At 56.5% G+C, this 57,671-nt stretch carries 55 protein-coding genes and 1 pseudogene (1 of these 56 cut by a window edge); 41 read left to right on the forward strand and 15 right to left on the reverse strand.

Annotated elements, in window-relative coordinates; all coding sequences use genetic code 11:
* Positions 1–107 precede the first annotated feature (107 nt).
* Positions 108–245 (forward strand): hypothetical protein, encoded by a 138-nt coding sequence (locus K227x_RS07980; RefSeq protein ID WP_218933851.1) that lies wholly within the window; start codon positions 108–110, stop codon positions 243–245.
* Positions 246–494: 249 nt separating this feature from the next.
* Here the strand turns inward: K227x_RS07980 and K227x_RS07985 are convergent.
* Positions 495–1,858: pseudogene (locus tag K227x_RS07985) on the reverse strand (IS3 family transposase); the annotation flags it as partial.
* Positions 1,859–2,066: 208 nt separating this feature from the next.
* Here K227x_RS07985 and K227x_RS07990 point away from each other — a divergent pair.
* The 25 genes from K227x_RS07990 (at position 2,067) to K227x_RS08090 (ending at position 21,925) form a co-directional block, all read left to right on the forward strand.
* Positions 2,067–2,819: a hypothetical protein gene (locus K227x_RS07990; protein ID WP_145169025.1), complete on the forward strand. Its 753-nt coding sequence runs from the start codon at positions 2,067–2,069 to the stop codon at positions 2,817–2,819.
* 109 nt (positions 2,820–2,928) lie between these two features.
* A complete protein-coding gene (locus K227x_RS07995) occupies positions 2,929–3,567 on the forward strand; it encodes a class I SAM-dependent methyltransferase (RefSeq protein ID WP_145169026.1) in 639 nt (212 codons plus the stop codon).
* 1,194 nt (positions 3,568–4,761) lie between these two features.
* Positions 4,762–5,028: a hypothetical protein gene (locus K227x_RS08000; RefSeq protein ID WP_145169027.1), complete on the forward strand. Its 267-nt coding sequence runs from the start codon at positions 4,762–4,764 to the stop codon at positions 5,026–5,028.
* Between the two features lie 1,061 nt (positions 5,029–6,089).
* Positions 6,090–6,248: a hypothetical protein gene (locus tag K227x_RS30345; RefSeq protein ID WP_218933853.1), complete on the forward strand. Its 159-nt coding sequence runs from the start codon at positions 6,090–6,092 to the stop codon at positions 6,246–6,248.
* Positions 6,249–6,321: 73 nt separating this feature from the next.
* A complete protein-coding gene (locus tag K227x_RS08005; protein WP_246146668.1) occupies positions 6,322–7,125 on the forward strand; it encodes a DUF2071 domain-containing protein in 804 nt (267 codons plus the stop codon).
* Between the two features lie 96 nt (positions 7,126–7,221).
* The gene (locus tag K227x_RS08010; RefSeq protein ID WP_145169028.1) at positions 7,222–7,623 is read left to right on the forward strand and encodes a hypothetical protein; all 402 of its coding nucleotides are present in this window, start codon (positions 7,222–7,224) and stop codon (positions 7,621–7,623) included.
* Positions 7,624–7,899: 276 nt separating this feature from the next.
* Positions 7,900–8,199 (forward strand): hypothetical protein, encoded by a 300-nt coding sequence (locus K227x_RS08015; RefSeq protein ID WP_145169029.1) that lies wholly within the window; start codon positions 7,900–7,902, stop codon positions 8,197–8,199.
* Positions 8,200–8,202: 3 nt separating this feature from the next.
* Positions 8,203–8,625: a hypothetical protein gene (locus K227x_RS08020; RefSeq protein ID WP_145169030.1), complete on the forward strand. Its 423-nt coding sequence runs from the start codon at positions 8,203–8,205 to the stop codon at positions 8,623–8,625.
* Between the two features lie 456 nt (positions 8,626–9,081).
* On the forward strand, positions 9,082–9,345 hold the full coding sequence (locus K227x_RS08025; RefSeq protein ID WP_145169031.1) for a hypothetical protein: 264 nt from the start codon (positions 9,082–9,084) through the stop codon (positions 9,343–9,345).
* Between the two features lie 82 nt (positions 9,346–9,427).
* The gene (locus K227x_RS30350; RefSeq protein ID WP_218933854.1) at positions 9,428–9,988 is read left to right on the forward strand and encodes a hypothetical protein; all 561 of its coding nucleotides are present in this window, start codon (positions 9,428–9,430) and stop codon (positions 9,986–9,988) included.
* A gap of 119 nt (positions 9,989–10,107) precedes the next feature.
* The gene (locus K227x_RS31095; RefSeq protein WP_246146669.1) at positions 10,108–10,467 is read left to right on the forward strand and encodes a hypothetical protein; all 360 of its coding nucleotides are present in this window, start codon (positions 10,108–10,110) and stop codon (positions 10,465–10,467) included.
* Positions 10,451–10,684, forward strand: coding sequence for a hypothetical protein (locus tag K227x_RS08035; RefSeq protein ID WP_145169032.1), 234 nt, complete (start codon positions 10,451–10,453; stop codon positions 10,682–10,684). The genes K227x_RS31095 and K227x_RS08035 overlap by 17 nt, the downstream gene beginning before the upstream one ends.
* A gap of 313 nt (positions 10,685–10,997) precedes the next feature.
* Positions 10,998–11,327: a hypothetical protein gene (locus tag K227x_RS08040; RefSeq protein ID WP_145169033.1), complete on the forward strand. Its 330-nt coding sequence runs from the start codon at positions 10,998–11,000 to the stop codon at positions 11,325–11,327.
* A 514-nt stretch (positions 11,328–11,841) separates the two neighbouring features.
* Positions 11,842–11,997, forward strand: coding sequence for a hypothetical protein (locus K227x_RS30355; protein WP_218933855.1), 156 nt, complete (start codon positions 11,842–11,844; stop codon positions 11,995–11,997).
* Positions 11,978–13,318 (forward strand): outer membrane protein assembly factor BamB family protein, encoded by a 1,341-nt coding sequence (locus K227x_RS08045; protein WP_145169034.1) that lies wholly within the window; start codon positions 11,978–11,980, stop codon positions 13,316–13,318. The genes K227x_RS30355 and K227x_RS08045 overlap by 20 nt, the downstream gene beginning before the upstream one ends.
* A 98-nt stretch (positions 13,319–13,416) precedes the next feature.
* Entirely contained in the window at positions 13,417–13,944 is a 528-nt protein-coding gene (locus K227x_RS08050; RefSeq protein WP_145169035.1) for a PH domain-containing protein, read from the forward strand.
* A 165-nt stretch (positions 13,945–14,109) separates the two neighbouring features.
* Positions 14,110–14,718 (forward strand): hypothetical protein, encoded by a 609-nt coding sequence (locus tag K227x_RS08055; protein WP_145169036.1) that lies wholly within the window; start codon positions 14,110–14,112, stop codon positions 14,716–14,718.
* Positions 14,719–15,111: 393 nt separating this feature from the next.
* Positions 15,112–15,525 carry a hypothetical protein gene (locus K227x_RS08060; RefSeq protein ID WP_246146670.1) on the forward strand — a complete coding sequence of 138 codons (414 nt, stop codon included), beginning with the start codon at positions 15,112–15,114 and terminating at the stop codon, positions 15,523–15,525.
* A gap of 1,832 nt (positions 15,526–17,357) precedes the next feature.
* Positions 17,358–17,819 (forward strand): hypothetical protein, encoded by a 462-nt coding sequence (locus K227x_RS08065; RefSeq protein ID WP_145169038.1) that lies wholly within the window; start codon positions 17,358–17,360, stop codon positions 17,817–17,819.
* 85 nt (positions 17,820–17,904) lie between these two features.
* Entirely contained in the window at positions 17,905–18,498 is a 594-nt protein-coding gene (locus K227x_RS08070; protein WP_145169039.1) for a hypothetical protein, read from the forward strand.
* 360 nt (positions 18,499–18,858) lie between these two features.
* Positions 18,859–19,788: a hypothetical protein gene (locus K227x_RS08075; RefSeq protein WP_145169040.1), complete on the forward strand. Its 930-nt coding sequence runs from the start codon at positions 18,859–18,861 to the stop codon at positions 19,786–19,788.
* 585 nt (positions 19,789–20,373) lie between these two features.
* A complete protein-coding gene (locus tag K227x_RS08080) occupies positions 20,374–20,556 on the forward strand; it encodes a hypothetical protein (RefSeq protein ID WP_145169041.1) in 183 nt (60 codons plus the stop codon).
* Positions 20,553–20,756 carry a hypothetical protein gene (locus K227x_RS30360; protein WP_218933856.1) on the forward strand — a complete coding sequence of 68 codons (204 nt, stop codon included), beginning with the start codon at positions 20,553–20,555 and terminating at the stop codon, positions 20,754–20,756. The genes K227x_RS08080 and K227x_RS30360 overlap by 4 nt, the downstream gene beginning before the upstream one ends.
* A complete protein-coding gene (locus K227x_RS08085) occupies positions 20,746–21,072 on the forward strand; it encodes a DUF4288 domain-containing protein (RefSeq protein ID WP_218933857.1) in 327 nt (108 codons plus the stop codon). Before K227x_RS30360 ends, K227x_RS08085 begins: the two co-directional genes overlap by 11 nt.
* A gap of 397 nt (positions 21,073–21,469) precedes the next feature.
* Positions 21,470–21,925 (forward strand): hypothetical protein, encoded by a 456-nt coding sequence (locus tag K227x_RS08090; RefSeq protein ID WP_145169043.1) that lies wholly within the window; start codon positions 21,470–21,472, stop codon positions 21,923–21,925.
* Positions 21,926–22,133: 208 nt separating this feature from the next.
* Here K227x_RS08090 and K227x_RS08095 read toward each other — a convergent pair whose 3' ends face one another.
* Positions 22,134–23,525, reverse strand: a complete 1,392-nt coding sequence (locus K227x_RS08095; protein ID WP_145169044.1) for a 2-oxo acid dehydrogenase subunit E2 — start codon at positions 23,523–23,525, stop codon at positions 22,134–22,136.
* A gap of 61 nt (positions 23,526–23,586) precedes the next feature.
* Positions 23,587–26,319 (reverse strand): pyruvate dehydrogenase (acetyl-transferring), homodimeric type, encoded by a 2,733-nt coding sequence (gene aceE, locus K227x_RS08100; protein ID WP_145169045.1) that lies wholly within the window; start codon positions 26,317–26,319, stop codon positions 23,587–23,589.
* 638 nt (positions 26,320–26,957) lie between these two features.
* Between aceE and K227x_RS08105 the strand changes: the two genes are divergently transcribed.
* Together K227x_RS08105 and K227x_RS08110 are read left to right on the forward strand one after the other, a co-directional pair.
* Positions 26,958–27,764 (forward strand): SDR family NAD(P)-dependent oxidoreductase, encoded by an 807-nt coding sequence (locus tag K227x_RS08105; protein ID WP_315854345.1) that lies wholly within the window; start codon positions 26,958–26,960, stop codon positions 27,762–27,764.
* 193 nt (positions 27,765–27,957) lie between these two features.
* The gene (locus K227x_RS08110) at positions 27,958–28,761 is read left to right on the forward strand and encodes a hypothetical protein (protein ID WP_145169047.1); all 804 of its coding nucleotides are present in this window, start codon (positions 27,958–27,960) and stop codon (positions 28,759–28,761) included.
* Between the two features lie 218 nt (positions 28,762–28,979).
* Here the strand turns inward: K227x_RS08110 and trpE are convergent, their stop codons facing one another.
* Positions 28,980–30,509, reverse strand: a complete 1,530-nt coding sequence (gene trpE, locus K227x_RS08115; protein ID WP_145169048.1) for an anthranilate synthase component I — start codon at positions 30,507–30,509, stop codon at positions 28,980–28,982.
* The gene (locus K227x_RS08120) at positions 30,496–30,792 is read right to left on the reverse strand and encodes a hypothetical protein (RefSeq protein WP_145169049.1); all 297 of its coding nucleotides are present in this window, start codon (positions 30,790–30,792) and stop codon (positions 30,496–30,498) included. The genes trpE and K227x_RS08120 overlap by 14 nt, the downstream gene beginning before the upstream one ends.
* Before the next feature lie 66 nt (positions 30,793–30,858).
* Between K227x_RS08120 and K227x_RS08125 the strand changes: the two genes are divergently transcribed.
* From K227x_RS08125 to K227x_RS08135, 3 genes are all read left to right on the forward strand, one after another.
* Positions 30,859–31,443 (forward strand): UvrB/UvrC motif-containing protein, encoded by a 585-nt coding sequence (locus K227x_RS08125; RefSeq protein ID WP_145169050.1) that lies wholly within the window; start codon positions 30,859–30,861, stop codon positions 31,441–31,443.
* A complete protein-coding gene (locus K227x_RS08130; RefSeq protein WP_145169051.1) occupies positions 31,443–32,531 on the forward strand; it encodes a protein arginine kinase in 1,089 nt (362 codons plus the stop codon). Before K227x_RS08125 ends, K227x_RS08130 begins: the two co-directional genes overlap by 1 nt.
* A gap of 149 nt (positions 32,532–32,680) precedes the next feature.
* Positions 32,681–33,253: an RNA polymerase sigma factor gene (locus K227x_RS08135; RefSeq protein WP_145169052.1), complete on the forward strand. Its 573-nt coding sequence runs from the start codon at positions 32,681–32,683 to the stop codon at positions 33,251–33,253.
* A gap of 25 nt (positions 33,254–33,278) precedes the next feature.
* On the opposite strand, the gene K227x_RS08140 is transcribed toward K227x_RS08135, so the two are convergent.
* The 5 genes from K227x_RS08140 to K227x_RS08160 form a co-directional block, all read right to left on the reverse strand.
* Complete coding sequence (locus tag K227x_RS08140) at positions 33,279–33,686, reverse strand: hypothetical protein (RefSeq protein ID WP_218933858.1); 408 nt, start codon at positions 33,684–33,686, stop codon at positions 33,279–33,281.
* A 126-nt stretch (positions 33,687–33,812) separates the two neighbouring features.
* Entirely contained in the window at positions 33,813–34,346 is a 534-nt protein-coding gene (locus K227x_RS08145; RefSeq protein ID WP_145169054.1) for a hypothetical protein, read from the reverse strand.
* The gene (locus K227x_RS08150; RefSeq protein WP_145169055.1) at positions 34,343–34,777 is read right to left on the reverse strand and encodes a hypothetical protein; all 435 of its coding nucleotides are present in this window, start codon (positions 34,775–34,777) and stop codon (positions 34,343–34,345) included. Before K227x_RS08150 ends, K227x_RS08145 begins: the two co-directional genes overlap by 4 nt.
* A gap of 31 nt (positions 34,778–34,808) precedes the next feature.
* Positions 34,809–35,291, reverse strand: a complete 483-nt coding sequence (locus tag K227x_RS08155; protein ID WP_218933859.1) for a pilus assembly FimT family protein — start codon at positions 35,289–35,291, stop codon at positions 34,809–34,811.
* A gap of 144 nt (positions 35,292–35,435) precedes the next feature.
* The gene (locus K227x_RS08160; RefSeq protein WP_145169057.1) at positions 35,436–35,762 is read right to left on the reverse strand and encodes a prepilin-type N-terminal cleavage/methylation domain-containing protein; all 327 of its coding nucleotides are present in this window, start codon (positions 35,760–35,762) and stop codon (positions 35,436–35,438) included.
* Between the two features lie 111 nt (positions 35,763–35,873).
* Between K227x_RS08160 and K227x_RS08165 the strand changes: the two genes are divergently transcribed.
* Together K227x_RS08165 and K227x_RS08170 are read left to right on the forward strand one after the other, a co-directional pair.
* The gene (locus tag K227x_RS08165; RefSeq protein WP_145169058.1) at positions 35,874–37,313 is read left to right on the forward strand and encodes an aldehyde dehydrogenase family protein; all 1,440 of its coding nucleotides are present in this window, start codon (positions 35,874–35,876) and stop codon (positions 37,311–37,313) included.
* Positions 37,310–38,641: an N-succinylarginine dihydrolase gene (locus K227x_RS08170; RefSeq protein WP_145169059.1), complete on the forward strand. Its 1,332-nt coding sequence runs from the start codon at positions 37,310–37,312 to the stop codon at positions 38,639–38,641. The genes K227x_RS08165 and K227x_RS08170 overlap by 4 nt, the downstream gene beginning before the upstream one ends.
* Here K227x_RS08170 and K227x_RS08175 read toward each other — a convergent pair.
* A complete protein-coding gene (locus tag K227x_RS08175) occupies positions 38,602–39,438 on the reverse strand; it encodes a carbon-nitrogen hydrolase family protein (RefSeq protein WP_145169060.1) in 837 nt (278 codons plus the stop codon). The two genes, K227x_RS08170 and K227x_RS08175, sit on opposite strands and share 40 nt — an antisense overlap.
* A gap of 47 nt (positions 39,439–39,485) precedes the next feature.
* Between K227x_RS08175 and sthA the strand changes: the two genes are divergently transcribed.
* On the forward strand, positions 39,486–40,877 hold the full coding sequence (sthA, locus tag K227x_RS08180; RefSeq protein WP_145169061.1) for a Si-specific NAD(P)(+) transhydrogenase: 1,392 nt from the start codon (positions 39,486–39,488) through the stop codon (positions 40,875–40,877).
* 295 nt (positions 40,878–41,172) lie between these two features.
* Here sthA and K227x_RS08185 read toward each other — a convergent pair whose 3' ends face one another.
* The 3 genes from K227x_RS08185 to surE all read right to left on the reverse strand — a co-directional run bounded on the left by K227x_RS08185 (position 41,173) and on the right by surE (position 45,676).
* Positions 41,173–42,621 carry a dicarboxylate/amino acid:cation symporter gene (locus K227x_RS08185; RefSeq protein ID WP_145169062.1) on the reverse strand — a complete coding sequence of 483 codons (1,449 nt, stop codon included), beginning with the start codon at positions 42,619–42,621 and terminating at the stop codon, positions 41,173–41,175.
* A 151-nt stretch (positions 42,622–42,772) separates the two neighbouring features.
* Positions 42,773–44,818 (reverse strand): transketolase, encoded by a 2,046-nt coding sequence (gene tkt, locus K227x_RS08190; RefSeq protein ID WP_246146671.1) that lies wholly within the window; start codon positions 44,816–44,818, stop codon positions 42,773–42,775.
* A gap of 96 nt (positions 44,819–44,914) precedes the next feature.
* The gene (surE, locus tag K227x_RS08195) at positions 44,915–45,676 is read right to left on the reverse strand and encodes a 5'/3'-nucleotidase SurE (RefSeq protein ID WP_145169063.1); all 762 of its coding nucleotides are present in this window, start codon (positions 45,674–45,676) and stop codon (positions 44,915–44,917) included.
* 216 nt (positions 45,677–45,892) lie between these two features.
* Here surE and guaA point away from each other — a divergent pair, with 216 nt between their 5' ends.
* The 5 genes from guaA (at position 45,893) to K227x_RS08220 (ending at position 55,025) form a co-directional block, all read left to right on the forward strand.
* Positions 45,893–47,488, forward strand: a complete 1,596-nt coding sequence (gene guaA, locus K227x_RS08200) for a glutamine-hydrolyzing GMP synthase (protein ID WP_145169064.1) — start codon at positions 45,893–45,895, stop codon at positions 47,486–47,488.
* 289 nt (positions 47,489–47,777) lie between these two features.
* Positions 47,778–49,463: an energy-dependent translational throttle protein EttA gene (ettA, locus tag K227x_RS08205; protein ID WP_145169065.1), complete on the forward strand. Its 1,686-nt coding sequence runs from the start codon at positions 47,778–47,780 to the stop codon at positions 49,461–49,463.
* A gap of 98 nt (positions 49,464–49,561) precedes the next feature.
* Positions 49,562–49,885 (forward strand): hypothetical protein, encoded by a 324-nt coding sequence (locus K227x_RS08210; protein WP_145169066.1) that lies wholly within the window; start codon positions 49,562–49,564, stop codon positions 49,883–49,885.
* Positions 49,886–49,967: 82 nt separating this feature from the next.
* Complete coding sequence (locus tag K227x_RS08215) at positions 49,968–54,029, forward strand: hypothetical protein (RefSeq protein ID WP_145169067.1); 4,062 nt, start codon at positions 49,968–49,970, stop codon at positions 54,027–54,029.
* 180 nt (positions 54,030–54,209) lie between these two features.
* Positions 54,210–55,025 (forward strand): sugar phosphate isomerase/epimerase family protein, encoded by an 816-nt coding sequence (locus tag K227x_RS08220; protein ID WP_145169068.1) that lies wholly within the window; start codon positions 54,210–54,212, stop codon positions 55,023–55,025.
* 368 nt (positions 55,026–55,393) lie between these two features.
* On the opposite strand, the gene K227x_RS08225 is transcribed toward K227x_RS08220, so the two are convergent.
* Positions 55,394–55,837, reverse strand: a complete 444-nt coding sequence (locus tag K227x_RS08225) for a hypothetical protein (RefSeq protein WP_246146672.1) — start codon at positions 55,835–55,837, stop codon at positions 55,394–55,396.
* 176 nt (positions 55,838–56,013) lie between these two features.
* Between K227x_RS08225 and K227x_RS08230 the strand changes: the two genes are divergently transcribed.
* Both K227x_RS08230 and recA read left to right on the forward strand, forming a co-directional pair.
* Positions 56,014–56,679, forward strand: a complete 666-nt coding sequence (locus K227x_RS08230) for a hypothetical protein (protein ID WP_145169070.1) — start codon at positions 56,014–56,016, stop codon at positions 56,677–56,679.
* 212 nt (positions 56,680–56,891) lie between these two features.
* A protein-coding gene (recA, locus tag K227x_RS08235) for a recombinase RecA (RefSeq protein ID WP_145169071.1) crosses the window boundary here: on the forward strand, positions 56,892–57,671 show its 5' portion. Its footprint extends 354 nt past the window's final position; only the first 780 of its 1,134 coding nucleotides appear in the window; its start codon is at positions 56,892–56,894; the stop codon falls past the right edge of the window.

Genomic DNA, 57,671 nt, shown 5'->3' on the forward strand with positions numbered 1-57,671 from the left:
TACGGTTGAATGGGGCTTGCGCTTTTGGGATCTGCAAGCACTGTGGAACGCTTCCGCACTCCGATTCTCGGCGCGCAACGTTCCAATCCTGCTTTCAGGCTTACACTATGACTCCCCACCAAAAGCATCCCTGCGAACTCACCCGCCGAATGGCCGAGGACATGATCATTCGCAACTTGGCCCAGTCCACGATCGACGCCTACACCTATCACGCTCGACGCTTCGGAATGTGTCAACGACATTGAGACAACTTTCTAAACGGTTCAGTGATTGATGCCAGCGCACTTGGGGGCCAGCCCCCAAACCCCCGGGATTTTTTCAGGCATCGCTCGGGTGTTCAAAGGTGTTTTCGGTGGTAAGGTTGATTCGTCCGGTGAAACGGAAGACGGCTCTGCGGGGACGCAACCGTCCAAGGGATAATCGGATCGAGGGTGCGTCAAAGACGTTTCTTCGGAAGCTCCCGGGCAGGTTGGCTCGGGGGCTTCCCTTTTGCGTTCATCGATTGGTTTGGGAGGGTTGATCCAGACGGCTTTGGGAACACTTGCTGGCTTGGGAATTCCGTGAACGAAACGCTCGGGTGTTTTTTTCCACGCACCATGAAGAGTCTGCGTGCGAGCGGCAGTTACTTCCTCGGCGCGGCCGAAGTGCAACGATGATGGAGTTAGCAACCCGATGCCGCTGTGATAGTGCTCGTTGTTGTACCAGGTGAATAACGTGCGACAGAACTGCAAGCCGTCTTCGTAACAGCCAAAGCGTTTGGGGAACTCAGGTCGATACTTCATCGTTTTGAATTGGCTTTCCGAGAACGGATTGTCGTTGGAGACGTGCGGTCGGCTGTGTGATTTGGTGACGCCCAGCGAACTGAGTAGCTGCGCGACGCTGTGAGATGTCATCGAAGGTCCCCGGTCGCTGTGAATGATCAGTTGTTCGGGTGGAATGTTCTGCTTGTCGATCGTGGTTTGGATCAGCTGCTTGGCCAAGTCGGCGCTCTCGCTATCGGCCAGCATCCAGCCAACGACGCAGCGGCTGTAGATGTCCAGAATCACGTAGAGGTAGTAGTACGTCCATGTTTCCGGACCTTTGAGCTTGGTGATGTCCCACGACCAGACTTCGTTGGGCGCGGTGGCGAGAAGTTCTGGTTTGCGATACTCGGGATGTTTCAGCTGGTTTCGTCGTTCGCGCGTGCTTTGGTTGTCGGCCAAGATGCGATACATCGTTCGCACGCTGCACAGGTAGTCGCCCTCGTCGAGCAACTTGGCGTAGACCTGTCGTGGTGCATGATCAGCGAAACGCTCGCTGTTGAGTTGATCAAGTACTTCTTGGCGTTCTTGCGGTGATAGAGCTCGAGCGGGCGCCGGCCTCGGCGCGGCTTGTCGATCGGGGTCGCGGCGACGATAGAACGTCGCACGCGACACATTCATCGCACGGCAAGCCGCCGCGACGCCGACTGTTTCACTCAGTTGTTTGGCGGCTGTCAGTCGTCCTTCTCGTGTGATCGTATCTGCATCATCTCCGAGACTTTTTTTTGGACGTCAATGATCAGCTCGGCGTGGCGGAGCTTCTCCTTGAGCCGCTCGTTCTCACGTTCAAGACGTTTGAGTTGATCGGCTGGTGAAGTTTTGCCGTTAGACTTTTTCGATGATGACAATGATTCCTCCCGCAATTGACGACGCCATTTTGCCAGGACCGAGGAGTAAATTCCCTCGCGTCTGAGCAACGCCCCGATTTCTCCGGGCTCGCTACAGCTTTCGGCCTCCAGGGCGAAACGGCGTTTGTAGTCGGCGGTGAAGCGGCGACGGGCCGCTTTCTGTGTCACCTCGGGATCTTTTTCAATTTTTTTGTTGGCGGTATCGGTCATGCGAATGCTCCATGCCCTCAACTCTGATGAAATTCAAAGTTGTCTCACGCATGTTGGCACAGAGGGTGACACGCGAAAATTGCGTTTCGGATTTGAATTCACAACTTGCTTGACCCAGGCGTTGCACCTGATTTGTGTGTCACCCCAACTCTGCGGTACAATCTCAAACTGCTTAGGCAGTTGAACTATAACGCTATCTCGCTCGAACATGAACTCATCCACGGCTCACGCAAACCGACTCAGTATTCTGCATCTCCTGTGCTTAACCGCAGGCGTGGGAATCGCGATTACCATCACTCGTGGAATAGATCGCCTTCGGTTTTCTGCTGATGCAATCTACTACAATCTGGATGGTATCCAAGGGATTGACGCCTTTGCCGCATTGGTCGCCGCAGTTTATGGCGTTTGCCTTACGACATTCATCTTTGCGTATAGGTCCGGCGACTTGTGGGGCAGCCCTGGCAAGACATTGGCATTGTTGTTTGCCACGATGTGTGTACTCAATTGGACGCTCGATCTGTTTGCCGCCGTCCTCATGAACTATCGTATGCAGATAGGACCGCCCGTGGGTATGCCCGACACTCGTGGGTACATCACTGGCATCTGGTATCGGGACTTCGCGCCATCGCTCGGATACGTTTTCGGATTACCCGTCCTCGCACTCGTGGTCTACAAAACGAGGTTGCAGGGGGCCTCTTGGCGAATGGTGTGGATCGGCTTCTTCGTTTTCGCCCTGTTGATCGTCGGGACCATGCATTTCGATGTCGATCAGCACCTGCCGATTGCAATCCGACCTTGGTACTTCGAAATTGCAATCGGGATACCAATCGTTCTGTTGGCTCTTGCTACGGGCCTCAGCCTGTTGCGGCGCGAGCGACTGGACTGGTGGACAACAATAACAGCACCGCTGATAATAGTTGTCTGGGGAATCGGCGTTTTCGTCAAAGCCACCGCGGCATAACCCAGAATTGCACGTTAGAACGCGAGCGAGCGTTGTTGAGATGTTGACTCTCCCTCGCGTTCCCGCTGGTGCGTGCCGTTATGTTGCTTTCTAATACATGAAGCAAAGAATGAGCAAATCGCAAACTTTCTGGGACAAGGCCTCAAGCAACTACGACAGGACAGAGGAACGCTTTGAATACATTCACAGCAAGAGCAGAGAGAACGCGAAAAAGTATCTCAATGCTGACGCTGTTGTTTTGGATTATGGATGCGGGACAGGTACGACAACCTGTGAATTCGCCAGTCTGGTAAAAGAGATTCATGCTCTTGACACATCGTCGAAGATGATTGAGCTTGCAAAGCAGAAAGCATCCGTGAACGCGAGTGGGAACGCTCACTTCGTGCAGACGGATATATTTGATGATCGCTATGAAAGAGAATCATTTGATGTGATTCTGGCTTTCAACATGCTGCACACTGTTGAAAATGTGCGTGAGGTCATGCAAAGGATTCATGACTTGCTGAAGCCGGAAGGAAAGCTTATTTCTGTAACTCCTTGTCTGAAGGAGAAAATGTCATTTTGGGTTAATTTGCAGATTCAACTTGTTCGGCTTTTGACTAGGACTGGGGTAATTCCTGTTGCTATAAGAAGACTGGTAAGCTCCGAGTTGGACGATCTGATGGCAAAGGCGAATTTTCAAACCATTGAAGCTGAAAAAATATTCAAAGGTGCTTCAAGCTATTTTGTTGTCGCAAATAAGCGATAGGACACGTAACCTCGAGTCAAAGCGAACCGTGGTGATCGCAACATGACAAATCCGTGAACCGGAGCACTCAATCACGCGGCAACCGAATAGAGGTGTTCCGTTCGTGCCCGGTTGCGGCAGTCGTTCGTCGAAGTGGCCGGCTGGAACCCGAACTTCATCGCGCAAGTCCTTGGCATATCTGTGAGTTGGTATGCGTCGGCTCTGGTTCAGTCCCGCAATCATTTCAGGTGCCGTATGGAGCGACTTCATTTTTCACTGCGTCATCTCATGCTGGCAGTTGCACTTGTGGCCGCGGTCATTGGGATCGCTGTCCAGGGTTCACGCTCGTCGCGACGAATGGGGGATGTTGAGAAGCGTCTTTCAGAGACCGAAAAGATGCTCGATGAAGTGGCCAGGCCGCGTTATCCGAGTGCGCGTGTGATCGTAACCACGCCGGACGGACGGCAGGGTGGAGGCCCATTGTTGCGGATGACATCAGGCCGATTCGAGAATCACGATCGCCGAACGATGACCCATTGGAGCGGGCCAACGGAATGGGGGAACGCATCGTCCGGCGGTTATTTTTGGCGATACATTGGGTCAGAGGGGGATCGTGACATTTACGAGTTTGTCGTCGTCTTTGGGCAGCGATTGCCAGCAGAGCCAGACGAACGGGCCAATTCCGCAATCGTTCGATACGTTTCGTTTCGGAACGCTCCACTGAGTGTCATGAGCCAACACGGGTTTTCAATTTCTGTTGCCCCGTGACTCGCATCGATTGGCATATCCATGGGGTGAACCGGAGTCGCCGATCTTGCGATTGTTTCAACCAATGTTTTTTTGCCTCAGATCCTGAACGATTCTGGCGACCGCCGAAAGCTTTGCTGCGAATTGGTTCGCAGTAATTGTCCTGCATCGTTATACTTTGCATCTGAAGAAACTTGCGATTCGCAACCAGTGGCACTTGATGTGTGGTGCGAACGTGAGGATTTGAACGCTTGGCGCGTTTTCCTGAAATCCTACGATGGTCGGGTCCTTGAAGACGGGGAATCATGTGGTGTTACGGAGCGGCGTTGGCACGCGGTTTCATCTGCTCGCTAGTCCATCGCCGCCGCCCGCAAAGCCCTGACGTTGTGTGGTTCTCGTGCGAGTGCGTTCAGGCTCTATCGTCTTTCATGTCGTTGTCGAACTCCAGCCCCGTTGCGGACCTTCTGAATGAGCAACGCCACGAAGAGGCTGATCTGGATTCCGACAGTTTTGCTGACCAACGTTGCGGTTTGGTATGCTTTGCAGGGCTTCGGATCGCTTGCCGTCCTCGCCGCATCGCTCTGCGCGTCGTTCATTGCCCGCGAGATAGTTGGATCCATTTTCTACGTGAATAGGATTTATCACGAGTCGATTGCTGAAGAATGCGCAAAGCTTACTGCCGAGATTGAGACTTGGCGTGAAGGTGCTTCGGACGGCGACGACGGCTTGTCTTGATTTGTGCCATTTCCTGATCGGTTTTGTGTGTTGGTCGCTCTGCCGCACAGTCGGATAGGCGGGGCGCGACGGATCGAAGCGGCGCGTCCCGTGGTTTCCTTGGGCTAGCTACAAGGAGTGTATCCGCATCGATCACTGACCCCGGAAACGAATGTTTTCGATTTTCGATCATCTGATATCGGTGCAACCATCGTCTGCACTAACCGTCGGGGAGTTGGGGGGTGGGGCGTCACGGCCGGCAACCCGATTCGCCTGATCGAACATTCAGAAGTTGGTATCGGTGTTGCTTTCAACGCGACGGGTGGTGCTTTGCTGACGGTCGCAACGGAGAGAACGGTACCGGATCGACTTTGGGGCCTCTGGACGGGAAGGGTGCTGAAAGGATTTTCAAGCCCATTTGAAAGTGACGACGAAAGATCACAGGTTGTCGAAGCAGACCTTGGATGGAACGAGTAGGGCCATTGGAACATCTGGGGATTTGCGTTCACGGAAATCTTTCTGGAGACTGGGTTCGGATTCACGTGTGCCGCCTTCGGCCCGGCGGATAAGAAGATCGCTGTAGAGGGCGACGACGGAGTGATCATTGTCTTCGTCGCCGCAGCCGCAGAGCCAATCAAGACGCTTGCCACGGGGCTTTCGCAAGGTTCGCCATCGCGTTTTCTGCCGAAGGGAGCCGAATGCTCGCTGCCGCAAGGGATCGCTGAATCCAATTGTGGGACCTTGGTGGACGTGAGATGGTACGCCAGTTCAACGAGACCCGTAGAGAGGACTGGGCATCGGGATATCGGCCGGCAATTTCGTTTTCCGCTGACGGTTCCCAATTCGCGTTTGGCTCACCGCGGACTTACGGAATCATGATTTGTGATTCGGCTTCGGACGACGTTTTCCATCGAATTTCGGAAGCATCTCGCCTTCCCGGCGGGAAACTCCACGTATCGTTGCGGCCCGGGATCGCGTTCATCAATGAATCTGCTCGCTTCAGCACGCTGGGGACTGGGGCAAGAGATGGGATTTCGCGAACGGCGAGCTGATCCAGTAACAAGAATGCGAATCTGGCGTGAGTGCTGGATACGCTTACCGCCAATATTGAGTTTGTCGATTTCTTTCCGTCACTAGATGCGTTTGTTGCCGTGGAGGTCGAGAACGGCGAGAATACAGGTCGCGACGCCTGGGCGTCAGTATCGCTGCGCTCGCGGAAGGTTTTTGAACCTTCGCCGTAAGCGACTGTGTCAGGCTGGCCACGAGGGAGTGACGACTTTGCGAACCGGAGCGGCGAAGTCGATTGGATTTGAAGTGGACAATCTTTCGTCGCCGCCTGGTGCACCGCACCGAGATACCCCTTGGAATAAAATGCGTTTACCTGCGATTAGCGGAGTCATTGATCGACGCATTCTTGCGAACTATCGCATTGATCCAGCGTGCATGGCTGCCGCGTTGCCTCCGCCGTTTCGACCGCAAACGGTCAATGGTTACGCAATCGGTGGAATCTGCCTCATTCGTTTGAAGCGGGTTCGGCCGAAGCTGTTCCCGGTTCCTTGGGGTATTGGCTCTGAAAATGCGGCGCACAGGATTGCCGTTCAATGGGAATCCAACGGTCAGTCCATGCACGGCGTCTACATCCCGCGACGTGACACCAACTCAATCCTGAATTCATTCGCCGGTGGCAGAATCTTCCCTGGAATACATCACCATGCAAAGTTCACTGTTGTGGAATGTGGCGATCGCTATTCCGTTGCGATGGCAAGTGACGATGGTGGTGCCAAGGTTCACGTTTCGGGCTCGGTCGTCCCAGCTATTTCGGATTCATCGGTTTTCGACTCCCTCGAATCGGCCTCGGCCTTCTTTGAACAGGGGGCACTTGGATATTCCGACACCCTTACCGGTGGGAAATTCGATGGCCTTGAGCTGCGATGCAGGAATTGGCACGTCGAATCATTGAACGTTGACAGGATCCAGTCCAGCTATTTTGAGGATAGATCGCGATTTCCAAGTGGTTCGGTTGAATTTGACTGCGCCCTGCTCATGCGGGATATTGCTCATGAATGGCATGGTCGCCCCGATCTGTGTTGTTCGCTAGAAAATGGAAGCAACAGGTAACTGCACCGGAGTTTAGGGACGCGGCGTATTCACTCGGGGGGGGGCACTTGTTGCGATCCGGTGATTTTGATGATTCTGACGAAAGGAAATGCCTGAATGACATGGGATATCGAACGTATCGCTGACGTCCTTCATGCAATGGAAGATCCGCACGCGCATGTCGATCAACCGCCGTACTGCCACCGCTTGCTCTTCTCCGATGCGCGGCTGAAATATGTGCTCAATCTGATGCCCGCAACGTCTTGCGTATTTCTCGCGGCTGATCCGGAAGAACCTGAACAGGGGTGTCCAATGCTTGAATACGGGTTCACTTGCACCGACGTCGAGATTGGACCTAGCGCATATCACGACAGCGAACTGGCCATTCGGTTCTACGAACATCGCGATACGTTCGGTGGGTTGCGACTGACATTCACGCCACGGCACGACAAAAGCTGGTATATTTGGGCCAACGTCGGTGGCGACCATGTTGGCGATGGCACTTGCCGTTTCCGGTAGCGGATCGCGGGGAACCATCCGGCGCAGCGGAGGTCGGCTGCGAGGTGCCAAGGATTTGGCAATGAACGTTGCCCGAGGGCGTCAATGCAAGCGACACTGGTTCGCTGAAACAGGTCGGTCGAAGTGCAGTTCGTTGTTCCAAGTCACATGAACAAAGCCAATTCCCTAACGACCTGCCCGGTAAGCTGCGTTCTCAGTAGCGTGGTCTTGGTTGTGTGCATTGGATTGAACCTTGACAGCTTTGGACAAATCGCACTGTCAATTGCGAGTTGCGTGATGATCTTGCTCACTCTCGTATCGGTTCACCGATGGATAGGTGCGAGCGTTCGGTTGCTGAACCGAGTCTGTCGACACTGCCGCGAAGCATCGTCGGTGGTGGCTGAAAACGATGCCGCGATATGCAAAGTGGGGCGCGAATCGGAGCGATTCAATGCGACCGTCGAAGCCCTGCGGCGCGAAGAACAGTCCATCGCTGCACGCTATTCGCAGCGTGGTTGTTCGGCGGATGACGTGATCCGCGCAAAAGCGATTCGAGTGCAGGCTGAGATCGCGTTGTTGCTAACCTGCGCCGAGTAAGTGATGGGACACGCCTTGGAAAAATGGATCCGCTACGTTGGCTGGAGCTTTCTGGTGCTTTTTGCGACGGTTGCCGCTGGCTGCGTTAGCAGTGGGCTTCGGGTCACCAGCAATCATAAGGATCCGGATGTAATGCATTTGTCCGTCGTGTCGCTAGTGCCAGCTGGGACATCGCTGGAAGACGCAAACGCACTGATGGAGAACGAAGGATTTGAATGCGAAGTCACCCGGAACGGTACGTTCCGCGAGATGCGGCATTTGTTCGACAAGGGGCCAGACCATGAAGGCCTCGACTTTCTTCGTTGCAGGAGAACGAACAGCAACGCCGGCTTTCTCATGGGGCGCGTTTGGAATGTTGCTATAGTACTAGACGGAGATGTCACGAATGGCGATGTCATTGTCTCGCACTTTGTTGACGGCCCGTAACGTTCAAAGTCTTGTCTTTCCCTCTCCTGCGCCTTCCAGTTCGTAGTTGAATGGCGAACCAGCAGTTGCACCCTGAGTCGCCGAGTGGAGTTAGTTGCAGTGGTCACTCCTTCGCCGCAACCACGCGATCCTGAACGTTCGCTGACATTCGAAATGAATCCATACCTACCGACGCATGTCGACAGTGACACGATTACACGACCAGTGTATCGGACGTCGCGTACTTTCTTGGAAGCGGCTCTGATCGGTTTGAGCATGTCATTCATTGCGCCGGTGGGGAACGCAACATATTGCGACTTGATTCTTGGCATGCCTTTTTCTACGACGGTTTGGGGAATGTTGAGGGGGCTGATTCCACTGGCAGTCTTCTGCGTGATCCTTGCAGTGGGTTGCTCGGTGCTATTGCCGCAGTCGATGTCTCGCGTTCTGTCACGCCATCAGAGAACAATTCCAGTCGTGGCAAATTCGCTACTGTATTCAATCTACTTCAGCATGCTCGGGTTCGGATTCGTGCGAGGCGGTATTTCGGTTCTAGGATACTATGCGTCGTTCTACGCGCTCGCGCCAGCATTGATCGCTGGCTTTGGAGCGTTGACGCACATCACGTTGCGTCCATGCCGTTCCAGCGACCAGCGGACGCTAGGCGGCGAACCATCCGGTGCGACGAAGGACCGAGCGTCAGGTTTTGCAAATGGAAACTTCACTCCCGGTCGTCGGTGATCGGTCACGTTCACGGGCTCTCGCTGTGCGTATTTACGTTTTGCAATATCGAAGACTTGTCATGCGAACTGTCGCTCCTTGCATGCTTCTTTTTTTGACCGCGATCGTGCTCGCTGGCGATACGTCACACTTCTATCCGAACGGAACTGATTTGCGTTTAACGGTCGATTCGACGACACTGAGGAAATGTCCCAAATGGCGACCCGGCGAGGGTGCACTTGCGTTGTCGGCTGAGAGTGCGATTGAGGTTGCGACGCGTTTCCATCACTCCCTTTCGTTTTCCTCCGTTACTCGCTTTTACCACTGGCGTTTCGCTAAATCAACATTGGTGTCGTGCTCCGGTGACCGCTGGTTCTGGGTGGTAACCTACGAAGGCTCTTTTGACGAAACTCTGCTCGGTCCCGGATCCGGCGGTCATTCCCTTGAGTGCCCAGGGACAATCTACAATCACTATCCGGTCCTTTGGGATGGCAGTTTGCCCAAGCCGTCTCGGCGTAGTCCCGACGATCCGGACCGTCCGGCTGAAACGGTTGCCGACATGGTGGAAATGCTGGAGAGCGACGGCAAGAAGTTCACGCCTATGCTCAACACAAATCGGTGGCCTGCGATCAACCATGGTTCTGCACGAACAAGCGGCGGATAGCGTCAACGCTGAAGACGGCGAACCATCGGATGCGTTTGGGGCGCTGAGATGAGTTTCGCGTAGTGGTGAGTCGTTCGCGGAAGCCACGTGATTTGTAACGTTCGTCGTACTGAAGTGCCGTGTCTCGAAACGCGAATCCATACGAACCGCCACCAGCCGAGCCCTTCGTCTCGATGCTTTGGGATCGATCTGTACTGACGCAATTGGGTTTTGGCATCCATCTGTTGGTGCTGGTCGTGTATTGCGTTGCGACGGTCGATAGCGATCGGTCGCCGACGTCGATGATGGCGGGAATCGACCCTTGGTTGCACATCGCAATGGGCGTGTGCTCCGTCGTCGGTTTTGTCCTTGTTTTCGCGATGACCATCACCAGGACTGCCTGGCCGCTTCATCAACGCGCCTGCTTGGTGGGCATGGACTTGGTGCTGATCGGCTTTGCGGCTTTCATCTCGCAGGGGTTTGGTGCACTCATCCAATGACGCAGCGGCGCAGTGCCAAGCCGCTGCAAACGATGGAGACTGGGACGACACTTTCGCACTCTATCGAAGGCTGATCTCCAGCAACGAGGTGTACGCAATCAGCGAAATCGAAGAGTTTGGCCGCCCGTGGATTCAGTGCGAATCGCAGAACGCCGACGGCAGCACCGTCTCGCATTCATTGGCAATCGACGATGGTGGTTGGGGGCGAGTAGACTAAGCAACGAGCGATCAATCGGTATCGTTTCTTTCTTCCCCCTCTCTCTAACTCTCTCCCCCGCAGGCCGCTGCGCGGCGGGGGCGAGATGACTTGAATCGCGCACTTATTGATCGCTCGTTGCTAACTGCCGCGAATTGCGTCTCTATCGCAGCGCACAAGGCCACTGGAAATCGTAAGATAAGAATACGAAATGCACGGAGTCGGGCTTTGCGTATGCACGTTTCGGTTCCGAATTGCGTTCCAGTTCGTTGATTGCAATTCGTTCGCCAGAAGTACCGTTCGAACTTACATCCATCTTCGCATGAGAGTTTCCATGAAAGCAACGAAACATCTATTGCCGGTGCTGATCTCTCTCGTAGCAGTCGGCACCGTCGCATCATTGGCGGCAACGAAAGCTCCGACTAGCGTGTCGCCGCTGGACGGGAAATATGTAGTGGTATCGCAACCGAGCGTGGTCCACCGCGTACATGGAAACGGTCGTTTTGAATCCGTTGGTCAGACGGATTTCGTTGTCGTGCCGATGCAACGCACTAGCAATGCGAATAGCTGCGACTACTGGATCCCGCTGAAGGATGTAAGCCTCCTGGAAGTCTTCAACTCCAAAGAAGACGCTGGCGATTTCGTTGGCGATCGTGACCAGTGACGCCAGGCAGCGTCGTCCACTCGGTCATCCTGCGACATGCAGTGCATGCAGGGAATGCCTTGGGTTGTACGAAGCAGGCAAACTTTGGCGGATGGAATCGCCGACTTTGCGCGAGCGTTGGGGGATGAGCGAAACACTGCGATCAGCGTCCGTTCCAATCGAACCTTCCGGCCCTATGACGGGGGCCGCTGGTCGCATCCGATGGTCTAGCCAGTTTGTTCACTGAATGAATTTTTCGCCGTTTGACCCACCACGACTTGACGAACGCGTCGCGCGAAATCATGGGTGGTTGTTTGTGTACGCATCTCTGGCTTTCGTCGCCGCAGTGTTGTCGCCGATATCTCGGTGGATCGATCCTGATTGCGATTGGAATCTGTGTTTGGCAACCGTCTTTTGGGTTGCCCTTTTGGGTAGAATGGTCGGTTGGTCGCTAGATTGGCCCACAGGACGTATTGGGCGGCACGCAGTGGCATTCTTTGTCGGTGCGATTTGCGGTTCAGCTACAATCATCTGGATGCAATACGTCGATCACAGGGGGGATTTTACGCGTGACTTTCGCGACGGGATTGCTGCCATGTCGTTGTTCTATGGCATTGGATTGGGAATGGTTGCCGAATTTGTCGCATCGGCTGCGTTAGCGATTTACGCGAATGCCGTTCAGCGATCCTAAATCCAGTTTGCTCGACGAACCATCAAGTGCGTGCAAGGAGCCGGAGTTACGTTTGTTGGTCTGCTCTACGCGACTTTCATATGCTCGCGTGATTTCCGCTGTTCTGCCATGGAGTCAATCGATGCGATGCGCGACCCTTTTTCTCCTGTTTGTCGCGTCAGCTTCATGGGCCGATGACGCGACGATCATTTGGTCAGTTCCAGGAATGGTCACTTCTGATGTCGCAATTGCATTCCCGATTGCGCGGTCGCCAGTGGTCGTGAACGAACGGCTAGTCGTCACGGTCTTTCCGCCGAATTGCCTGCTCGGTTCCGACGACCGATTTGGCAAACGTCTTTGGATTTTTCCATGGGACAACGCACCATTTGACGGCACGTATGAATACGGGCGGTACTCCACGCGGCGTGCTCCTCGTCGCTGGGGAAACCGGTCAACATCATTCGCGACCAACGACACCAATAGCATTCTGGCGTGTGTTGATTCCGAATCCGGGACGATGTTCGCTTTCGACCTGGAGCACGAAGGCCGAGTCATATGGCGTGCTTTTGGCGCTGCTAGCGATGACGATTCGCTCGGGAGTTTGCGATCGCTCGGCCCACCGTGCATCATCGGTGATCGGGCGTTCTGTCTAGCCACATCGACGCAGGATTTCTTGCTGATTGATCTCGACCTGAACTCAGGAAGATCACGCTCTCAAACCAGGCTTTCGGCTGCTAGGCCAACGCATCGAACCGTGCAGTTTTCCCCTTTGGCTGCAGGTGCACGTCTCATTTGTCCTTGCCCAACGAACGAGCTTGTGGCAGTGGTTAACACTGGGCGTGACATCGAATGGCGTGCGGTCCATCAGAAACCGCTAACATCGATGTTCCGGACTAACGTTGATGATCGATTCATTGTGACTTTGTGTGATGGGGTTGCGACGTGTTTCGACCTTGGGAGCGGGAGCCAAATTTGGTCACGCCAGGGCCTCGGGCTTAATCCGTTCGTTCGATCGGGCAATACGCAGATTCTCGGCTCCGACGAACAGCTTGTTGCGATTGACATCCCAACCGGCAACGAGCGGTGGAATGCCGTGATGGATTCGGGCACGCACATTGCCGCGAACGGCACAATGCACAACGGGAATCTTCTGCTGCCACTGACCAACGAAACAATACAGTCGATGGACGCAAATACCGGAGATCGAACGGGCGTCATCGGCAGCACGCGTCGTCTTGGGCACCTGTTTTCAATGCAGGGCTTTGTCTACTCGCTCACTCAAAGCGACCTCGTTAAACTGGAAATTGCCGATCATCCAGTGCCAAGTAAAGCAGAGCAATGACATGCACCCAAGGGTGCGAGCCGAGTGGTTGGTAGCGGAAAGTCTTTCACGCGTCATCGCATCATGTCCGCTGTTCTTTCACCCGTTGAACGAAGTCGATGCAAAATCCAAAATCTAGCTCGCTACTGATTGGATGTTTCGCAATTGGTGGGCTGGTTGCGATTGTCTTCGGCATCCTGTTTGCTGTCGTTCTTTACGGGATCAGTTCTGGCCGACTCGCATCACTCGAAGCCCTTCCGCAAGGAAGGATTCCGGCCAATCAACTGGCGGAGGTTTCGCAAATCGTGTCGCTTCGCCCGAACGAACAAATTCTCTATTTCTACTGTGCGGCGATGACCGTTGCGGATGATGGGAATCTCTTTACAAACGAACGCGTCATCTCCTACACAACGGACGACGGTTCGCTTTCGGTATTTGATGCGGAGTATCGCGAAATTGAATCAGCAGAACTCCGACGAAGCGGGACGTGGTTGGATGAGTCAACGATCGATGTGTTACTAAAGGACGGCACAGCACTCATGCTTTGGGTGAGCCCGGAAAATGACGGAGACAAGGATTTCTATGCAAAACTTATCGCACAGCTTGAACGCCATCACGCAACGCAAGATACCGTGACCAAGCGATGAACGCGGGCTGGTTGGCAGCAAATTTGATGTGGGATTAACCGCGGCCACCCGGTTCTCGTAACGTCCATTGAGTAGAAATCACAACCGTCGCTGAGACTTCATATGGCACTCAACCCGAATCCATACTCGCCACCGATGGGGCACGAGGGCCTGGGAGCGGAGTCTGTGCGTTGGACTTCCGTCACCTGCAAGGCCGCCGCTTTTATCTTCAGTTGGGGCGTTGGGCTCCATCTCTATTCGCTTTACGTCGACGAGTTTCAGCTTCACAATATGTTGTTCGAATACTCGAGCGAAGGATGGCATTGGAATTTGTTTGTGCGTTTACCCTATTTGGCAGCAATCCATTTGGCACTCTTGGTTTGCTACGCGATGGTCAGACAAAGGCACGGGCGGATGCATCTGCATCCGAAATTCAAAGTGGTGTGCTTGCTGGGTGTTTTCGCAGGCTTCTTTCATTCGCAAGCATACGACCTGATTCGCATGGTTCTGGAGGGAGTTTTTGGGCTGGAAGTCAGTTGGACGCCACACTTTGCAATTTTCTGGATCGCCTACGCTGTGGCGACCGTCGTGTTGGTGGAGGCACCGTTGTTTCTTCAAAAACGCTTCCATGGCAAGTTGGACGATGCCGACGGACCAATGGTTGTACCGAAAGATGCGGCGTCGTTTTCCCCCGAGGCCACATCCACCGCGGGGCCACATCCACCGCGGGGCCTCGGTGAATCTGACCGTTCGCTGGCATGTCTCCCAAAACACGAAAGAGGCACCAGTCCTTGAAATCGATCCTTTACAATCAATACGAGTCGTTGGTCTGTCGACCGTTTGTACGATGCGATGCATCGAAGAGCGGCTTGGATGTCACTGGAAGCGGATAATTCATTTCCGTCCCCGTGATGTCTGCCGTTGGCCAAACACGTTGAAATGCACACGTTTTCGAAGACAAGCCGATCACACAGGGGCAGGTCGGGGGCGTTTCGGCCATGGTAGGACTTCCTGGCCCGACCTGGTGATCCCAAGCGTTTTCGACTGATTTGCTGTCAAGATGCGCGATATTCGGCCGAATGACTGTTCACCGAACCCCTCTGGATTGCCGATAAACTGATGGACCGAAATTTCAAACGCAGGGAATACGCCGTGAAACTTCGCAAGACGCACTCTGTCATACTTGTCATGTCGACACTGGGCCTGATCCTCTACTCTGCAAGAGATGGCGACGGATCCAGTTCCGATTCTGTCTCGCTGGCCGACGCCTCGGAGTCGCCAGCGCTGGGGGCAACACGTTGGATCATGCGCCCGGTGCATGAACGTCGCGACAAAACGGTCACTTATACCGTGATGCATCCTGTCTACGAACAACGCACGAAGACGATTCGATACACACAGTTAACTCCCATTCGTGAAACGCGAACCAAGCTTGATGGCATCACGGGGAATTCCAGCGACTACGTTGTTTGTAAAATGGTTCCAGAAGACAAAGAGAGAACCGTTGACTACACCGTCTGTAAGATGTTTCCGGAGCAACGGACGAAGAATGTTTCGTACACCGTGACTCGGATGGTGCGTGAGGAGTTGAGTGTTGACTAGTGACATCGTCAGGGCCTAGCGGATAACGATGGGATGCAAGTCAGGGCGATTGGTCCGGTTTTTTGTTTGCTTGCAGGTCGTTCGGCCGTTCCCGCGGATGCGTGCCGACGTCTTTGCATCAGGAGCACGACTTTGTCATGACTGGAACCGATTCGAATGAAATGACCTATCGCTTCGCGACGTTTGCTGCTCGTGGCACCATTTGGCTCCGGCATGATAGCGTGCGTACCAAAACTCGCACACATCTTGGGTGGTGGGAACAAACGATTCCGCTCGCTGACCTAAGGCCCCAATACGGAACGTTGAGAGCAACTCCCCAGGTCTTCCTATGGGCATGCATCTTTGCGTTGGTTTTCGCCGGGACCGGGATTTACGGTTTGTTCTGGGGGGCCTGGGCGATCCCGCAGAAGTCGGTCAGCATTCTGCTACTTGCGACTGGCTTGTTTCTCGGAAGGTATCTGCTGAAGTATCGCAAATCCGAGTGGATCATTTTCAACGCGTATGATGAGGGTGGTCGGGTTGGCTATACTCGACAAGGTCCGGATGCTTGTGCCTGTGACGCGTTTACGGAACGCCTCGTTGGTGCAATCCGCAAATCAAGAGCAGAGTCAAGTGATGCAGCCGATCGGCGAAGTTAGGCGGGCTTCCAATGGGTGATCACTGGGCGTGCCGGTTGGTCCGTACGTTCTGGCAACAAACATGGTTCCACCGCTGAAACGAAGACTTAGCGTTTTCGGTTTTCGCTCTGCTGACTTGTTTTTCTCGTAGCCGTTATTCGAGTCAAATTCAATCCGTCGGCGTAAGTCTATGCAGAGTGAAAGCACACACCAAATGAGCAAAGCGATCGAGACGGTTTGCGAATCGAGCGTGAGGCCAAGGTTTGTCGTTCCAGTATTTGAAACCGCTATCCTGGTTGGATCGGTGGCGTTCTTGTTGGGCATCGTTATTCCGTTTGTCTATGCTCACGAATTCATGCGACCGCATCTCGCACCGTTGCCTGGATACCTCCAGTGGATCGACGCATACGACCATCGCTTGCTTGGTTGCGCGTCAATCGCAGTCCCCGCGTTGATCCTGATCTGTCGGTTCGTTGCAAAGGGGATGTTGCCAAATCGGATTCTGGCAAGCTTCCCATGGTGGAGTAAGTCTTTGCAAGAAGTTCTGCGTGAGCACCGAAAAGAGTGTGACGCATAGGTTCGCTCCGCGACTTGGGGAGGCTCGCTGTCGCGAGCAATGCGGTTGCCACAGGATGGAATTGATTGAAGCAGGCTCCGAGCCTTCATGGTCAGAGAAACTTTAGCGAGCGAATGGCACGCCGGCCGACAACGGGAGTCGCATCATCGTTTCTGTGAGGCCCGTGGTGGTTCCGGTTTTTGCGAATGGTGTCGGGAAACCAAGTTGGGACGTGCAGCGGGAATCGAGCGTGGACCAGTCGCCATGGCAGAGCCCAGGGCTGCCGGATCGACGCTCGGCATCGGCTATCTCAATTCGAATATGATAAGCTCATCCGGACGGAGCGATCGTCTCGGGGCATATGCTGTGCTTCGACGCGCGCGTCGTGAAAGATCGTAGTTTGTGATCCAATTCAAATCCTGGAAGCGACTCGCTGTGCTGTGTTCGACAATCGGCATTGCAGTCGCTTGGCTGCCTGCGGCACTGAAACACTCGGGTGCGCATGAGCTGCAGAATCTGTCGTTTACGTTGTCCAAGTGGTCCTTGCTGAACATGCCCGTTCGGAAACACGAAATGACGATTGAATCTCTCGCTGTTCCGGCGGGGACCACGGTTTGCGATCGGATCGATGGAATCCCCCTTCGCAGGAAGCAATGCTGATGAACGACCGCCCCACTTTTGCCTTGAAGCGTTTTAGCATTGCCGCGTTGCTGTTCGCAATCTTTTGCTCTGCGGGTGCCTTTTTGGGTTTTCGGTATGGCATGTCGAAAGGAGTCGACGCGCAAGTCGACCAACGTCTTGCTTCCCTACGATCCCAGGTGTATCCGGTGTCGTATCGCGTTGCAGATTTGACCAGCGTTGCAAGTCAGCCGGGTGCCGCTGATTCGGTGTCGGCCGAAACCTTGGCTGGTGAAATCAAAAGCACTGTGGCTCAGGATCGTTGGGATGACAACGGCGGGCCGTGCGTGATCCGCGCGATGAAGCCAACGATGATTGTAGTCAACGGGTCCGCGATCGATCACGACATCGTACAGGCGTATCTTGAGGGGCGCCGAAAAGCAAAGGCCGACGAACCGTCCGTTGGATCGGAGACTTCGAAAAAGTTTTTGGGTGATGATTGATCGTCCGCGCGATCCGTTTGAACGCTGACGTTGCAAGCGATAATCGATCTGTAACCTTTACGCACCGCCATTGCACGATGAGACCATGCCCAATCCGTACGAGTCACCCAACGCATCGTCTCGCGAGATAAACACATCGTCGAGGTTGTACGTTTTGTTCTACAAGGTGTATTGGCCCACTTGGTGGCTGGGAACTGCAATTGTTGCGCTTAGCTGGTTCGGGATTGTAACGCCAACCGTCGGATGGATCGGGTTTGCGTTGGCGGGATCTGCGGCGCTAGGATCGTATGTCCTGCCATCGCTTGTTGGCGTCAAGCCAACAGACGGCGTCAATCTAGATTCACGCCTGCTCCGTTCAAAAGGCGATGGCTATCACAAAGCCATCAAGCGTTTTCAGGACGGCGCTTTGCTGATGTACGATGGTGTTGCATTTGGTTTGCGATCCAACGACGAAGTTGCGTGTGGTATCGCGGCCGACACGACCGATTTGGACGAACTTGTAGCTTGGGAACTCGCCAGGCACGCGCAGTCTGTCTTTGACACGCTGTCTGCCGAATCCGTCGAATTCCGGGCGACGGTCGATGGCCGGACTTTCTGCATTTCGATCATGTCGGGCAATGGTCCGTCTGGGCGAGAGCTTTGCCGGGTGGTCGATGGTAAACTCGATTGGCGATGCTGATCGGAGGCGAATCATCGCATCCGCGATATCACTGGTGTTCAGCCGATATGGAATTCCGCGTCAACTTCTGCACTCCCGTGATGTCTAGCGTAAGCGAGTAGTCGTATGCATTTCCGCTTTGTGATTTCGATCGCAATGGCTTTGGCCGGTTGCTCTGAGCAGGGGGGGGCCGCTCAGGTGTCAAATGCAGATTCTACGCAAGACATCGGGCGTGAAGATTTACTTCAAGCAGGTGCCCAACCGTCTGGGCTGATCGCAGATCCAGATCTGAACTCGGACGACGTTTTTCTCGCTGACGTTCCGGCCATCACCGTCGCGCCAGGCTCCAAACCTACTCACAGCTTCGAGCAGATCGAAAAGATGATTGCTTCGCTCGCTGCGATCGAAAGCCCTGACGTTGGTCTTTCTGCAACCATCAGCGGCAGCGTCTTCTTACCCGTGGAAGGGCAAGTGAACGCAGGTGCTCTCTTGTTGACGGACCACAAGATCAAATCTTCGGATGCTCTGAAACAGCTTGTTTCCATCGGGCCCGGTGCGTTGCCAGCGTTGCTGGCACATCTAGATGATCCGACGCCAACCAAACTTAAAATCGAGCATGGAGGTAGTTTCGGTGCCATGTGGTTTGCCAGCGAAATTCGGGGCAACCCTGTAAGTAGGGTCGAACAATCCGTACTTCAAGCCCGCCTGCGGAATAAGGAAGACGCATTCCACGGCGACTACGTTGACTCGTACACGGTAAAGGTCGGTGATGTTTGCTTGGTTGCGGTGGGGCAGATTACAGGCCGCGCGTACCAAGCCGTTCGCTATCAGCCCACCGCGTGCATTGTTCTTAACAGCCCGACGGATGACCCCGATTTATGCTCGCAGATTCGTGCGATTTGGCAAAGCGACGACCCGACGCAACGGCTGTTCGATTCATTATTGTTTGATTACGCGACACGTGGGAAGTACAACGGAGTGTCTTTGGACGGTTGGAGTGTTGGAAGCGATCTGCAAAAGGAATCGGCGATGAGGTTGCTATACTACTACCCGGATACATCTGGTCGCCTGATAGCCGGGCGGCTTCGCGGATTGGACGTCCGCAAGGCTGGGCCGCCGAGTTCGCAACCGGCGACCGATTCGGAAATGGATGTTTGGATCAGTCGCGAGGTTGCAAATGGTGTTCGTACCGATGAATTCATAGAGGCCGTCGTTTGGTGCAAACATCCAGCCATCGTTGCGGAGATCAAGAGCATTGCAAATCGTACGGATGACGATGACATCATCAAACTCGTGGGCGAAGCCCGCTAATCATTTGGGAAACCGGAGCAGCGAAAACGGGAATCAACTCGTAACGTCTTTGCACGGTTACGTTCATCGAGGCATCCATGATCGAACTTCAGCGAACGTCACGTGATGCTTGGTGGTTCGTCCTGCCGATCTTATCGTTCTTCGTGGCCGCGTTCACTTATATTTCAGCGGCGGTTCACGGTTTGGGACCTGTCGTCGGCAGGGTATACTCTGACGCTTCTTGGGTCGCACCACCGATTTGCGTCGTTCTCTGGTGCATGCTGGTATGGTACGTCTACCGTCTGGTGGCATACCGCAGAGGCGTCCTACCCCGTTGCCTACGAGACTTGCTGGAACGAATCAATCAACCTGATCTCGAAGTTTGTTCGCGACGACAGTGCCGACGAATTTTTCGAGGCTGTGGAGAGAATGTGGGGTAGCGAGTACGTTCCAGTCGCGAAATCGTCTTCGACTTTGGTTCGGAAGTGAGGCAGAGGATGGGGGACCGTTGCGTGCACCGGCGCCGGGTTACATGTCCAACACCAATGGCAGGTCAGGGTCTCCGTCCGCGTGACAGCCAACGTTCGTCGACCGAGATAGGACGCAATGATGGCCCGCTGTAAAACGAAACGAGGTCTTGCCATTGCCTTCTTGGTCGGTGGCGCCGCGACGCTGTTGGGAATTACGGGATGGCACTTCTATCGAGTGCGTTTGTGCGATCGGCTTCTGGGGAAGATTGACCAACTTGCTTCGTACCCGCCTTCGGAAACCAGCGACCTGATCGAATGACGGTGGACCGCCTTTGGAATTCCTATAGCCAGGCGACAGACCTCGGAGCCGAATATCAACGCATCTATGAATCCGAAAAAGATCGGATCGCTGCGATTGTTGCTGAGGAAGGGCTGGAATACGAGTACATTGAGGATTATCGCTCTTTCTCGATCAACCCGGCCGTTCGTCGCTCGTGGGAACCTTTCGATGCAAGCTGAACCATGGTACTGCGTCCGACTGATTTACCATTTAGTCGGAACCTCGAGCAAAGCGTATGAAGAACGCGTGCTTATCGTCCGAGCCGATTCCGAAGGTGCTGCGATTGCTCAAGCCGAGGCGCATTCGCAAGACTATGAGAGCGATACGACTGTCTACACCGGATACGCGATGGCATTCAATATCATCGATCAGAACGGTCCATCACTCGGCGCCGGCGTCGAGGTGTTCTCGCTGATTCGAAAATCCGAACTTGACGTTGATGCTTACTTGGATCGGTTCCACGACACGGGCAGCGAATGTTGTAGGACACCTTAAGCTGACTGTCTTCTCGGTTGTGCTCTTTCCGCTAGTGATCATGCGTTTGCATACGGTTGTGCAGATGGAGGCACGTCGTTTTCGGAACGAGCAAAGCCATGCGATGAACCAAAATTGTGGAGTCGGCGTTAGAGGTGTGGTTGCTTGCGCGATCGCGGCTTGGTTTGGGTTTCAGTGTGGGGCTTTGTTTGGGGGTGCTTGGGGGCCGGATCTGCGTCGCTTCGCTCCTTGATCCGGCCTACGGCTTCCGTCGGAAAGTGGCTGTTTGGTTTGTCCGAAGTCGGTGTTTGTGATCGGTTGGGCGATGGTTTCTTTCACACGATGGGCACTGTGGCGGGTATCGTTACTGGATGGGGCCCCGATTGAGATTCACCCTTCACTCACGTTGGAGTTCAAAATGCACGCTCAATCCGAATCGTCCGTCGCTCGCGAGAGCACCAGGATCTCGGCGTTTGGCTTGGTCGCGGTTCATGCTGTCGCGTTACTTGTTCTGTACTTCGTGCCTGTTTTTATTTGTCCAACCGTCGTTGATCACTACAGCCGTGTCGGTGTCCCGGAAACCTCGCTGTTCCTCCGTGCCCATTTGATCTCGGACTATTTCGCCGCGTACACACCTTTCTGGATGGCGGCGGCCGCTGTTTACCTATTCGTCCTGTATCGACGTAGTCGTGCGGGATCGCGATGGCTGCCAGCTGTTTCAAATCTTGTGATTTTGTCCATTGCGTTTTTCGGCATGGTCTACACCGCGTGGATGATCCATCCAATGACATCCTCGGTCGGTGGCGTGCCAGTTGCCGTGGATGCAAGCGAGACCACGCCGCCCGAATTAGCCATCGCTCGAATCGGCGAATGACCATCTGGTTCAGCGGGTGATTGGGGGCGGCGTTGGGGTGTGTCGGCAAACTGCTAACGCGAACGCCGTGGTCACCGATTCGTGCGCCGGCCGACTGCATTCTTCGTAGGCCGTCCCCGGTTCTCGGTTCCCCTGCCCACCGCGCATGAAAAAACCTCGCTGGTTGGACCAGCGAGGTTGTTGGATTTTGGTGATTCGCGGGATGGGCCTACAGGGCTAGCAGCAGGCGGCTGGGGGCTTCCAGGAATCCGATCACGTCGTTCAAGAATCGTGCGGCCGTTCCGCCGTCGACCAGGCGATGGTCGTAGGAAAGGCTTAGCGGCATCATCAATCGAGGTTGGATCGAATCGTCGGGCATCACGACCGGCAATTTACGGCTGCGGCCAACCAGCAGGATCGCGACTTCGGGAACGTTGACGATCGGGGTGGAGTACTGTCCGCCGATCGCACCGAGGTTGCTGATCGTGAACGATCCGCCACGCAGGTCGTTCATTCCAAAGTTGCCGCCACGGACTTTGCCGGCCATTTCGGCCAGGGATCGAGTGATCGCCGGAACGCCCTGTTGGTCCGTGGCTGGCATCACGGGAACGACCAAGCCACGGTCGGTGTCGACCGCGATTCCGACGTTGACATAGTCCTTGTAGATGATCTGTTCGTTGGCTTCGTCGATCGTCGCGTTCATCGAAGGGTGATGTTTCAGCGCGGTCGCGACTGCTTTGATCAGGAACGGCATCGTGGTCAGTTTCAGACCCTGAGCCGCGTAGTCCTCTTTGCTGGACTGACGCAGACGTTCCAGGTCGGTGATGTCCGCATCGTCAAAGTTGGTGACGCGGGGCACGGTGGACCAGCTGGCGTGCATCTGACGCGAGATCGTCTTGCGGATCTTGCTCATCCGTTCCACTCGGATCGGTCCAAAATCATCTTGGTCGGCGGTCCCGGGCAGTCCGGCAGATGCTGCTGCGTTGCCCTTGTTGGGGGCGGCCGCTGTGGCGGGAGCCGATCCTGCTTTGGCCGATTGGCTGGCCGAGCGAACGACCGCTAGGATGTCATCGCGGTTGATTCGGCCGTGTTCGCCGCTGCCGGTCACGTTGGACAGATCGACACCGACTTCGCGTGCGAAGCGTCGAACGGCGGGGCCGGCCGGGATCGCACCGGAGTTGGAAACAACCGGTGCGGCGGGAGCGGCGGGTTCAGCCGCAGCGGGTGCGGTTGGCGGGGCGGATGGCGGCGTGGGTGCGGGTTTCGCCGCCACTGGCGCGGGCGGCGCAGGTTTGGCTTCCGCCGCAGCGGGTGCCGGCTTCGCAGTTTCTTCCTTGGCCGGGGCAGGCTTGGCTGCCGGGGCGGCTGGTGCCGGTGATCCGGCGGCTGCTTCGACTTCGATCAGTGCGCCGCCGATTGGCACGCTTTCGCCTTCCTTGACCAAGATTTTGGTCACTTTGCCGCCCACCGTCGTTGGTACTGGCACGGTGGCTTTGTCGGTTTCCATCTCGACGATGTCTTGGCCTTCGCTGATCACGTCACCGACGGAGACAAACACTTCGAGCACGTCGCCCGACTCGATTCCATCACCGAGTTCAGGAAGTTTTACTTCAGTAGCCATGGGAAAAGTTTTCAGTTAGCAGTTTTCGGTGTTCAGTAAACGGAAGCACGGTCCGGGATGGTTACGCGAAATACGGATTCTGTTTTTCGGCATCGAATCCGAGATCTTTGATCGCATCGGCAACTTCGGCTGCCGTGAAGAGTCCGGTTTTCGACAATCGGCTTAGCGTTGCGATCACGATCGATTCGGCATCAACTTCGAAGTGGCGACGCAGTGATTCGCGAGTCTCGCTGCGTCCCATGCCGTCGGTGCCCAGCACGTAGTAGTCGCCTGGGATCCACGGTGTCAGTTGTTCGCCCAAAGCCCGGACATAGTCGCTGGCCGAAATGAAGGGGCCTTCGACGCCATCGAGTTGCTCTTCGAGGTAGCTCTTTCGCGGCGTTTCGGTTGGGTGCAGCATGTTCCAGCGGTCGCAGTCGCCCGCTTCGCGTCGCAGTTGGGTGTAACTGGTCACACTCCAAGCATCGCTGGCGATCGAGTATTTTTCGGCCAAGATTTCTTGGGCCTTCAAAACGCTGTTCAGGATCGCACCGCTGCCGAACAGTTGCACGCGCGCCTTGGCATCTTTGACTTCTTGGCTGCGGAACTTGTACATCCCCTTGATGATGCCGTCTTCGCATCCTGCGGGCATCGGTGGATGCTCGTATTCTTCGTTTTCGCTCATCAAGTAATAGATGCACTCTTCGCCATCTTGGTACATGCGTTTGAGGCCTTCCATGATGATCACGATCACTTCGTAGGCGAATGCCGGATCGTAGGCACGGACGGTTGGGAACGCGATCGCGTTTAGCAGGCTGTGTCCATCTTGGTGCTGCAGCCCTTCGCCGTTCAGGGTGGTTCGGCCGGCGGTGCCACCGACTAGGAACCCCTTGGCACGCATATCGGCGGCGGCCCAGATCAGGTCTCCGATGCGTTGGAATCCGAACATGCTGTAGTAGATGAAGAACGGAATCATGTTGATTCCGTGGGCGCTGTAGGCGGTGCCGGCAGCATTGAAGCTGCTCATCGAACCGGCTTCGGTGATGCCCTCTTCTAGGATTTGTCCGTCTTGGGCTTCCTTGTACGACTGCAGGATCGCCGAGTCGACGGGTTCGTACAGTTGGCCGGCGTGGGCGTAGATGCCGAACTGTTTGAACATCCCTTCCATGCCGAAGGTGCGTGATTCGTCGGGGACGATCGGCACCATGTACTTGCCGATTTTTTTGTCACGGCACAGGGCGACCAGCGTTTGGACGACCGCGAATGTCGTGCTGCAGCTCTTGTTTTCCAGCCGCGTGATCAGTTTGCGGTAATCTTCAAGCGTTGGCACTTCCATCGTCGGATGCTGGGTCGGACGGCTAGGGACCGGCCCACCCAGAGCGGCGCGCCGCTCTTGCATGTACTTGATTTCTTGGCTGTTGGCCGACGGTTTATAGAACGGTGCTTTGACCACTTCTTCGTCGCTGATGGGAATGCCGAACCGAGTGCGGAATTCCAACAGTTCCTCTTCGTTCATCTTCTTTTGGTTGTGGGCGATCATGCGGCCTTCGCCGGCTTCGCCTAGCCCGTAACCCTTGACCGTTTTGGCCAGCACGACAGTGGGTCGTCCGTTGGCCGATTCGGTTGCTTGCTTGTAGGCGGCATAGACCTTTTCGGGGTCATGTCCACCGCGGCGAATCTTTTCCAGTTTTTCGTCGCTGTAGTTTTCGACCAATTTCAGCAGTTCGGGATACTTGCCGAAGAAGTGTTCGCGAATGTAGCTGCCGGGCATGCCGGTGTACTTTTGGTACTGGCCGTCGACGACTTCGTTCATGCGTTTGACAAGCAGTCCGGTCGTATCCTTGGCCAGCAGTTGGTCCCATTCGTCACCCCAGACGACCTTGATCACGTTCCAGCCGGCGCCACGGAAAATGGATTCCAGTTCTTGGATGATCTTTCCGTTGCCACGAACCGGTCCGTCGAGTCGCTGCAGGTTGCAGTTGATGACGAAGATCAGGTTGTCAAGTTTTTCGCGTGATGCGAGGCCGATGGCGCCGAGGGTTTCGGGTTCGTCGCATTCGCCGTCGCCCAAGAACGCCCAGACCTTTTGGCCCTTGGTGTCTTTGATGCCACGGTCATTGAGGTATTCGTTGAACCGAGCTTGGTAGATTGCCATGATCGGGCCGAGCCCCATCGACACGGTTGGGTATTCCCAGAATCCGGGCATCAGCCAAGGGTGCGGGTAACTGGACAGTCCGCCACCGGGTGCCAGTTCGCGGCGGAAGTTGTCGAGGTTTTCTTCGCTGAGACGGCCTTCCAAAAAGGCTCGGCTGTACATCCCAGGCGACGCGTGGCCTTGGAAGTAGATGGTGTCGCCCGAATAGCCGTCTTCGCCGCGGCCTTTGAAGAAGTGGTTGAAGGCGATTTCGTACAGCGTCGCACTGGAGGCGAACGTGCTGATGTGACCGCCAACGCCGCCGGGGCGACGATTGGCTCGAACGACCATCGCCATGGCATTCCAGCGAACGATCGACTTGATGCGTCGTTCCAGTTCGCGGTTGCCGGGGAATGCCGGTTGGTCTTTGACCGGGATCGTATTGACGTAGGGAGTGTTGGTGTCTTGTGCGGACTGGATGCCTTCCTCGGCCGCGCGATCACGAAGCTGTTCGATCAAGAAACGAACGCGATCAGCCCCTTTGCTCTTCAGGACATAGTCCAGCGAAGCGAGCCATTCTTCGGTTTCGGCCGTGTCGATATCGACGGCAGCAACGGGTTGTTCCAGTTCGCCCACGTTTTGAGCGACCTCGGCTTTCGCGACGGTTTCAGATTCAGACATGTTTCTTTTTTCTTCCCTCGTATTTGAATCCCGCACAGGGCGGGTAAATCGGGCGGACTTCGTTCGGCCGGGCGCCGGCGAATACCGGCTGGCGTGAACTCCGTCGCCCCGAATCAGCATTTCAATTCGTACAGCGAAACTTCATTATTTTCTTGGCAGGCATGCCCCTTTTATAGGGCGTCCCTGCGGGTCGTTGTCAGTCCGCGGGCCGGTCAACGGTATCCTTCGCACCCCCGATTGTCCCCTAATCGGGGCCATGCGGAAACCTCGCCACCGCTCGGAAACGTCGAAATACACGCACTTTGCCTGTCTTTTTCCCGTCTGGCCCAGCGATGGCGACCATTCACCCAGTATCGTCGGATCGGTGTGGTCATTTTCGAACGTGCAGGGTAGCCACAGTGGGCCAAAAACGGCAAGGGTAAGCGTCAAAAGGACCCATGCAGGGGGCGGTCGGCGGGGACTGGTCCCCCCGGCCCCGCAAGAGAGGCCGATCTGTCCTACAATCGGCGGTCCCCAGCGGGACCGATTTGCGTTCTCGCGTCGCTTGCCGTGCACCCTTCCGGTTGGGGGTTGGCGTGGTGGCGGTCGGTCCGCGATGCTTTGTTTCGGTTCGATGCGTTTGTTTTTCAGTTCTTGTCTTGCTGCGAAGGGTTGTCCTGTTGATTGGCGCGTTGAAAGGAACCTCTGCGGTGGTGACGGGGGCATCCAGCGGGATTGGCCGTGCGATCGCCGTCCGATTGGCAAGCGAGGGAGCCAGTCGGGTCGTCATTCATTACCGGTCCAATGAAAGCGGTGCGAGCCAGACGGCCGATCTGGTGCGGCAGGCCGGGGCTGATCCCGTTTTGATCGCGGCTGATTTGGGAGACACGTCGGATTGCAGTCGGCTGGTCGACGACTGTTTTGGCCAGCTGGGGGCGATCCAGACCTGGGTCAACAATGCGGGCGCCGATGTTTTGACGGGAGCCGCTGGGCAGTGGACCTTCGAAGAGAAACTGCGCCGGTTGATCGATGTCGATTTTGTGGGGACCGTTTGCATGTCGCGATTGGCTGGCCCGCGGATGGCCTCGCAACAGCTGCCCAGTCCGCCAGCGATGATCTTTTTGGGTTGGGACCAATCGACCGAAGGCATGGAAGGGGATGCTGGCCAAATGTTTGGGCCGGTGAAGGCGGCTGTCACCGCGTATGCAAAAAGTTTGGCTCAGACGTTAGCCCCGCAAGTCCGTGTGAACTGCGTCGCACCGGGTTGGATTCAAACATCGTGGGGCGAAACAACCAGCGATTATTGGAACGATCGGGCCACCGGCCAAGCGCTGATGCATCGCTGGGGGCGGCCCGAGGACATCGCTGCGGCAGTGGCTTATCTAGCGGATCCCAGCAACAGTTTCGTGACCGGCCAAGTCATTCAGGTCAACGGTGGCTGGAACCGTCGTTTTCCCACCGATTGATCCACTTCGCCGCCAATGATTTGCCGTTTTGGTTGTCCATGCGTGCAGCGGCATCACCGTTGCTTTACTATCTAAAGTCATTCGTGATCTCACACCGGTTTCGGACCAGACGCCAGCGGCGCGTCCGCATCATGGTTTGTGACAATCGAATTTCCTAACTCTCACTTTTTCCATTTCCGATTTCCCGGAGACCATGATGAACCAGACTCCCGATTCCAATGACCACGATCCTGATGCTGCGGCGGTCGACAGTGCGATGGCAGATCAAGCATCCGATGTGGTTTCAAGCGACGGCGTGCAGGACGCGTCGCTCGGTCGCGGTGTGTCGGGGGCGACATGGTTGATCAGTGGAGTCGTGTCGGCCATCTTGCTGACAGTCTTGGCGATGACCGCCTCTGGTTTATGGAACAAGCCGTTGCCACCCGGACTTGGGCTTTACGAAACCGAGGAAGTGCCCGAGGAACAGTTGGCAGCCGACAACGCGCTGATCCTTTCTTACAATTCCGGCAACCTGCTTCGGTTCATGGTGATTGCCGGCGGCAGCGTTGTGTTGGTGTTCAGTCTGCTAACGGGGGTTGCATTGGGTCGCGCTGCCATGGGTGCAGTCGGCGCTTTCGCGGGCATCGTGATCATCGCCATCTTGGGGATGGTGTTTGCACCGATCATTCTGGAATGGGGATCCGAAAGCGGCGGTCTAGATGCGGATGATGTGCCCACCATGGGACGGCATGCGTTTCAGTGGATCGTGTTTGCCGCAGGAGCATTCGCAGCCGTCGCAATCGCATCGGGGCATGTCGGCACGGGCGCAAAAGTGTTCGGTTCGCTGGCGCTTGCCGGTATCATCGGCGCCGTCCTGTACGTGTTGGGAGCTTCGATTTTGGAGCCAACCGTGACGATGACAGGTTCGATTCCCGGCGCCGGGACATCCCTGTTTTTGTGGACCTGCGTCGCACCGCTGTTGGCCGGCGTGTTCATGTGGCGAACGACCACCGCCTAGTCCGGACTACGTCACCACTAGAGCGGTCGGTTTCCGATCGGCCGCTGTCTTCCCAAGGGCCAAGTTCGGATCGAACCGAATTTGGCCGCCTTGGTTTGGCCGCCGTCGACCCTGCCGTGGACAGATGGGACGCAATCAATCGAGTCGCTGGGAATCGAGTCGCTGGGAATCGAGCCGCCGTCAATCAAGTCGCCGGTGGATCGTCCAAGCCGCGATCCCTATTGGCCGGATTGTTTGACCCGGGCGACTGTCATTTCGACCGCGGCGATCAGGGCGCGAGCCTTGTTGACGGTTTCTTCGTATTCGGCTGATGGATCACTATCGGCGACCACGCCGCAGCCAGCTTGCACGTAGACGGTTCCGTCTTTGATCACCATGGTTCGCAGGGCGATGCAGGTGTCCATGTTGCCGCGATAGTCGATGTACCCGACCGCGCCACCGTAGGGGCCACGCCGATGGGGTTCGATCGAATCGATCACTTCCATCGCGCGAACTTTCGGGGCACCGGATACCGTGCCGGCGGGCAGACTGGCTTTCAATGCATCAAAGGCATCCAGGCCGTCTCGCAATTTGCCCTGCACTTCGCTGCTGATGTGCATCACGTGGCTATAGCGTTCGACGACCATCACTTCGGTCAGTTCGATACTGCCGAATTCAGCGATGCGACCGATGTCGTTGCGTCCCAGATCGACCAGCATGACGTGTTCGGCGCGTTCTTTGGGGTCGGCCAGCAGTTCGGCTTCCAACGCCTTGTCCTCGCGTTCGTTTTTTCCTCGCCGCCGTGTTCCCGCCAAGGGTCGGACGGTCACGGTTCGATCGGCTACCCGGCACATGATTTCCGGGGAACAACCCACCAGGACACAGTCGGGGGTGCGAACAAAGAACATGAACGGGCTGGGGTTGACCACCCGTAGCGATCGGTAGATCTCTAGCGGGTCGACGTCGGTTTTGACGGACCATCGTTGGCTGGGCACGACCTGGAAAATGTCGCCGGCGCGAATGTATTCGACACAGGTGCGCACGGCGTCTTCGAACGATTCCTTGGTGAAGTTCGAAGTGATTTCCAGTGGGTCCTTGGCGATCGATTGTTGCCAGGTTTCGGGGTTCCATTCATCGGGCGATTGACCCACGTTGCCACGGGAAAGTTTCGCAATCGTTCGGTCGACGTTTTCGCAGGCTAGCTGGAATGCTTTTTCGGCTGACGATTGCGAATCGACTTCGCGGCAGTCTGCTAGCGAGACGATCGTGATGGTTTTGTCGACATGATCAAAGACGCACAGAGTGTGATAGAACCCAAAATCAAGATCGGGCACATTGCGGTCGTCCGGGGGCGCCGCCGGTAGGTTTTCGACATAGCGAACGACGTCGTACCCGGCGTAGCCGATGGCACCGCCAACAAACGGAGGCAGGTTATCGACGGCCGCAACGGAGTGGTGGAAATGGTTGCGGAATTCGTTCAGCGGATCGGCCGCTGTTCGGGTTTCCGGTGGTTTGCCATCGCTGGTCGACAAGGTGATCGATTGGCCTCGAGCGACAAACCGGCGAATCGGATCGGACGCCAAAAAACTGTAACGCCCGACTTTTTCACCGCCGATCACACTTTCGAACAGGCAGGCCGGGCCGCCGTTATCAAGCAGCCGGAACGCCGTCACAGGTGTCAGCGTATCGCTTAGCAAACGTCGGTAGACGGGGACGAAATCATGCGCCACCGCAAGTTGGGCGAATTTGTTGGCATCAGGGGTATGCATCGAAACCGGTGGGCAAGTCGGGATGGTGATGGGCAAAAACGATGGTCGGCACGCGAATCGATCGCTGGTCCAACAGCGGCCAAGTGTGTGGCCGATTGTAGTGCTTTATCGCCATGATGCCCAAGCCACCCGATTTTTGGATCGCTGCAGCCCGTTCCCATTCGCTTGATTGGCGAGCCAAGCAAGATTTGGCCCCGGTGCCGCAGTCGCCCGGGTGAGCGGTCGCCTGGGTGGTGGCCACGTCGCTCGCGTTGACAGGCACCCCGGTGGCGATAGAATCCACTACAAGGTCGATGGATCGCGGCTAAGTAATGGAATGACGGCGGCCACGACCCCATCGGAACCCATCATGAAATGCCAATACTGCGAAAAACCGGCCACCTTTCACATCACCGAATTGACCGAGCCCAACGGTCCACAGGTGATGCATTTGTGTGAAGAACACGCCCGGGGATTCTTGCAAAAAGACTCTTCCAGCCCCGCGGTCTCTGTCGCTGGTGCGCTGGCCAAGCAGTTGAACTTGGGACAGACCAAAAAAGAGCTCGCCGAACTCGATCAGAAGGAATGCCCGGTTTGTGGCATCAGCTTTTTCGAGTTCCGCAATACGGGGCGATTGGGTTGTCCGTACGATTACACGCATTTCGAATCGGACCTGGAACCGTTGCTAACGAACATCCATGATTCGTTGGAACACTGCGGTAAGAAGCCCCGGCGAGCTGCTGCTTCCGCCGATTCGCAGGCGACCATGATTCAGCTGCGCCGCGAGATGGAAGAGGCGGTCGAGCGGGAAGATTACGAACGGGCGTCGGAAATTCGAGACGAGCTGAAGCAGATCGAAGATGCCAGTTCGAAAGACACCAGTGCCAAAGATGTGAATCCTGCCGATACCGGTGGAACGGATACAAGCGGAACGGAATCGGGAGACGCATCCTAGTGAAACGTAATACTGACTTTTCGGAATTGGCACGCAATTCAGGTGAATGGCTTCGTGGCACGGGGCCCGAATCCGACATCGTGATCAGCAGCCGTATTCGGCTGGCACGCAATCTGGCTGACTTCCCATTCATTCGCCGGTGCAGCGACGAAGACCGGATCAGCATCGAACGCACGGTCCGCGCCCGGATGGAAGCGATCGAAGATTGGCAGGACATTCGATACGTCGACATCGAACAGTTGTCCGAAATCGATCGTCAATTCTTGGTGGAACGGCAATTGATCAGCCGCGAGATTGCGGATGCCGACGGGTCACGGGCGGTCGCCATCGATCCCCATGAACAATACAGCGTGATGATCAACGAAGAAGATCATCTGCGAATCCAAGTCATGCACAGCGGTTTGGATTTGAATTCGGCATGGGACCGGATCAACGCCTTGGACGACAAGTTAGAGGGGGCGATCCTGTATGCGTACCACCAAAAGTACGGCTACCTGACCGCATGTCCGACCAACGTGGGCACGGGGCTTCGCGTCAGTGTGATGTTGCACTTGCCGGCTTTGGTGATCACCCAGCAGATCGAAAAGGTGTTCCGCAGCATGCAGCGGATCAACGTTACCGTTCGCGGTCTGTATGGCGAAGGTTCGCAGTACACCGGTGACTTTTACCAGGTCAGTAACCAGATCACGTTGGGCCACAGCGAAGAGGATCTGGTTTCGCTGGTCGGTGACAACGTGGTGCCGCGGATCATCGAATACGAACGCAAAGCGCGTGACTTTTTGATCAGCCAAGGCCAAAAGGATCTGCACGACGACGTCAGCCGCGCGTTGGGGATTCTAAGCACGGCAAAGAAAATCAGCAGCGAAGAAACGATGCACTACCTGTCGAAGGTTCGAATGGGTGTCAATCTGGGGCTGATCAACGATGTTGCTGTGGGCACGATCAACAAGCTTTTCATTCATACTCAACCTGCCCACCTGCAGAAATTGCACGGTCGATTGTTGGGATCTTCGGATCGAAACGTCGAACGGGCGACCTATCTGCAGCGTCATTTGAGTGGTTCGGTCGGCCCAGGCGAGTTGAACTAGCGTTCGGTTGACGACCGTTCCCAGGCTGTCCGGTTTGGGAAAGAATCAGACGCGGCCGGTTTTTTGCTAGCCGGGCTGATAAACTGAGGCCCGTTGGGTCCGCAGTCGCGGAAGTCGGGTGCCTTTGGTTTATTTGCGAAAGACGTTGAGTGGCGGAAGAGTCTCAGTTGATCGATCGAGCCCTCGACGGAGATCGGGATGCGTTCACCGAGCTGGTTCAAGTGAACCAGGATCGGCTGTTTGCGTCCATGTTGCAGGTGACTGGGTCGCCCGATGAGGCCGAAGAGGTTGTTCAAGAGGCCTTTATCCGCGCCTTCATGAAGTTGGATACGTTCCAGCGAAACAGTCAGTTTTTTACCTGGCTGTACCGGATCGCATTCAATTCGGCTCTGTCGCGTCGCCGTCGCAAACGGGCACGCGTGTCGTTGGATCAGTGCCGCGAAAACAGCGGGCTGGAGATCACCGATTCGGGTGACGCGGTCGACGAACCGATGCTAAGACGCGAACGTGTGGCGATGGTTCGCCAGGCGATGAAGACGCTGACCGACGAACACCGCAGTATCCTGGTGCTGCGTGAAATGGACGAGAACACCTACGAGGATATCGCCGAAATTTTGGAGATATCGATCGGTACCGTACGAAGCCGACTGAGCCGCGCACGCAACCAGTTGAAGCTTTCGCTGGAAGCCATGCAGCGAGCCGAAGATGCGACAGAGAACTAAGCGTCGTCGCACGGCGGGTGGCCGGCTAGGATTTGCCGCCGCCAAGTGATTTCAGATTCACCATGCGGCGGACGATCGGAATCTTGGATCCCTTGTACAGGTAGATTTGCACCAGAGTTTCGCTGGACGAAATCGGTTGCACGTCGATCCACGGCTCGGCGCCTTTGACCCGCGTGTCCTGGTACTGGCCTTGGAGAGTCGGATCGACCCGCAGCATCGCAATCGTCCGCTGCATCAATCCGTCGGCCGTCGCTTGCCCGCTGAGGGATGTGCGAGTGGCGTCGATGCGGGCGATGGCCAGTTGTTGGCTGCGCACGATCGCAAGGGTCGCCATCGACAGAACCGTTGCCGCCAATGTGCAGATCAGCAGCGCGGATCCTTGGCGGCGGTGGTGACGCGTGCGGTTGACCATGACTGTGTCCGGTGCGGGCATGAAGGATGGTTTTTAGAAGGTTCGAAATGCCAATCGCAGGTGGACGTTCGGTCCGTCGCCGTCGCTGAGTCCGCGAATCCCGTAGCGAAAGTTGTCAAAACTTTCGATAACCGGCAAACGCCAAGGCTAAGCCTGGTTTGGCAGGGAAATCATGGATCGGTAATCAAATGCTTTTCCGGTCGACGGCGATTTGCCCTGCAATCGGATGGAGATGCCGGTTGCACGACCGGGCGATTCGGATTGCTTTAGTAGGGATGTTTCAAAGCTTTCGACGTTTTCTAGCAAAACGGTTTTGGTTCGTCCGTCGGTCAAGATCAGAGTGTTCCCGCTGACGACGAACTCTGCTTTGTCGCCGGATGCTTGGATCAGGGTGATGTTTCTGGACCCCACATCGACGACTTGGCCATCGTGAATCATGTCTCGGATCCAGCGGATTCCCGATCGCAGGGTGCCGTCGGTGGACAGCGTTTTCGATCGTGCGATGGATTGTCCAGAGGCGCGAATCACACTGGCGATCGGCACCACCATGACCGTCACGATCGCAGTGCACGCGATGACTTCGATCAGGCTGATGCCGCGACGGAGGTTTTGCCGCGGGGATGCGTCGCCGGAGGTGCGACGAAGGACGACAGGGACGCGTTGGTCATTGCACGGTGTCATGGTGCGGCCCATTGTGTTTGAAGTGATTCGCTTGTCTCGTTCGAATCCAGCACAGCATCGCGATCGGCGTCGAACCAAACCGTGACTTGAATGGTCAACAGTGGAGTCTTTGGTAACGTTTTGTCCGGATCGACTTGATACCTAGCCAGATAAGTCTTGGTGCCGTTGGACGATACTTTGATGATTTCGTCGATTGATCGGTTGTAGGCATCGGCAAAGGAGGTTGGATCCGAAAGTTTGACCTTCAGTGTTTCGATCAGTTCTTCGGCTTCGAAAAGGATCGCGTCGCGATCTTCCAGTCGTTGGTTCAGCGATTGCGAGTGGCCGATCCATTTCATCGATGGGATCAGCAACAACGAAAGCATCATCGACCCAATGGCAACATCGATCAGCGTCGCCCCGATTTGGGGCTGGCGGCGATGGCGAATCATTGGATGTCTGGGCTGAGGTGTCATCGGGTGCCTAGGGAAGTTTCTGGGTGATGTTGCCATCGACCGGGGTCACGACGACGAGTCCGGCGGAATCTCCATCGCGAATTTTCCATTCGATGCCGCGGTTGGCGGTCCCGGTTGCTTTGAACCAAATATCGGATGCCGAACCGTCAATCGTGGTCGTGTCACCGATTTCCATTTCCCATTTTTTTCCGTCGCGTAGCGGTCCTGGTTCCTCGGTGACCGCCAGCCATTGAACGCCGCTTTGGATGAACCGGCGCACTTGAACATTGGTCTGATTGACGATGGCCGTGTTGCGGGCGGCGCTAAGGGTTGCGTGAACCTGTTGGGTAGCGTCGGTGGCGTTTCGTCGTCCCTGCCAATTTCCGTCCAGCATGAACGAACCGGCAGCGGTCGCCATTGCCAGCAAGGTGACCACCATGATCGTTTCGATCAGGGTGACGCCCGCGGTGCGGCGGCCAGCAGAGTTGCGTCGGCAAGGATGTATCAGCATGGGAAAAACCAGGTCAGGCATGAATGACGAAAGTCCGCTGAAAGTAGCCACAGCCCTGGATTGGTTGCGGCGTCTTCCGAGCGGACTAACGGAGTCAAATGCTGTTCGCTTTGATCAGGATGCAGGTGCATGGAGCATCAGGATCTACTTCTTGGCGAACACACCCGTGGTCGCGGTGTAAGTGTATTTGTTACGCATCGCGGAAACGCGATTTCGCTCGATGGTGGTGGTGTACGGCAGGTAGCCGGCGGTGCCCAGTGTCGAAGCGCTGGAGGGGTACTTGCCCGTTTCCAGGTAATAGGTTTGGGCCATCGCGTTCAGCGTGGCGACTTCTTGATCTTGTAGCTTGTCTTCGCTCTTGGCACGCATGGGGGCAACCGTTGCAACCGTTGCAGCCGCGACAACAGCTAGAATGACGACTGCGGCAATGACTTCGAGAAGCGAGAATCCGCTTTTCTTATTACGTTTCATCTTTGTAGACTCCGAGGCATAGTTTACGAGGGTGTATCGCTCGCCAGAGCGTCCCATCTAATTGAAACCTAGGTCACGTTTGTCTATCAGGACGTGGCAAGTGGTAAAATAATGTGCACCAGTATTTCTAGTTTTGACTCGCGGACCGGCCAGCCCTTGTTCGCCGGCGACGTGACCGATTGGGGCCAAATCGCCGAAGTGATGCGTCAGGCGGGAGTTGCGGCAGACCTTTGGCGACGTCATCCCGTCGATCAGCGGATCCAAATTGTCCGGCGATATGGTGAAATCCTTGCCGAGGATCGCGACAAGATTCGTGACCTGATTTCCGGCGAGGTCGGAAAATTGCCGTGGGATTCCGCTGGCGAGGTTTCCGCGTCGATTGCCAAGGCAGAGCTTTCGATCGCTGCGTGGCAGCAGCGCCGCAGCCAACAACAGGTCGATGATGGATCGGGGCCGGTGCGGCGGATCGTTCGCTATCGACCGCTGGGGGTCGCCTTGGTGTTGGGGCCATTCAATTTCCCGCTGCACCTTCCCGGTGGTCAGATCATTCCGGCTTTGCTGGCCGGAAACGCGGTGGTTTTCAAACCCAGCGAACAGGCGACTGCCGTCGGCCAGTGGATGGTTCAGGCGTGGAAGCGGGCCGGGCTTCCCGACCATGTTCTGCAGATGATCGTCGGTGGGGTCGAAACGGCGGTGGCCGCGATCGATTCGCCACACGTCAACGGCGTTTTCCTAACGGGCAGTCGCGCCGCCGGGCGCGCGATCCATCGTCAGCTGTCGGGGCGTCCCGGTGTGTTGTTGGCGTTGGAACTAGGCGGTAACAATCCGGTTGTGATCGACCCGTCGGCGGATCCCCGAGTGGTTGCCGGATTGGTTTCGTTTTCAGCTTTCGTGTCCGCCGGTCAGCGATGCACTTGTGCTCGCCGAGCGTTCTTTGTCGAAGGCCGCTTGGGCGATCAGCAGATCCAGGCATTAGTGGATCGCACCACACAGATGCGAGTTGGGCTATGCGATGACAGTCCGGCGGCGCACGTCGGTCCGTTGATTTCGGCGGCCGCCGCCACTTCGCTTCGCGAGACGTATCAGACGTTGTTGGATCTGGGGTGCAGTCCATTGATCCCCTGGCAGGCCAGCGATCGGAATCCTGCGCTGGTGCACCCGGTCATTCTGGATGCGACCGGAATTCCCGAATCTGCCGAGGCGACGCTCGGGGAAATGGAATGGTTCGGTCCGATCTTGGTGGTCCAGCGAACTGGCAACCTAGACCGAGCATTCTCGTTAGCGGCGAGCACTCCCTACGGTCTGTCGGCCGCCTTGTTGGGTGGCAGCGAAGACGTCTTCCAGCGGTTCGTCGATCAGGTCGGTGCGGGGGTAGTCAATTGGAACGGGCCGACCACGGGCGCCGCCGGTGCCCTGCCCTTCGGTGGGTTGGGTGATAGCGGCAACCATCGCCCGGCGGGATACTACGCCATCGATTTCTGTAGTGACCCGGTGGCATCTCTGCAGCGGCCCGCACCGTCGGCGGATGATCCTTGGAGCGTGGTGGAATGAGTTTGGTTGAAGTTCAGATCGATCGATTGGTCGGCCCCACGCACCATTTTGGCGGGCTGGGGGTTGGCAACTTGGCGTCCAAGTCTCACTCGGGTCAGGTTTCCAACCCGGCCGCCGCAGCAATCCAAGGGCTGGAAAAGATGAAACTGGTGGCCAGCCTGGGCGTGCCGCAGTGGGTTCTGCCGCCCCAGCAGCGTCCCGATTGGACGCTGCTGCGATCGCTTGGCTTTGCGGGCAGCGACCGCGACGTGCTTCGTGATGCGCGGGATCGGTCGCCCGAATTGCTGTCTGCGGCGAGCAGTTCGTCAGCGATGTGGACGGCCAACGCAGCGACGGTAACGGTCGGCAACGATGGCGATCGCTGGGGCACCGATGTGTCGATCGCGAACCTGAGTTCCAGTCTGCACCGATGTATCGAATGGCAGCAGACCGAAGCTGACCTGCGTGCGATCTTGCCATCGTCAGTGCGAGTTCACTCGCCTCTGATGGGCGGGGCGGCGATGCGTGACGAGGGTGCTGCCAATCACATGCGTCTGGGACATGTGGATGCACCGGAGTTTGTGGATGTCTTTGTGTATGGGGACCAGGATCCGTTGCCGCAAAATTTCATGCCGCGTCAAACGCTGGCGTCGTTCCAAGCGATTGATCGTCGCCATCAATGGGATCGGCCGCAGCGGTCTGCGGGGCACGCTGTCTTTCTGAAACAGCATCCGCGTGCCATCGATGCTGGTGCGTTTCACAACGACGTGGTGGCGATCAGTCATCATGATCTGATGATCCACCACCAATTCGCGTTTGCGGACAACGACGCGGCGATGGAGTTGCTGGATCGCCGTTGTGTCGAAGTGACCGGTCGACCGGTGGTGCGTGTCCAGGTGGCCGACGACCAGTTGACCATGGACGAAGCGATTGCGACCTATTTGTTCAACAGCCAGGTCGTTTCGGTGGGCGCCGATGACGCGCCGCCGGTGATGATTTGCCCGGTCCAGGTGGATCGATCTGCGGCAGCCAGAGGGTTGGTGGATCGCTGGCAATCGGAGGGGCTGATTTCGCGGGTCCAGTTTGTGGATCTGGGGCAAAGCATGGCCGGTGGTGGCGGACCGGCCTGTTTGCGGCTGCGTGTTCCGATGCAGCCTGAGGATGTGGACGCGATGTCGCCGGCCAGTCGCTGGACGCCGGAGCTGCACGATCGACTTTGCCAGATCATCCACGACGGATATCCCAAGGCGGTGTCATGGGACGAATTGGCGTCGATCGATTTTGTGAACGCAGCGAAAAGAGTTCGTGATCAGGTCGCCGAGTCGTTGGGTTGCGAAATGCGATCGTAGAATTCGGGGCGCCGATCGTTCATGCGGTGGATGACGTGTTTGCCGGCGGTGCGTTCGATGCGTTTGTTGCGAGCTTCTGCCAGGTCGATATCGGCCATCAGCATAGTTTCCTCGGCGTCGGGGCTGGCCACCAAGACGACACCATCGGGGCCGCAAATCGAACTCATGCCGCAGAACTCGAATCCCCGCTCGGTTCCCACGCGGTTGGCGGCAACGAAGAACAAGTGGTTTTCCATGCTGCGAGCGGCTGGCACGATTTCGGCGGTTCGCGACGCTGTCACCGGCCAATTGGTGCCAAGCGCGATCACGTCGGCGCCTTCGAGCCCCAGGATTCGGATCGGTTCGGGAAACGAGCTGTCGTAACAGATCGCCAGTCCCACGTTGGCTTCGCGCGCGGCCAGGGTGCGGTACGGGATGTCGCCGCGATCGACGAATCGATCGACACCGATGTGCGGAAGGTGGATTTTGCGATAGTTGCCGACGACGCCCTTAGGGCCAATCAGGGCGGATGAATTGAATAAGCGATCCCCGTCGGCTTCAAGAAAGCCGAGCGTGACGTTCAACTGGTGTTCCGCGGCGGATTGCGCGATCGAGGCGAAAACGGGACTGTCCATGGACAGGGCCTGTTGGGCGGCTTCCTGGCGATCTTCGTAGCCATAACCGCATAGCATGCATTCGGGGAATACCACCAGATCCGCATTGGCGCGGCCTGCCAGTTCCATCCATTTTAGAACGCGTGCGACGTTGGCAGCGATATCGGCGAAGACAACATCAGTCTGGACGCAGGCAATCTTCATCGTAAAACAGACTCTTGGGATTGGTACGAAAGTTCAAGCGAGACATTATGAGCAAGAAAAAGTACGACTACGACCTGTTTGTGATCGGTACCGGGCCCGGCGGCGAAGGTGCCGCCATGCAATGTGCCAAACACGGGATGAGTGTTGCCGTAGCTGAAACCTATCGTGAAATTGGCGGCGGGTGTACCCATTGGGGGACGATCCCCAGCAAGGCCCTGCGGTACGCGATCACCTCGACGATGACCGCCCTGAAAAATCCAGCGCTTCGCGAAATGGGGATCACGACCACACCCAGCCTAGAACAGCTGAAACGTGGAACCCAGGCGATTATCGGCCGCCAAGTCACCATGCGTCAGTCGTTTTATGACCGTAATAATGTCCCAATCTACCGCGGGCACGCCCGTTTCGTCGATGAACACTCGGTTTCGATCGATGGCGACGAACCGATCACGGCGGAAACTCTGGTCATTGCCACCGGGTCACGCCCGTACCGGCCTGCGGGAGTCGATTTCGACCATGCTCGTATTTTCGACAGCGATACGATCCTAGATCTGGATCAGAAACCGATTTCGATGTGCATCTACGGGGCCGGTGTGATCGGCGTCGAATATGCATCGATGTTTCGGAATCTGGGGATCAAGGTCAATTTGATCAATACACGAAGCAAGTTGCTGGAGTTCCTGGACGACGAAATCATCGATGCGATCTCGTATCATCTGCGCGACCAGGGCGTGATCATTCGCCACAATGAAATGATGGAATCGATCACCGGCGAAGACGATGGCGTGGTGCTGCAGTTGAAGAGCGGCAAACGGGTCAAGACCGACATCCTGTTGTGGGCTAACGGACGCAGCGGCAACACCGACGATCTGGGGCTACAGAACTTGGAAGTCGTCGCCAACAACCGCGGCCAAATCCAAGTCGACGAGCACTTTCAAACCGTGGTGCCCAACATTTACGCCGTTGGCGATGTGATCGGTGTGCCATCGTTGGCCAGTGCGGCGTACACACAGGGGCGTGCTGCCGGTATGCACATCCTTGGCCAAGCCGACGGGAATTTGCGATTGCATGACATCCCGACGGGAATCTACACCAGCCCGGAAATCAGCAGCGTCGGCAAGACCGAGCGTGAATTGACCGAAGCGTGTGTGCCCTACGAAGTCGGTCAGGCCCAGTTCAAAAGTCTCGCACGTGCACAGATCACCGGCCAAACGGTTGGCATGCTGAAGATTCTGTTCCATCGGGAAACGTTGGAAATCTTGGGCGTGCACTGCTTCGGTGCCAATGCATCGGAGATCGTCCACATTGGTCAAGCGATCATGGTTCAGCCGGGCGCCCAAAACACGTTGACCTACTTTGTCGAGACGACGTTCAACTATCCCACGATGGCCGAGGCCTATCGTGTGGCCGCGTTGAACGGCATCAATCGATTGTTCTAGGCCGCGGTGTCAGAACCAGCGACCGGGGTTGCTCGGTTGCCCGTCGTGGGATTCGCCAGAATTCCTCCTCGCGATCGGTAGCCCGAGAACCGTCACGCCTCGTTCGAGTGTTTTGCATTGCTTGGGATGCGGAACTGCGGGTTGAGAAGGAGCACGAGTACGAGCGAAGACTTAGACTCGAACTCGAACTCGAACTCGAACTCGAACTCGAACTCGAACTCGAACTTTTTTCCTGCGTCGCATCCCGGCCGGTGCGATGGAGCCCCCGACCGAAGACGATTCGCGATCGGCTGGGCTATGCGTTTTCCAGTCGCTCGACGACGGCGCATCCACAAGAATCGCTCCACACGTTGACGCTGGTGCGAGCCATGTCCAGGACTCGGTCCACGGCCAGGATGATGCCTTGCATTTCGACCGGTAGTCCGACGGCGTGCAGGATGATGACCATCATCACTAGCCCGGCATGAGGGATTCCGGCGGCACCGACACTGGCTAGCAGCGCGGTCATCGCCACGATGATCTGCTGGGTCAGCGGCAGGTTATGCCCGAAGTGCAGTTGGGCGATGAATAGCACCGCAACGGCTTCGTAGAGTGCGGTGCCGTCCATGTTGATGGTCGCACCGAGCGGTAGCACGAAGGATCCTGTCTTGTTGCTAACGCCTGCGCGGTTTTCGACGCTGGACATGGTCAGCGGCAAAGTGCCGTTGCTGCTGGCGCTGCTGAACGCGGTCAGCAGGGCCGGCGACATTGCCTTGGCGTACTGGATCGGGCTTCGCTTGGCGACAAACTTTAGGATCAGTGGCAGCGTGATGCAGGCGTGGATAGCGAGCGCGATCGTGACGGCCAGGACGTACCATCCAAGTGATTTGAAAACGCCTGGACCTTGGGTCGCGGTTACGTAGGCAATCAGGAACAGGACTCCGATCGGGGCCAGTTTGATGATGGCGGTGGTCATCGCCATCATGACTTCGAAGCCCGCTTTGGCAGCCGCTTCGATTCGCCGGCTGGTTTCGCCGCCAACCGATAGCGTGAACAAACCGAATGCGATCGTGAACGCGATGATGGAAAGGAAGTTTGGTTCGGTCAGCGCGCCCAGCGGGTTGCTAGGGATCATCGCTTCGAGCTGTTGGAACAGGATCTCGCCAAGCGATGTTGCTTCGTGGGCCTCTGTGGGGGCGACCGGTACAGCGTCGCCGGCCAAGCCTGGTCGGATGATGTTGACGACCAACAATCCCGTGATGATCGCCAGCATGCTGGTGCAGACGTAGTACAGCAGCGTTCGGCGGAACATTCGTCCGACACCGTTGGCGCCGCCCAGGCCAAGGATCCCGGTCAATAGCGACGTGATGATCAGCGGCACGGCCACCATCTGTAGCATCCGCAGGAACAGCCCGCCGATTTTCTTGAACCAACCGCCCCATCGTTTGGCGGTGCTTTGCCCGTGCTGGTAATAAATCTTTGCCGCGGCGGCATCGGTCTTGGCCAGTTCGTCGATCGTCCGAAACGTGGTTTCGTCACGGGACAGTGGATCGACGGTGCGGATGACTGGATCGCCTTCGTCGCCGATGTACTTGATCGTCGTGCGGTCGGACGTGTCGTTGATCGCCGCCGAAGTGATTCCGGGCGGCAGGTCCGTGGTGACGTTCACGTCGCGAGTGGACGCGAACAGATTCAGAAAGACGCCCAGCAGGGTTCCGGCGACCATGCCAATGAGTATCTGCCAGTGCAGCGCGAGTCGATGCATGAAAAATCCATCATTGGCTGGCTAAGGGGGGATTCGATCTCAATTCTGGCGAACTGGGCTTCGCCAGAAGTCCTGCTCCCGCAGGGGATTCTGGCGAATCCCACTGCAAGGCTTCCGTCGTTCGATCGACGTCCCGAAACGCGAAGCCGCGTTACGCCTTGGCAGCTTTGGCGACTGCTTCGGCGTTGATGCCAAAGTGGGCGTAGACTTGGTCGAATGGGCCGCTAGCACCAAACCCGCTCATGCCGACAAACTTGCCGTTGGAACCGATCCAGCGATCCCATGACATTCGGATGCCGGCTTCGATCGCCACTCGGTTGGTGACCGATGGTGGCAGGACTTCGTCGCGATAGGCTTGGCTTTGGTCGGCGAATAGGTCCATGCAAGGCATGCTGACGATACGGACCTTCTTGCCTTCGGCGGTCAGTGTGTCGGCGGCTTCGACGCACATGCAAAGTTCGCTGCCGCTGCCCATCAGGATCACGTCGGGGGTGCCGTCGCAATCTTGCAACACGTAGCCGCCCTTGGCACATCCGGACGCTGCGTTGTACTTGGTGCGGTCCAGCGTTGGCATGTTCTGGCGCGACAGCACGAATGCCGACGGGTGCGTCGTCAGGCCCATCGCCGCGCGATAGCACTCGGATACTTCGTTGGCGTCGCCCGGACGGAATACGTACAAGCCGGGGATCGATCGGCAAGCGGTCAGGTGTTCCACCGGTTGGTGCGTCGGGCCATCTTCGCCGACACCGATCGAATCGTGGGTCAGGATATAGATGACCGGTTGGTGCATGATGCTGGCCAATCGCATCGCACCACGCATGTAGTCGGTGAACACAAAGAACGTCGCACAGTAGGACTTCAGTCCGGTCAGCGACAAACCGTTCGTGATGCCGGCCATGGCGTGTTCGCGGATGCCGAAGTGCAGGTTGCGTCCGCCGTAATGGTTGGTCAGGAAATCGCCAGCACCATCAAACTTCAGATCCGATTTGTTGCTCGGTGCCAAGTCGGCTGATCCACCGATCATGAACGGAACGTTCTTGGCGATGGCGTTCAAGACTTTGCCGCCACTGTTGCGGGTCGCGTCGCCCTTTTCGCATGCATCGAAGACAGGAATGTCTTGGTCCCAACCTTGTGGCAATTCGCCAGCGAAGACCGATTTCAGTTCAGCGGCTTTGGCCGGGTGGGCCGATTGGTACTTGGACCATACTTCCGACCACTTCGCGAAGGCTTCCGATCCGCGTTTGCCCAGGTTGTCGGCAAAGTGCTCGATCACGCCGTCGGGAACATAGAATTTCTTGTCGGCGGGCAGCCCGTAGGCTTCTTTGGCCAAGGCGATTTCGTCCCAACCCAGCGGTGCCCCGTGGGCGCCGTGCGTGTTTTGTTTGTGGGGGGCACCGTAACCGATGATGCTTTTGACGATGATCAGCGTCGGTTTGTCGGTGCAGGCGTGGAAGTTGGCAACGGCTTTGCTGACCGCTTCTCGGTCGTTGGCGTCGGTGACGGTGACGACGTTCCAGCCCAGGCCTTTGAACTTGGTGGCCATGTCTTCGCTGAACGCCAAGTCTGTATCACCTTCGATGGTGATGTTGTTGTCGTCGTACAGCCAGCACAGGTTGTCTAGTTGCAGGTGGCCGGCGATCGAGGCGGCTTCGCAGGCGATGCCTTCCATCATGTCGCCGTCGCTGCACAGGGCGTAGACGTTGTAATCAAACAGGGTCAGGTCGTCGGTGTTGTAGTTGGCAGCCAGCCATTTTTCGGCCATTGCCATGCCCACGCTGTTGCTGACGCCTGCGCCCAAGGGGCCGGTGGTGGTTTCGATACCAGCGGCTTCGGCGTATTCCGGGTGTCCGGCACAGACGCTGCCGATTTGACGGAAGTTCTTGATGTCTTCCAGGGTGATCGACAGCTTGTCGGTTGGATTGCCCGCATCGTCGACGGCTTTGACGCCCGCCAAGTACAGCGTGCTGTACAGCAGCATCGAAGCGTGGCCGCAGGACAGAACAAAACGATCGCGGCCAGGCCAGTGCGGCTGGGACGGATCGTAGTTCATTTCGTGGTTGAACAGCTGGTACGCGATTGGCGCCAGGGCCATCGGCGTGCCTGGGTGGCCGCTGTTGGCCGTTTGTACCGCGTCCATGCTGAGGGTGCGGATGGTGTCGACGGCAAGTTTTTGGATGTCGGTCGATGCAACGCTCATCAGCAGGTTCACTCACGCTTAGATTTAGAAGGGATGTTGTTGGCGAAAGAGTAATGGGATCGGGGCGAAATCGAAAGGGGTTTCACCCCGATAGGGCTACCCTTTTAGCCCCCAGTTTCGCATCGATTCCAGCAGCCGACGCTCGGTCAAATCGAATTGCAGCGGTGTCAGGGTGCAGTTGCCCGCCGCCAATTGGCTGACGTCCGCGTCTTCCGGCGGTGGCGTTTCTGGTTCGCTCCATTGGGCCCAGTAATAAGGCCGGCCCTGGGGATCGGCGCGTTTTTCGTAGCTGCGGCCGTATTGGGCCAGCCCCATCGGGACCACTTCGACGTCTTTGGGCGAAAGCGTCGCGGCCGTCGGGACGTTCAAATTGAACAGTCGCCCCTTGGCCTCGGGTTGGTCAATCAGGCCCCGGACGACGTTTTTGGCGATCACGGCGGCGGATTGGTAATCCGCGTCTTCGTCGTATTCCAGCGACACCGCGACGCTGGTGACCCCAAAAAACGCTCCTTCGATGGCGGCCGCGACCGTACCGCTGTACAGCACGTTGATGCCGGAGTTCAGCCCGCTGTTGATTCCGGAGACCACCAAGTCGACCGGATTGTCCTTGAACAGTTCGCCGATCGCTAGCTTTACACAATCCGCCGGAGACCCGTCCACGGCCCAGGCCCAGTGCCGGCCGTCTTTCCGCATCGATTTGCACGTTAGCGGTGTCAAGAACGTGATTGCGTGGCCAACCCCGGACTGTTCGGTGGCCGGTGCAACCACCACCACTTCGCCCAGGTGCCGCAATTGTTGCTCCAGCGCCGCAATCCCCGGTGCGAACACTCCATCGTCATTTGTCAGCAAAATACGCATTGTTTTCCTTTGGGTTTGCCCCGTCGTGCAACTGTTCGGCGGGATATCGGGCGCGGAATCCCGCAATGGTGGTACAGGATTCTTGGCGGTCCCGTTAGGCCCTCGAAGCGAAGTATCCAGACGACTTCGCATAGAGCCCCTTTAGAAATTCACTCGCATTTTCTACACTTCGTGATTCCATCCCGCGACACCTGATGCCACGCACACGACGCCTTCATGAAATCAACTGATGCCGCAGAGGCGAATCTAAGCGACGGTCCACCGGAAGAATTGACGGGCCAACGTATCGTTGTTCTCGACTTCGGTTCCCAGTACGCCCAACTGATTGCCCGTCGGGTGCGCGATCAGAATGTCTACTGCCAGATCCTCCGGCACGACATCACCGCCCAGCGGTTGGCCGAACTGGCGCCCAAGGGGATCATCCTGTCGGGTGGTCCGTCCAGCGTGTATGCCGACGGAGCGCCGAAGTGCGATCCCGAGCTGTTCAAGCTGGGGATCCCCGTCTTGGGCATCTGTTACGGGATGCAGTTGACCTGCGAAGCGTTGGGCGGAAAGGTCGACAACGCCCCTTCACGCGAATACGGCCCGGCAAAATGCAAAATCAGCCAACACGAAGGATTGTTCGGTGATCTGCCGGATGAAATCGATGTTTGGATGAGCCACGGGGATCAGGTCAGTTCGATCAGCGATACGTTCGAAACGTTGGCTTCGACGCCAACCTGTCCGTACGCCGCGATCCGTCACCGCAGTCTGCCGGTGTTCGGAATCCAGTTTCACCCCGAAGTGACTCATACGCCGCTGGGCGGAAAGTTGCTGGAGAACTTTGTGGTGGGCGTCTGCGGCTGCGAGCCATCTTGGAAACTCGGCGACTTTGCCGATGCCGTCATCCAGCGTGTTCGGGAACAGGTCGGCAATCGACGCGTGATCTGTGGTCTTAGCGGGGGTGTCGATTCGTCCGTGGTGGCGGCGCTGCTTTACAAAGCGATCGGTCCCCAATTGTCGTGCATCCTGGTCGATAACGGCCTGCTACGCAAAAACGAACAACAGTTGGTGATCGACGAATTCACCAACCACTTCAAAGCCGATCTGCGAGTGGTCCAAGCCGAAGATCGTTTCTTGGCGTCGTTGGCGGGGGTGAGCGAACCGCAGGAAAAACGCCGCCGGATCGGTTCCGATTTTATCGAGTGTTTCAAGCAAGAAGCGCTGACGATCAAAGATGCTCATTTCTTGGCACAGGGCACGCTGTACCCCGACGTGATCGAAAGCGGTGCGGATCCGGACGGCCCGGCTGCCACGATCAAGCTGCACCACAACGTCGGTGGGCTGCCCGCCGAATTGGGTTTCGAGCTGATTGAACCGCTGCGGGATCTGTTCAAGGACGAAGTTCGTCGCCTCGGTTTGGAATTGGGACTACCCGAATCACTGGTTTGGCGTCATCCTTTCCCGGGACCGGGCTTGGCGGTGCGTTGCCTGGGCGAGGTGACTCGCGACAAGTTGGTGGTTCTGCGTGAAGCCGATGCGATTGTGGTCGAAGAAATCGAAAAGGCCGGGCTTTATCGTGACACCAGCCAATCGTTTGCCGTTCTGTTGCCTGTGCAAAGTGTCGGCGTGATGGGCGATGCCAGAACCTACGAAAACGCGGTGGCGATTCGCAGCGTCGACACCAACGATTTTATGACAGCCGATTGGAGTCGCTTGCCATACGATCTGCTGGCTCGCATGAGTTCGCGGATCATCAACGAAGTAAAAGGAGTGAACCGCGTTTGCTACGACATCAGCAGCAAACCGCCCGCCACCATCGAATGGGAATGATGCGGCAGTCGGGGGGGCACCGGCATCACACAGGACAAACCTGCATGCTGGGGGCCGACGCACGGATCCGACCCGAGCACCGCCCGAGGACCGATGGGAAAGCCCGAGCGGACGCCGGACGTTGTCCATGGACGATCGACCACCGTTTGGGATTGCTCGGAATCTGGAATGCGATTGCCGGCGGCGGGTTGATCTTTCCTCGATGACTGATTGACTGCTGTGCATTGTTTGTTTGTGTTTCACTGATCAAAACTATCTAAAACTCTAGAACCTTTTTTTCTATTTTCTTATGTCACGTCATTACATCTACCAAGTCGAAAACCTCGTCAAGAAGCACGGCCAAAAGGTGGTCTTGGACGACGTTTGTTTGGCTTTCTATCCCGGTGCCAAGATCGGCGTGCTCGGACCCAACGGTGCCGGTAAGTCGACGTTGATGAAGATCATGGCCGGCAAAGATACGGAATTCGAAGGCGTCGCACGCTTGGCCAAAGACGCGACCGTCGGGTATCTGGAACAAGAACCGCCGTTGGACGAAACCAAAACGGTTTTCGAAAACGTTCAAGAAGCCGTGAAAGAACGGCAAGCGATTTTGGATCGGTACAACGAAATCAGCGTGCTGTTGGGCGAAGTGACCGACGACGATGAAATGCAAAAGCTTTGCGACGAGATGGCAAAGTTGCAGGACACGATCGACGCGGCCAACCTGTGGGAATTGGATCGGCACGTCGAAATGTCGATGGCTGTGATGAACCTGCCGCCTGCCGATTCCAGTGTCAAAAACCTCTCGGGCGGTGAAAAGCGTCGAATCGCACTGTGCCAGTTGTTGATTCGCCAGCCCGACTTGTTGCTGTTGGACGAACCGACCAACCACTTGGATGCTGAAAGCGTTTCTTGGTTGGAGCAACACTTGGCCAAGTATCCCGGAACCGTCGTTGCGGTGACGCACGACCGTTATTTCTTGGACAACGTCGCGCAGTGGATTCTAGAAATCGACCGTGGCCAGGGCATCCCGTTCGAAGGCAACTACACCGCCTGGTTGGAAGCTCGCGAAAAACGGATGCAGATTGAAAAGCGTCAAGCCAAGGCGCGAGACCGGATGTTGTCACGCGAATTGGAATGGATCCGCATGAGCCCCAAGGCTCGGCAGACCAAGAGCAAGGCGCGGATCAAAGCCTACGAAGAAATGTCGGCACAGAAGTACGACGAGCAGAACGGCGAATTGGAAATCCAAATTCCGCCGGGACGTCACCTCGGCGATTTGGTGATCGAAGCCAAAGAGATCAAAAAGGGCTACGGCGATCGCGTGTTGATGGAAAACCTGTCGTTCCGTTTGCCACCGGGCGGGATCGTCGGTGTGATCGGCCCCAATGGCGCCGGCAAAACGACACTGTTCAAAATGCTGACCGGCCAAGAAGAACCCGATGCGGGATCGTTCAAAGTCGGCGACACCGTCGATTTGGGCTACGTCGATCAAAGTCGCGATTCTTTGGATGCCGGCAAGACCGTGTTCCAAGAAATCAGTGGTGGCACCGAAACGATCGTGTTGGGCGGACGCAACGTCAACGCTCGATCTTATGTTTCGAAGTTCAATTTTAAGGGCCCCGACCAAGAGAAGAAGGTTGGCATCCTGTCCGGTGGTGAACGGAACCGTGTGCACCTGGCGAAGTTGCTTCGCAGTGGTTGCAATGTTCTGCTGCTGGACGAACCGACCAATGACTTGGACGTTGACACGCTGCGTTCGCTCGAAGAAGCGATTGCCAACTTTGCCGGTTGCGTAGTCGTGACCTCGCACGACCGCTGGTTCCTGGATCGTTTGGCGACCCATATCCTAGCGTTCGAAGGCGATGGCAAACTGACTTGGTGCGAAGGCAACTTCGACACCTATGAACGCAACCTTCGCGAACGGATGGGTTTGAACCCTGATGACGAGGAAGCGGTTTCCAAGTCGCGATACAAGAGCATTCACGCCGGTTAGGCATTTCATTCGGCACGTGCGGCCTGGGGCAGTCTTCGTCCGTGGGCCGACGCCGTGACACCTGTTTTCTGTACTTTAACAACACCTAGAAACGATCTATGACGATTCTGCGAGTAGGGACCAACGACGCGTATTCAAGCGGATGGGATTCCGCGTTCGGCAAGCCAACGAAGAAGGCTGCCGGAAAGACGGCCAACAAGAAAACGGTTGTCAGCAAGAAGACGACCACCAAGAAGACCGCCAAGAGCAAGAAGAAGTCGGCCACGGCCACTTCAGCAACCAAGAAGCCAGTGACGACCAAAAAGGCCGTCAAGAAGGCGACCCAATCGGTCGCCAAGGCAAAGGTCGCCGTCACGAAATCTGCCAAGAAGGTCACCAAGAAAAAAGTGACGAAGAAAAAGGCAAAGAAGGCCAAGAAGTAGTTCCGACCACGTCGTGATGGTTTTGTGCCATCGCGACTGCATTGCCTCTAATTCCCGCCGGCAGCACCCCCACTCCTGCACGATGTCGACTACCGAGCCACCAGAAGTTCTTTCCGATGCATTGCGTCGTCTGGCTGGTTATTTGAATTTTGCATCCGGGGTTTCCGATGCTGCCACTCGCGCCGCCTGGAACGAAGTTTACCAGGTGGCGACTCAGGGGGATCCGTTGTCCGGGATGCCCGCTTGGCTGGTGGTTCAGGACTGGGTCTCGCAGACACTGGCGCGGATGTCGGATGAACAGCCCGCCTTTCGTGATACCCATCAGGCGACGCGGGCGGTGAAGTTGCTGTGGAGCGATCTGCTGCCAGCGTACCTGGACTTTCACCGCGATCTGCTGTTCCACCAAGCGCCCGAACTGTTGTTCAACGGTTTCTTTATGGCGCGTGCCGCCGATGCGATCCTGTCGGTGGGCATCGATGGTGACGACGCACAGGTGGTTCAAGCCGCGATCGATCAACTAGACGATTTTGTCGGCTACCGACCGGTCGCGATGTTGGAAAACCGCCAATGTCATCCGTATCGCCACGAATTTACGTGTCCGGTGCCGCTGTACATGGCCGGTGCCGGAGTTTCGGCGGGGCCCTATCAGGAAGTGATTCAGCGTGCCCTGGATGCGCTTCGGCAAACCGACCCGTCGATCTTAAGGGCAGCCTCGTTTGACCCCGATCGACTGGACGAACTTTCGCTGGATCCACGTGCGTATGATTTTGATCATCCGGTCAATCGACGCCCCAATTATCACTTTGGTGGATGGGACGAACGTTCGATCGGCAACGACGGATACTACAACCGATTCGTCGTTCGCCAGGTAACGTTGGATGCCCTGCTGCACCGACTGGACGACGAACAGGATCTGGACCGCGATGAATTGATCGTGGAGGCTGCGACGGTCTTGGCGGGCACGATTCTGATGGCGTCAGGGATCAGTGGTTGGGGCCCCGGGGCCTATTCCAGCGACATCACGCTGGGGTCACTGATGAAGCCCATCGCCGCCTATCGCGATGCCTACTATTTGGATCGGTTGTCACGCATCCGTGGCAAACACGGCAAGCGATTGGTCGAAGAACAACATCTTCGCCACCAACCGTTTGGTGCTGTTCGGCAACACCTCAACGCGGCGCTTGCGCAGCGGCGTGCGGCTCAATTGCAACACGTTGGTCTGGCCCGTCTTTACGCTCGCATGGGGTACCCCGACGCAGCGAAGCGTCAAACCGATACAGTTTCGGCGACGTCCGCGCGGATGATGTGCCGTATCGACTGTGTGATGACATTGGGGCTTCGTCGGCTGCGCTGCGGTGACCTGGACGAAGCCGTCAAGGTTCCTGGACAAGCGTTTGATTTCATCAAGCGTGGTATCGACTGTGGTGCGTTGATCGACCCTTGGGACATCTTGGGGTTCGGCGCTAATTTCAGTCTGTATCCGGGGCCGGAAAGCGGAGTCCATGATTCACGCGTCGACAATCTGGTGTACCTGACCGAGCAATTGTTCGGTTACATCGCCAGGGTCTGGAGCGAAGCGGCGGCGCAGAACAATCAGGTCGTCTATGACGAAATGGAATGCCGCTATCGCGAGATCGCCGAATGGTGGCGGACCTACGCGGCGCACACGGTTGAATCGATCGAGGCCGTGGACCCGTTGGAATCTTACGATTCGGCCAAGTTGGTCGCGCAGGCTCTGCGACTGTGGCACCAAGGTGGTGCAGCGGCAGGCGACGTTGCCTTTTGGGCACCACACGCTGATCTGTTCGATTCGCCACGCGCCTATTCGCTGGTCATTCAGGCGTTGTTGGAACGACAGGATTTTGTTCCTGGGATGGCGCTGCTGGTTCATTGGCTTAGCAATGCCGAGCATGTCGGGCTGCGATCCGGTGGCAGTTCTCTGCCGCGATTGGCCGAGCGTTGGCTGTTGAAGCTGCGTGCGTCGACGGAAACGAAACAAGAGTATGGTGAGCCGTCGATTGACCAGATCGATCCAGGCGATACCAGCGACGTCTGGCCCTTGGTCCGCAAGTTCTTTGACTATCTGGAAGCCAATGCGGAAGAGTATTGGTCGGCGCCACAATTCAATCTTGGCAAAGCGAAGCCTCGCCGCCGTGACTGGGACCTCGAACTGACGGCGATGGACGACGACCCGGATGGTTCCACCGACGACGATGACGGATTGTTCGACGCCGCGTACGAAGGGGTCACCTATCGCGACACCACCGATGACGGTGTCGAAGGTGCGATCTTTGAATTCGGCGATGAAAGCAGCGGCGATGAACTGGAATACGAATCGAAGCGGCTGATCGAGCATCTGGATTTTCTGCAATCGCTGGCACGCATGTGGGCGGTCGCAGCCGACGTCGCGGTGACGGATCACAATCGCGACGATTTCCGGAACCGTTGGGAATCGTTGCAGGGTTGGGCCAAGCGAGCGCGAGAGAATCGAATTGGGTTGTTGGAACTGCTGGATGCTGTTCGCGGCTTTGGGATCGCACCGGCTGGCAGTGACAAAGATTCGATGCGGTCTTATGACCGACGAAGGGTGCTTCGTGATTCGCTGATGGAACGGATCATCGGCACCGCGGTCGAGATGTCGGATGCGCGTCGGTTGATCAGCGGCGTAATCTCGGCGATCGCGGATCGCACCGGCGAGTGCATGCCGAATGAAGACGAAGCGATGGCCGAAGACGATGCGCAAGCGGTTCAGATGTTTGCCGCGTTGATCGCAAGTGACCAAGTCAAAGCGCGGGCGTTGTTCCCCGGTTTCTTGGAAGCGATTCGAGACAAGAATCTTCTTTACATCCCGCTGTCACGCGGCGGTGATCCCGTCAAAATCTATGTCGCACGATTGCGTCAACGGGTGCTGCGTCACCTGATGCACTGGCTGCCGCGACGTGGACTGATTAGCGAAACGTGCCGGTTGGTTGAAACCGCGCGGCAAATGGAACAGCAGAACCCGATCGGTATCGGTGCGGTCACTGAATTCGACAGTCTGTTCCAGGCTGGGTTCCGTTCCTTGGTTGCATCGTTGGTTGAATCGACACGCCATAGTGTGGATGGACCACAGCGACTGAAGAGCCAAAGCGAAACCGAGATCGCCGATGCGTTGATCCCGTTGATGGAACGGTTGACCGAAACCTTGTTGGCCAGTTGGTTGGCACACAGCCAAACGCTCCGCTTGTCGCCACTGGAAACGGTCGCTGATCCGCGCAAATGGGACATGCTTGTGGGGTTCGTCAAAAAGTATGGCGACCCGATGTTCACGCAAACGTTCTTGCAGTTAGGAAACGTGCGAGCGATTTTGCATCAGGGTGTGGGGGAATGGTTGCAGCGAGCGGTTGCGGAAGGCGAGGCGCACTTTAGCGAGACGCAGCTGTTCCAGGACTTGGAAAATGGCGTTGTACAGATCAAGGATGTCGAGCGTCCGATCACGCTGGTCTACGAAACGTTGATCGACCACCACGCCGAGTATCTGGATTACAACAGCACCACAACGCAAAGTGATCGTGGTGATTTGGTCTACATGTTCCTGGACTTCCTGCGTCTGCGTGTTCGTTATGAACGGATTGCATGGAACCTGAAACCAGTGATGTGGGCGCATGAAGTTTTGGTGCGAAGCGGTTTGGATGATGCCGCACTGTTGTGGCGAGAAAGTTTGAACGAACGAATTGGCAGCGAAGCGGATGTGTACGTCAACAAGTTGCGACAGTTGCAACAGACCTATGCGATGCGAATGCCGACGGTCGCCGATCGTATCAACGAACGTTTCATCCAACCGATGACGATCGATCGCATGCGAGCGCTGATTGGCCCGGCGATGCGAGATGCCGAAAGCGGAGTCGCAAGTCACGCCTTTGAATTGTTGGAACAAGAATCCGAGTTGTTGACCCGACACCCCACGGGGGCTGGTTTGGACGTGCCGGCGTGGCTTGATAGCTTGGAGGAAGAGGTCGAACAGCTTGCGAAACGCAAAGCGAGCAGCGAAATCGATCCCCAGTCATTGATGACGATCGCGATCGTTCCATTGACGCCTGAACAATTGAGCGATCAGCTGAATACGGCCAAGAACCAGGGCCGTCGCTTGCCGCACATGAAGTAAGTGGCATGGGGGGGCAGAGGGTCAGTTGCTGGCATTGTAGATGCGACGATTGTTCAAAGTTGAAGAGAAAGTCATGGCGATCTGTCTTTACAACGGCAGTCGCTGTGCCGATACTGCCTGGTCTTGTTCAGCGTCTTCCTAATCCCCCACGATTCTCTTCGGTTGAGACCAAGCCCACGGATGAATACGCTTGCCATCAGTCAGCTATCTACGTTGCGTTGGAGCTTTGAAGAGGACGCTGCGGCGTACTCGGCGCGAGGATTCTCAGGGATCGGTGTCTGGCGACCGAAGCTAGAAGATTACGGGTTGGATCGTACGATCGAACTGTTAGCAGAGGCGTCGCTGTCGGTCACGTCGTTGTCGTGGGTCGGTGGATTCACCGGCAGTGATGGTCGGACGGTGGACGATGCGGTGATCGATGCGATCGCTGCGGTGCGTGACGCTGCTAACCTGCGGGCCGATACCTTGATCGTGCTTGCCGGAGGCCGTAACAACCACATTCGAAATCACGTCAAACGAACCTTCTGTGAAGCGTTGCAGGAGATCGCAGCGGTGGCCGAGGACTTTGGCGTTCGGTTGTCGATTGAACCGATTCATCCTGGTTGCGGCGACGAGTGGTCGTTCGTCAACGATTTGCAATCCACGCTAGATATCATCGAACAGGTTGCCAGCCCGAACTTGGGATTGGTTTTGGACACTTACCATGTTGGCATGGACGAAGAAGTGGTCCGATGGTTGCCCGATGTCATTCCCCACCTGCACCTGGTGCAGTTCGGGGACGGCAAGCACTCGCCGATCGGAGAAATGAATCGTTGCCTGTTGGGCGAAGGTTCAGTGCCCCTGCGAACGATCTTCGAAACTCTATCGCGCCACGGGTACGATGGACCAATGGAAGTCGAATTGATCGGGGAAGATGTCGAAGCGATTCCTTACGACGACATGTTGGACCACACCCGCGATTTCTTTGACCGCATGATGGGCCCCGTTAAAAGCTAGTCCAGGAAAGCCCCGCACTTCGCGGTAGAAGCTTCTGTACTTTTTCTCGAACTCGAACTCGAACTCGAACTCGAACTCGAACTCGAACTCGAACTCGAACTCGAACTCGAACTCGAACTCGAACTCGAATCTCGAATCTCGAATCTCGTGCGGCCAGGTCCCACACACCGAGCCGTCGAACATCATCCGTTAGGTGTTCTTCGACGGTCGATGGATTTGCGTCACTCGCAGCCTTGGGCAATCGCACGCGAATGGATGCTGAGTACGAATACGAACGATGCGCCCGGATTGATGCGCCCGGATTGATGCGCCAGGGGGGGGCGATAGCTTGTTGCGTTGGCGATCGACCAGGAACATGCGCCCGGTTGCTAACGGTTTTCGGATTGTCGTTGGCTGGCGGTGCGGATTGGGAACAACGGGATTCGTTGATCTTCGGGCAGCAGTTTTCGGTTGACACGTTCCGGGTCTTGCTGGGTCCAGGTTTCGCGCATCTTGGGGGCTGACACCTGTCGTAGCAGGCCATTGTCATGCCACGTACACTGGTGGCAATCAGGGTTCCATCGCCGCTTGGGAACCTGGTTTTCGTTTTTGATCAGCCGCCAAGCGCGAACGTGGAAACGGTGGTGCTGATTCGACCAATCATAGAATATGACTTGGCGAAACACTTCACGGCCGTCGCCGTCGACAAAGTGGTTCAGTTCGATCAAGTCAACTTCTTGATGAACCGCGGCCGGGTCTGATCCGGTGGGGTGCGGCGAGCCGGCAGCGAGACCGACTAGTAAAAGTGACGCCATGGAAACCCAAGATGTCATCGTCTTTCCCTTTTAAACGCGTGAGTCAGGCAGATCCAGCGGATGCCCGACAACACCGTAGCGATGCTCCGGACGCTTTACCGATAGCAGACGCCGGTGCGGTATGTAAAGGGCGGCTATCGGGTTGGGCGTTCCAAATCGGTTGGTCGACAAGGTGCCGATCGCTTGGTTGTTGGGTGGCGGTCTTCATTGGGGTGGCGGCCTGCGTCTCCGGTGCGGTTTGGGGGCAAGATTCGGCCGATATTGCTAAGCCGTCACCGCTGGCGATTTCTTCGCTGCCAACGCCACCTGCGGATTTAGGGACGCTGATCGAACAAGGTGCGGTCACCTTTGAAAGTGGGGATCGCGACCAATCGCTGGAATCGGCCAATGGTCCACGCGTGTCGGCGGAAACCCGATATCGAATTGAGTATCACTTTCGCAGCAATGCAAAGTGGGATCTGCGGGGGGGCCAGTTGACGGTGCGAATCCAGTTTCGCGATATCCGCTGGGGCGTCCATCATGTGATCTGGTTTCGGCGGTTACCCGAAACCGATTCCTTTTGGGACAACCCGTTGGTGCAGCACGAATTTGACCATGTCCGAATCTCTAGCGACCCTCGTTTCAGAGACAGCTTTCGAAAACGATTGCGTGCCAATTCGGTGGTCCTGCAAGACGTCTCGTCGAGCCAAAGGGTCGACGATGCAATGGTCGACAAGATCGTCGAACAGACGGCCAAGGACGTCTTTGAATCGCTTAGCGAGTTGGTGGCGATTCGCTATGCGGAACTTGATCGCGTGACCAGGCACGGGCGATTGCCGCTGCCCAGCGATCACGGGCTGTTCGATCCCGTTTCGCCCTGACCCATCGAATTTTGGATTTGATTTCGGTGATTGACCAGACTTGTCAAAGCTCGGTCAGATACTAAGAGTGTCAGGGGAAAACAGTCGTCACTTTGAGTTGCCGATGCCCTGCGTTAGCGGTACTATAAACACGTTCACTGACTGGCTAGTCGTATCGATTTGGCCGGATGTGGCGACTTCCAACGATTTATCGGGAATAAGGGGACGAGGGAATGGCAGCCAAGAAAAAAGCAGCAACCGGCAAGAGCAAGATTGATCCTAGTTTGAAGGAGATTTTGGCTCGTGAACCTGGTTTGCAAACGACGCTAGAACAGATCGACAAGGCCTTCGGTGACGGTGCGATCATGCCGTTGGGGGCGTCGCATCACCTGGACATCGAAGGGATTCCAACGGGAAGCCTATCGTTGGACATGGCTCTGGGGGGCCAAGGGGTGCCACGCGGTCGGATGGTCGAAGTTTTCGGTCCAGAATCCAGTGGTAAAACCACCTTGGCGCTGCACATCGGTGCGGAGGCTCAGAAGATGGGTGGGATCGCGGCCATCATCGATGCCGAGCACGCCTTTGATCCTAGTTGGGCAAAGAAGTTGGGCGTGGATCTGGACACCTTGTTGGTCAGCCAGCCCAGCAGCGGCGAAGAGGCCATGCAGATTTGCGAAATGTTGGTCAAAAGTAACGCTGTCGACGTCATCATCATCGACAGTGTGGCCGCACTGGTTCCCAAGAAGGAACTCGAAGGTGAAATCGGCGACAGCCACGTCGGTCTGCAAGCTCGTTTGATGAGCCAGTCGATGCGGAAGTTGACCGGTGCGATTTCCAAGAGCAAGTGTACGGTGATCTTCATCAACCAGATTCGCGAAAAGGTCGGTGTGATGTTCGGCAGTCCGGAAACCACTCCGGGCGGACGGGCGTTGAAGTTCTATTGCTCCTGCCGAATCGACGTCCGCCGTATCGGTGCTCTGAAAGACGGCGACGAACAGGTCGGTCAGCGTGTT

The organism is Rubripirellula lacrimiformis (assembly GCF_007741535.1).
Lineage (GTDB): Bacteria > Planctomycetota > Planctomycetia > Pirellulales > Pirellulaceae > Rubripirellula > Rubripirellula lacrimiformis.

Excerpts from the sequence above, each read along its gene's own strand:
- K227x_RS07980 (WP_218933851.1), top strand. The coding sequence starts at position 108 with ATGACTCCCCACCAAAAGCATCCCTGCGAACTCACCCGCCGAATGGCC.
- K227x_RS07990 (WP_145169025.1), top strand. The coding sequence starts at position 2,067 with ATGAACTCATCCACGGCTCACGCAAACCGACTCAGTATTCTGCATCTC.
- K227x_RS07995 (WP_145169026.1), top strand. The coding sequence starts at position 2,929 with ATGAGCAAATCGCAAACTTTCTGGGACAAGGCCTCAAGCAACTACGAC.
- K227x_RS08000 (WP_145169027.1), top strand. The coding sequence starts at position 4,762 with ATGAGCAACGCCACGAAGAGGCTGATCTGGATTCCGACAGTTTTGCTG.
- K227x_RS08010 (WP_145169028.1), top strand. The coding sequence starts at position 7,222 with ATGACATGGGATATCGAACGTATCGCTGACGTCCTTCATGCAATGGAA.
- K227x_RS08015 (WP_145169029.1), top strand. The coding sequence starts at position 7,900 with ATGATCTTGCTCACTCTCGTATCGGTTCACCGATGGATAGGTGCGAGC.
- K227x_RS08020 (WP_145169030.1), top strand. The coding sequence starts at position 8,203 with ATGGGACACGCCTTGGAAAAATGGATCCGCTACGTTGGCTGGAGCTTT.
- K227x_RS30350 (WP_218933854.1), top strand. The coding sequence starts at position 9,428 with ATGCTTCTTTTTTTGACCGCGATCGTGCTCGCTGGCGATACGTCACAC.
- K227x_RS08040 (WP_145169033.1), top strand. The coding sequence starts at position 10,998 with ATGAAAGCAACGAAACATCTATTGCCGGTGCTGATCTCTCTCGTAGCA.
- K227x_RS30355 (WP_218933855.1), top strand. The coding sequence starts at position 11,842 with ATGCAATACGTCGATCACAGGGGGGATTTTACGCGTGACTTTCGCGAC.
- K227x_RS08045 (WP_145169034.1), top strand. The coding sequence starts at position 11,978 with ATGCCGTTCAGCGATCCTAAATCCAGTTTGCTCGACGAACCATCAAGT.
- K227x_RS08050 (WP_145169035.1), top strand. The coding sequence starts at position 13,417 with ATGCAAAATCCAAAATCTAGCTCGCTACTGATTGGATGTTTCGCAATT.
- K227x_RS08060 (WP_246146670.1), top strand. The coding sequence starts at position 15,112 with ATGTCGACACTGGGCCTGATCCTCTACTCTGCAAGAGATGGCGACGGA.
- K227x_RS08065 (WP_145169038.1), top strand. The coding sequence starts at position 17,358 with ATGAACGACCGCCCCACTTTTGCCTTGAAGCGTTTTAGCATTGCCGCG.
- K227x_RS08070 (WP_145169039.1), top strand. The coding sequence starts at position 17,905 with ATGCCCAATCCGTACGAGTCACCCAACGCATCGTCTCGCGAGATAAAC.
- K227x_RS08075 (WP_145169040.1), top strand. The coding sequence starts at position 18,859 with ATGATTGCTTCGCTCGCTGCGATCGAAAGCCCTGACGTTGGTCTTTCT.
- K227x_RS08080 (WP_145169041.1), top strand. The coding sequence starts at position 20,374 with ATGATGGCCCGCTGTAAAACGAAACGAGGTCTTGCCATTGCCTTCTTG.
- K227x_RS30360 (WP_218933856.1), top strand. The coding sequence starts at position 20,553 with ATGACGGTGGACCGCCTTTGGAATTCCTATAGCCAGGCGACAGACCTC.
- K227x_RS08085 (WP_218933857.1), top strand. The coding sequence starts at position 20,746 with ATGCAAGCTGAACCATGGTACTGCGTCCGACTGATTTACCATTTAGTC.
- K227x_RS08090 (WP_145169043.1), top strand. The coding sequence starts at position 21,470 with ATGCACGCTCAATCCGAATCGTCCGTCGCTCGCGAGAGCACCAGGATC.
- K227x_RS08095 (WP_145169044.1), bottom strand. The coding sequence starts at position 23,525 with ATGGCTACTGAAGTAAAACTTCCTGAACTCGGTGATGGAATCGAGTCG.
- aceE (WP_145169045.1), bottom strand. The coding sequence starts at position 26,319 with ATGTCTGAATCTGAAACCGTCGCGAAAGCCGAGGTCGCTCAAAACGTG.
- K227x_RS08110 (WP_145169047.1), top strand. The coding sequence starts at position 27,958 with ATGATGAACCAGACTCCCGATTCCAATGACCACGATCCTGATGCTGCG.
- trpE (WP_145169048.1), bottom strand. The coding sequence starts at position 30,509 with ATGCATACCCCTGATGCCAACAAATTCGCCCAACTTGCGGTGGCGCAT.
- K227x_RS08125 (WP_145169050.1), top strand. The coding sequence starts at position 30,859 with ATGAAATGCCAATACTGCGAAAAACCGGCCACCTTTCACATCACCGAA.
- K227x_RS08140 (WP_218933858.1), bottom strand. The coding sequence starts at position 33,686 with ATGCCCGCACCGGACACAGTCATGGTCAACCGCACGCGTCACCACCGC.
- K227x_RS08145 (WP_145169054.1), bottom strand. The coding sequence starts at position 34,346 with ATGACACCGTGCAATGACCAACGCGTCCCTGTCGTCCTTCGTCGCACC.
- K227x_RS08150 (WP_145169055.1), bottom strand. The coding sequence starts at position 34,777 with ATGATTCGCCATCGCCGCCAGCCCCAAATCGGGGCGACGCTGATCGAT.
- K227x_RS08155 (WP_218933859.1), bottom strand. The coding sequence starts at position 35,291 with ATGCTGATACATCCTTGCCGACGCAACTCTGCTGGCCGCCGCACCGCG.
- K227x_RS08160 (WP_145169057.1), bottom strand. The coding sequence starts at position 35,762 with ATGAAACGTAATAAGAAAAGCGGATTCTCGCTTCTCGAAGTCATTGCC.
- K227x_RS08165 (WP_145169058.1), top strand. The coding sequence starts at position 35,874 with ATGTGCACCAGTATTTCTAGTTTTGACTCGCGGACCGGCCAGCCCTTG.
- K227x_RS08170 (WP_145169059.1), top strand. The coding sequence starts at position 37,310 with ATGAGTTTGGTTGAAGTTCAGATCGATCGATTGGTCGGCCCCACGCAC.
- K227x_RS08175 (WP_145169060.1), bottom strand. The coding sequence starts at position 39,438 with ATGAAGATTGCCTGCGTCCAGACTGATGTTGTCTTCGCCGATATCGCT.
- sthA (WP_145169061.1), top strand. The coding sequence starts at position 39,486 with ATGAGCAAGAAAAAGTACGACTACGACCTGTTTGTGATCGGTACCGGG.
- K227x_RS08185 (WP_145169062.1), bottom strand. The coding sequence starts at position 42,621 with ATGCATCGACTCGCGCTGCACTGGCAGATACTCATTGGCATGGTCGCC.
- tkt (WP_246146671.1), bottom strand. The coding sequence starts at position 44,818 with ATGAGCGTTGCATCGACCGACATCCAAAAACTTGCCGTCGACACCATC.
- surE (WP_145169063.1), bottom strand. The coding sequence starts at position 45,676 with ATGCGTATTTTGCTGACAAATGACGATGGAGTGTTCGCACCGGGGATT.
- guaA (WP_145169064.1), top strand. The coding sequence starts at position 45,893 with ATGAAATCAACTGATGCCGCAGAGGCGAATCTAAGCGACGGTCCACCG.
- ettA (WP_145169065.1), top strand. The coding sequence starts at position 47,778 with ATGTCACGTCATTACATCTACCAAGTCGAAAACCTCGTCAAGAAGCAC.
- K227x_RS08210 (WP_145169066.1), top strand. The coding sequence starts at position 49,562 with ATGACGATTCTGCGAGTAGGGACCAACGACGCGTATTCAAGCGGATGG.
- K227x_RS08215 (WP_145169067.1), top strand. The coding sequence starts at position 49,968 with ATGTCGACTACCGAGCCACCAGAAGTTCTTTCCGATGCATTGCGTCGT.
- K227x_RS08220 (WP_145169068.1), top strand. The coding sequence starts at position 54,210 with ATGAATACGCTTGCCATCAGTCAGCTATCTACGTTGCGTTGGAGCTTT.
- K227x_RS08225 (WP_246146672.1), bottom strand. The coding sequence starts at position 55,837 with ATGACATCTTGGGTTTCCATGGCGTCACTTTTACTAGTCGGTCTCGCT.